The organism is Lentimicrobium sp. L6, assembly GCF_013166655.1.
Taxonomy (GTDB): Bacteria; Bacteroidota; Bacteroidia; order Bacteroidales; family UBA12170; genus UBA12170.
On the sequence record NZ_JABKCA010000032.1, the window covers coordinates 1 to 53,907 of the forward strand.

Genomic DNA, 53,907 nt, shown 5'->3' on the forward strand with positions numbered 1-53,907 from the left:
AACCTATTCTAATTCAGCTTGATAAGGCAGTCTGATTTGGTGCGAAACTTCAGTAAATTTATCGAAACGCCTAATCACTTAGGCGTTTTTTTTATAATCAATAATTACCTTAATTAATTTTTTTGCAAAGTTTGTACAAGTTTATAATATATTTATATTTGTCCCACACTAATCAAATTACACAAACATGAAAAGAAATTTACTTTTATTATTATTAATGGTTGGGATTGGACAAGTTTTCTCTCAAACCATAGTCAGTACAGATGCCGAAAATAAAAAGGTTATCTTAGAAGAATTTACCGGAATACATTGTGGGTATTGCCCAGATGGACACCGATTAGCAAATTTAGTAGCAGAAGCCAACCCTGGGAATGCATTTCTAATCAACATTCACACTGGAAGTTTCGCAACCCCTGGCGCCGGTGAACCAGATTTCAATACTGAATGGGGTGCGGCAATTGCTGGTCAAACTGGTTTAACTGGCTACCCTGCTGGAACAATAAACAGACATTTATTTCCAGGAATGCAACAAGGCTCTGGTAGTGCAATGAGTCGTGGTGATTTTGCCACAGCTGCAGGAATGGTTTTAGCAGAAGCCTCTTACGTTAATTTAGGAGTGGAAGCCTCTGTTGATTTTAGCGTAACACCTGCTCTTTTAACAGTACACGTTGAAACATATTATACTGGAACAGATGCTCCACCTACCAACAAATTAAATGTTGCCTTGGTTCAGGATAGTATTTTAGGTCCACAATCTGGCATGGCAGCTAACCCTGATTATGTAGTTGGAGATCAGTATTTACATATGCATGCGCTACGCCACATGTTAACAGGACAGTGGGGTGATGATATCACAACTACAACACAAGGAACTTTTGTTGATAGAACCTATACTTGGGAAATTCCTTCAAGCATTAATGAAGTTATTTTGAATCCAAATCAACTTAATATCATTGCTTTTATTGCAGAATCTGAGCAAGAGATTATTAGTGGTAACGAATGTCATGTTGAAGTCATTCCTCCAACAACACAAAACGATTGCGATTTAATGGGTACTACAAATATTCCAGAAATCATATGTGGTGAAGGACTTGTTTCTCCAATTATCAATGTATTGAACAAAGCTGGAAACCCAATTACTTCCATGGAAATCACCTATGATGCGAATGATGGTACTCCAATGGTTTACAACTGGACAGGAAATATTATCTATTATGCAAATGAAGAAATCACATTACCTGAACTTTCATTCCCTGTAGAAGCTACAAATACAATTAATATCACTGTAACCAAAGTGAATGGTGAAACGGATCCTGATCCATCAAATAATTCCATAACTGGCACTACTAATGAGGCATCAGAAGTGGTTAATGTTACCTTAGATTTAAAGACTGATAATTACGGATCAGAAACTACTTGGCAATTAAAAAATGAAGAAGGAGATGTATTATACAGTGGTGGTCCATACACAGATGCTAGTGTATTGGTTGAAGATCAAACAGCATTCGATTTACCTGTCGCTGGATGTTATACCTTTGAAATCCATGACTCTTATGGAGATGGTATGAACGCAGGTTATGGTGTTGGATATTATAAACTATATACTGAAGGTGAATTATTTTTAGAAGGTGGCACATTCGGCTCCGTTGATATTGCTCCATTTAATAATACAATCTTTGACGGCCTTGAAACTGATATTTATTTTTCTAATTTAAATATTTATCCAAATCCAAGCACTGGCCTTATAAACATTAATAATATGGAAGGTGCTCAAATTTCAGTGATGAATATTGTTGGTCAACAAGTAATAGAAAATAATAACGCTAGTCATCATCAACAAATCAATCTCTCTGATTTAGACAATGGTTCTTATTTAGTTAGAATTAAACTCGACAATCAAATAAAAACACAAATGATCATTCTGAAAAAATAATATTTCAATTTGAGTTTTAGATAAAGTCATACTGAAATTCAGTGTGGCTTTTTTTTGACTCCTCAATAAAAACTCGAATAATAATACATGAAATGGATTTTTATTCATTTATGTGCAATAAAATCAAATTAAAGAAAAAAATGATGACAAATAAGGACATTAGATAATATGCAAATCAAATAGGAGGTTTACAAAACTCAGGAAATTAGCGGTATATCTAAGATTCCATCAAACTTAAATAAATATTTTATAAAGTTACGAGCTGTTTATAATATTTTTATATTTGTTTTTTATTAATTCTTAAACTCAAACTATGAAAAACCTTTTACTTTTTAGTTTCGCTGTACTTATCTCATTAAGTCAACTAAACGCACAATCAATTGTCGGAACCGACCCAGAAAACAAAAATGTAGTCCTTGAAGAATTCACTGGAATCCATTGTGTATATTGTCCAGAAGGACACGTTATTGCTCAAGGAATTCAAAATCAACATCCAGAAGATGTTATTTTGATAAATATTCATCAAGGGAGTTTTGCTAGTCCAAGTGGAAACGAGCCAGATTTCCGTACCGAATGGGGAAATGCTATCGCTGGTCAAACTGGCCTAACTGGTTATCCATCAGGCACCGTTAACAGACATATATTCTCAGGTGGAAATACCGCTCTAGGTAGAGGCTCTTGGACAGGTGCTGCCAACACAATTCTTGGCCAATCAAGCTATTTAAATGTAGGCTGTGAAGCTTTCTGCACAGATGATGGACAATTACTAGTAAATGTAGAAGTTTATTATACAGGCGATAGCCCAGAAGCATCAAATTTCTTAAATGTTGCTATTCTACAGAGTCATATATTTGGCCCACAAACTGGTGGAGGAGCTGGGAATAATTATGAACATATGCATATGCTGCGCCATTTGATTACAGGACAATGGGGAGAAGAAATTTCTGAAACTTCAGAAGGTTCTCTTTATACTACAACATTGAGTTATCAAATTCCAGATGATTATAACGATGTTCCTGTTGTACTAGAAGACTTAGACATTGTTGCCTTTGTAACAGAAACACATCAAGAAGTTGTAAGCGGCATTAAAGGTACTCTAACCTTTGAAGCAGCCAATGATTACGATGTAACAGTTAGTGAAGTATTATACCCTATCGGAAAAGCTTGTATTGGGGATTTAGCACCACAAATTGAATTAGCAAATTATGGTGCGATTAACCTCACATCTGCTGATATAGAGTATAGTGTCAATGGTGGTGAAGTATATAATTACGAATGGACTGGTGAATTAGAATATACAGATACCGAAACCATTACATTACCTGCTATAGCACTAGCTATGGAGGACAATAATGAATTAGTGATCACCATTTCAAATCCTAACGGTGTAGAGGACGAAAATCCTGCAAACAATACGACAAACGTTGAATTTGAAGCAGCACCTCAAACTACCAAAATGATTGAAATGCAATTATATGTTGGTTCTTCTTTTGGAAACCAAATTTCTTGGGATTTCAAAAACGGAAACGGTGAAATCATTGCAGAAGGTAGTGGATACTCCAATAATGACTTAATTACAGAGATGCTTCCTATTGTAAGCACCGATTGCTACACTTATTCAGTATACGATGCTGTTGGCAATGGATTTGCTGGTAATGGTTATTTGAAATTAAAAGATGATGGTGTATTATTTGAATATATTACCTCTGAATTAGAAGACGAAGTAAACATCATTTTCTTGGCTGGAGATCCAACCGGTATCCATACTAATTATGAGAAAGTCAATCATATCAGTATTTACCCAAACCCAACTTATAATAATGCTCAGTTAACATTCTCATTAGTGGAAAAATCTAATGTACAGCTTAGTATTTATAATGTAATAGGATCTTTAATAATGGAACTTCCAACGGAATTGTTAAATGCAGGTGAGCAAAATATTGAAATAAATACTACTTCACTTGAAGAAGGTATCTATTTTGTAAACCTCAATATCAATAATGAAATAATAACTAAGAAAATTACAGTTTTAAAATAATTCTTAGACAACTATTTTAGGTAAAAAGCCGTCTTGTGTGAGACGGCTTTTTATTTTTGAGCCAATGAACTTAAATAAATATTTTAAAAAGACCACGTTGGTTTGGAATATTTTTATCTTTGTCAATTAATAATCATTATATCACACAACTATGAAAAATCTCTTACTCATTTTATTAATAACCATGGTCTCTTTAGGTCAACTTAATGCTCAAAGTATTGTTGGAACAGATCCTGAAAACAAGAACGTGGTTTTAGAAGAATTCACTGGCATTAACTGTGGTTACTGCCCTGATGGTCACGCCATTGCACAAGCCATCCAAAATGCAAATCCAGAAGATGTTATTTTAATCAACATACACCAAGGTGGTTTTGCAACTCCTAGCGGAAGTCAACCAGACTATCGAACACAATGGGGAGATGCAATCGCTGGCCAAACCGGACTAACAGGATACCCATCAGGAACCGTAAATCGTCATTTGTTTTCAGGAGGAAATACTGCCCTTGGCAGAAACTTATGGGCAAATTCTGCAACTCAAATACTTGGACAATCAAGTTACTTAAATGTTGGAGCAGAAGCTACTATTGTTACTTCCACACGACAGCTTGTTGTAAATGTAGAAGTCTATTATACTGGTGATAGTCCACTTTCAACAAACTTACTCAATGTGGCTTTGGTTCAAAATAATGTTATTGGATACCAAACAGGAAATAATAACTATAACCACATGCATATGTTGCGTCATTTATTAACTGGTCAGTGGGGAGAAGAAATCACAGAAACAACAGAAGGAAGTTTATATACGACAACTCTTTATTATGAAATTCCAGAGGATTACAGAGATATCCCTGCTGTTTTAGAAAACCTAGAAGTTGCTGCTTATGTAGCTGAAAATCATCAAGAAGTTATTAGTGGTACCATGGCTGAAATTTCTTTTGTTGAGGCTTTAAATGTGGACGCCGGAATTGTAAACACTAACGTTCCTCAAACATCTTGTGGTGAATCTATGTCTGCTGAAGTTACGATTATGAACTATGGAATGGATGAATTAACAAGTTTCGATTTTGAATATTCTGTTAATGACGAAGCTATTCAAAGCTATACTTGGACTGGAAATTTAGCACAATCAGAAACTGTAACTGTAAGTTTACCAAGTTTTGACATAATAGCTGACCAATCTAACGAGTTTAACCTTGTTATGAGTAACCCAAATTCATCTGAAGACGAACTTCCTCAGAACAACATGACTTCTGCAACTTTTGAAAAAACTGCGTTTTTACCTCAAGGATGCAAAGTAGCCATTTTAACAGATAACGCCCCGGAAGAAACTACTTGGGATATTAAAAATAGCGCTGGTGAAATCATAGCACAAGGTGGGCCATATAGCGTTACAAGCATATACTTAGAGCCATTTGAGTGGACAGGAAATGATTGTTATAAATTCTCTATCTATGATGCTGGTGGAAACGGATTAAATGGCGGATTTTACAGAATTGTAAACTCAAGTAACCAACTAATATGGGAAGGCACAACTGATTTCGGAACTGTTGGTTCAGCAGAGTTTGCATATGATGAAGTAATGGATATTAATTCCGTACCTGAACTTCACAAAGTGAGTGTTTATCCAAATCCAATAATCGGTACTGCACATGTTGAATTTACTTTACTTCAACAAAGTACAATTCAACTTGATTTATATAACCTCCTTGGAAAAAGAGTTATTCAAATCTACGAAGGTAGAATGCCACAAGGGTTAAAATCGATAAAGGTGAATACCTCAGACTTAGAAGAAGGTGTTTATTTTACAAGATTAAGCATTGATGGTTTAGTATATACACAAAAAGTCAATGTTCTGAAATAAAAACAAAAGTATATCAATACTGAGCCAACGATTAATCGTTGGCTTTTTTTATGCCATTTTTTTAATTCGAAATTGCAATTGATTTAAATTTTAATGAATATTTGTATCTTTATATAGAAAACAGAATCTTATCACTAACATTTCAATACAAAACCCATGAGTCAATCACTATATCCTTTTGAGTTTAAGCCTATTTTTAAAGAAAAAATTTGGGGAGGTCAAAGAATCAAAAACAGTTTTGGGTTTGATACTGGAGAACTAAAAAACTGCGGAGAACTTTGGAGCTTATCAGGATACGAAACAGAGCAGAGCACTATTTCTAATGGTTTTTTAGCAGGTAATGAACTCAATGATCTGATTGAGATTTATATGGATGAATTAGTTGGTGGAAATATTTATCAGCGATTTGGGAACACCTTCCCTATTCTTGTAAAGATTCTGGATGCTGAAGATTGGCTTTCTATTCAAGTTCATCCTGATGATGAATTGGCCATTAAGCGAGGTATGGAAGGTGGAAAAACAGAAATGTGGTACATACTTGAAGCTGATAAAAATGCGCAATTGATAGCTGGTTTTAGCCAAAAAGTAAATGAAAATGTTTATCTCCGAAAAATAGAAGAAAAGAAACTTTCTGAAATCATGAACTTTGAGGAGGTTAAGAAAGAAGATGTATTCTATATGCCTTCCGGAAGAGTTCATGCATTAGGTCCAGGTATTTTGTTGGCAGAAATACAGCAAACCTCAGATACCACCTACCGTATTTATGATTGGGACAGAGTTGACGAAAAGGGACAAGGAAGAGCACTTCACTTAAAAGAAGCCATGGAAGCCATCGACTTTGAGCTTTATGACAACTACAAAACTGAGTATCAAAAAAAACTTAACGAAACCAATGAAATCATCAATAATGACTTCTTCACCACAAATCTACTGGAACTAGATCAGGGGATTCAAAAAGACTATAGTGAGTTAGATAGTTTTGTTATTCTTTTGGCTGTGGAAGGTTCTTTTAATTATACCGACAAATTTGGGAATTATGGTTTTATAAAAGCTGGTGAAAGCCTTTTGATTCCTGCAGCCCAAGATAATATTAATATACTTCCTGATGGGAAATGTAAAATTCTTGAAGTATATATTATTGATGTAGAAGATTTGGATACAGGTAATTTGTAACCCTCCCTTTCAAATCTCGTCCAACATATTGAACTAAATAACTATATACATGGACATTCTCTTATCCATCTTGGCCATACTCCTCATGATTGTTGGCTTCGTAGGCGCTGTAATACCCATACTTCCGGGACCTATTATTTCGTTCCTAGGCCTCCTCTCTCTTTATTTTTTAGAAGACAAGCCTTTCGACGATCGGTTTATGGTAACATGGGGTACTTTTACTATCATTGTAACAGCAATAGATCAGGTAGTTCCAGTATTAGGCACTAAAAAAATGGGTGGTACCAAATATGGCGTAAATGGGAGCATTATTGGTTTAATTATCGGAGTATTTTTCTTTCCTCCCATTGGCTTAATTCTAGGACCTTTTTTAGGCGCTTTATTAGGGGAGCTGATTGGCGGGAAAGATATTAACCAAGCTACAAGAGCCGGATTTGGAAGTTTTCTTGGGTTCTTGAGTGGAACCTTTTTAAAGTTAATATTTAGCGGAATTGCTGCATATTATATCATCATTAATTTATCTTTCTTCAACTAGAACCATAATTCCTATTTATCATTTTCATGATTTATTCCTATCTTAGCATTCATGAAAAAATCGACTAAGATTAGCATCTATATATTAATTGGGATCAGTATATTTATTGGATTGACCTACCTATCCTCTGGGCTTATTCTAAAAGGAATTTTACAGAAAAAAATAGAGAATCAGCATATTGCAGATATCTACAAAATCGAATTTAAAAATGCCTATTTTGATATTTTTAACATGGGGTTTACTGTAACAGGACTTGAATTAATTCCAGACTCCACAGAGGACATCATGTTAAATTATAAATACCACAAGCAAATAGCCCATATTAATATCAAGCGTGCTGCCATCACCAGCTTCGATATTCTATTATTTCTTCAGGAACAGCAAATAGACATCAATAAGATTAGAATCATAAAACCCCAAGTAAAACTTTATAAGAATAAAGACTTCATAAATAAAAAGGCCATCACACAAAAAGATAGTAGCAAACATAACTCAGAAACTACTATTGACTTAATCTCACTTGATGAGATTTTATTCAAAGATTTTAGTCTTGAATATTATATTACTTCCACCGAAAGACCAGATTTATACATTAAAAGCATCAATATTTCTCTTATAAATCCCGTTATCGATCATAAAAAATTCCCTGAAATTAATAAAGTTTTGACCATTGATGAGATCAAGATGAACATGCAAGGGATTTCATTCTTCGATAAAAATGGTTTATATGAGATAGAATTAAAAAATCTGATTCTAGATGATGAAAACTCAAGTGTCCTATTAAATAACTTAAGCATTTCTCCAAGATTAAGTAAAAAAGAATTCGCGAAGAGGAGCCCTTTTCAAATTGATAGATTCGATGGAAAAGTGAAGCAAATTAACATTAAGCAAATAGACATTGCTCAGTACTTAGATGATGGAGTATTAATCATAGATCATATAATTGTGGATGATGCAAATTTTGAAATCTATCGTGATAAAAACTTTCCATTTAACACTAATAATTTACCTAAATTGCCTCAACAAGCCATTCGCCATATCAAGCAAGCGTTGGCGATCAATACTATTGATTTGACAAATGTAGATCTTGTTTATATGGAAACTGCAGAAGGTGTTACAAAGCCTGGGAAAATAGAGTTCAAAAACACTGAAGCTCATATCAGTCATTTTGGAAATACCAAGGATTGGCAATCTAGCCAAGAAATGAAAATAGAACTTAAAACTCAAGTTTATGGTAAAGGAAACCTAATTGCTCAATTTAATTTTCCCTTAGCAAGTAACACCTTTTATTTTTCTGGTCAATTAGCTAAAACACAAATGGATATTTTCAATGAAATGACCATAAATGCTGCAGGAATAAAAGTTAAAGAAGGTATTATTGACAAGATGAGTTTTGATGTGGTTGCCACTTCTACGAAAGCTACAGGTAACCTTGACTTATATTATCACGATTTAAAGATTGCCTTATTAAAAGATGAGAACGAAAACGGACAAGTAAAAGAAAAGAAAATGCTAAATTTTCTTGCCAATAATCTATTAGTTCCTGTTCAGAACCCCAATAAGAATGGACAGTTTTATGAGGCCAAGATTGATTTTGATCGCGTAAAAAACAAAGGCGTTTTAAATTATTTATGGAAAAGTATTTTCTCCGGGATTAAAGATACTTTCCTTAAAGATCATAAAGATGAACAATCATATTCAAAGAAAAATGCAAAAAGTAATTCTGGTTTATCAAAAAGAGAATTGAGAAAAAAAGCCCGTCAAGAAAAGCGTGACAAGAAAAACAATTCAAAATAATAAAGCCATAAATTCATTTATAAAAAAAGTGGTCAAAAAACATTTTGACCACTTTTTTTATATTAAGAGTTTTCTTACTCGTAGATTTTAGCTATAGCCTCACCTTTAACCACTCGCAAACCATTAAAAGCCAACGCTCTCATTTCATCCTCGCCCGGGTAAACATGAATAGGAGCCATTTTATGAACACGTTCACTGATCTTATTTACCATCCACTTACCATGTGCTACACCACCAGTAATGAGTATTGCATCTACATCGCCTTTAAGAACAGCATACATAGATCCAATTTCTTTACTCACCTGATAAGCCATGGCTTCATTTACCATTCTAGCCTTCTCATCTCCGTTCATCATCCTTTTCTCAGCTTCATAGGCAGAATTAGTTCCAAGGTAAGCTACCATTCCTCCCTCACCTTTGTTCATCTTCAATAATTGCTTCAAGGTATATTTACCACTAAAACAAAGACGAATTAAGGCACCAACAGGAAGCGTACCTGTTCGTTCTGGGGAAAATGGACCATCACCATCTAAGCCTTGATTTACATCGACAACACGGCCTTTTTCGTGAGCTCCAACAGTAATACCACCACCCATATGAACAACAATAAGATTCATATCTTCATAATTTCGAAGAACAGATTTAGCATGTTGACGAGCTACAGCTTTTTGATTTAAGGCATGAAATACAGAAACTCTTGGTAATTCTGGATGACCAGAATATCGTGCTAAATCGCATAATTCATCAACTACCACTGGATTGGCAATATAAGCTTTAGCATCGGGCAGGGATTTGGCTAAATCATCAGCTATTAACCCACCTAAATTAGAAGCATGCTCTGCTCCCATTGGACTATTGATCAAATCCTCTTTTAAGCGATCATTCACTTCGTACACCCCAGACTCGATAGGCTTAACCAAACCTCCTCGTCCAACTACTGCACGAACTAAATCCATTCTAATTTCAGCATCCTCAAGAATTTTGATGATCAAATCTTTACGATATTGGAACTGATCTGTAATTCTTTCAAAGGGCTCTAATTCTTCTGTAGTATGAACTATATTTTTAACTAAAACTGGAGATTCATCATCGTAAACCGCAATTTTTGTACTTGTTGAACCTGGGTTTATGGCAATGATTCTGATGCCTTGACTAATACTCATGTGAGCTTGTTTTGTTTTATAATTAAGGGTTTGCATAAAATACAAACCCGATTTTTTTCTTATGCTTGTAATGCAGCTAATGCGATGGAGTATAACTTTGTCTTCACACTATCGCCACGACTACTCAATACCGCAGGAACCTTAGCTCCAGCTACAATAGCTCCTTGTTCTCCACCAGCTAATTTAGTATTGGCTTTATAAAAAACGTTTCCAGATTCAATATTTGGAAAAAGAATACAATCTGCATTACCAGCTACCTCGCCACCTACTTTTTTAATTTCTGCGCTTTCTTTGTCAATGGCCAAATCAAGACTTAAAGGACCATCAACCCAAGCACCTTTTATCTGACCTCTTTCAGCCATCTTGGCCATTAAAGCACCATCCACACTAGCTTGCATCTTAATAGACACCTGCTCGGAAGCTGCTAAAACAGCTAATCTTGGTTTTGCAATCCCCAATGATTTAGAGGTTTTAATCAAGTAATTAGCGATAGCCAATTTCTCTTTCAATTCAGGCGCTGGAATAATAGCCACATCACCAACCACCAATAATTTATGATAATTAGGAGTTTCCATTACTGTAACATGGCTTAAAGTAGCTTTAGGAGGCATCAAACCTATTTCTTTATTCAGGATGGCTCTCATATACTGATCAGTACTCACCAATCCTTTCATGATTAAGTCGCCTTCTCCTTTATTGATGAGTTCACAAGCTTTAAAAGCAGCTTTTTGACCATCTGCCTCTTGAACCATTTTGAATTTATTAGGGTCAATACCTTCCTCTTCACAAATAGATTTCATTGTATCGATATCGCCTACTAAAATAGCATCAACAATGTCCATATCAATAGCAGTACTAACCGCACCAATTGTATGATGATCGTTAGCATAAGCAGCTACTAATACTTTCTTTTCCTTACCTTTAAGGACTTCGAACATTTGATCTAATTTCGTTAATTCCATGTTGTATCTTAATTTATTATTTGTAATAATTTATTTCTCTGAATTAAAAACAATCATTTTTATGATGGCTTCTTTACAAGCATCACAAAATATATCTTCTTTAAATGAATTCATTAAGCAATCGTGACGTGGACGATAAACTCCTTTAGCCACATATCCTCCACCCTCGAAAACTCCTGTCACTCCTTTAAACTCCACTATATCAGGAGTTGGAATCGGTGTTTTTGAATCGACCAATTGTTTCCACTTGCTATCAAAATCGACAAGTGTTGTGATATTAGGTTCCCAAGGCTCCACTTCCAAATTATAAAACTCATTATAACTTGTTGAACTAGAATAATACTCGTCGCCTAATCCAATAAAACCATGACCTAGTTCATGAATGAAAATCTGACCCGCTTTGGCATTGGAGTTTACACTTACATTATAGAAATTATAGATGGCTCCCCCTCCATATTTCTCATTATTCACTAGAATATAAATTTGGTCATAGGGCGCATTTGCAGCTAAATCTCTAACGCTCTTAAAATCTTCTGTCATACAATAGCGCTCACTATCAAAAGTATAAAAGCTTGAGCTTAATTGTGTATTTTTCCAAATAGAATCTGCAGGTATGTCATTACCACTCTCCTGGCTTGGAGCCAATACTCCTCTAATATTAAAACGATTTTTATAATCAGTATATGGAGCATAATTAAAGAGCTCTCTAGCGAATTTATCACAATCGCTTTTGAATAAGTCCATTTCGTCTTTGCTATAACCATCGGGTAAAATAACAATATCTACTTTATCTTGTGGATCCCCTGAAACCAAAGCATCGTATACCGGGAAAGGCTTAGCTATACTTGGATCAATAAAATAGTTCTTTGGGTCTACTTCTAATTCCATTTGTTTTACAAATTTCCCATCCCAATTCCTAGAATACCACTTAACAATGATTTCGTTTTGAGGAAATGGGAAAACAATACTTTCGTAAAATGATTTATTAATTTCACGAGACTCATCAGTGGTTTGCCATTCTCCAAAAAGACTGCTATAACCTCTAGAATAAATCAAAACCCCAGATGCCTTATCATAAACTTCAAAAAAATATTTCCCATATTTAAAAGTGTCGATGAGGTTTTGGTGGTGACCTCCCCAATGAGGCTCTTGTTTTATTATTTGAACATAATATTGCTCCTGTTGATGATTTCCTGCATGAGTGTAATCAATGCGCATGGTTTTATTAACAAAATACTGATCAAAAGAAGCCCAAACTCCCTGATATATAAATAATAATAAAACAAAAATGACAACTTTTCGCATAGCTCAATTTTTGGCAAAAATACATATAATGTATCATTCTGAGTGCAAAAATTAGATCAGTGATTCTACTATTTTTAGCCTTTAAAGAGAAGAAATGTGAGAAGGACTTAATGAGACAATGAAGGAATGAGAGAATGATATAAAAAATGATACGGATCAATCTAGTAAATCCTTATGCCTTTAAATCATTCAATCCTTAAAGAAAAAAGAGAATGATTCAATAGTATAATGAGAAATTATCCTTTATAGAAAAACCATTTCCAAAGTTCTTTATAGCTCACTTTTTTACCATACATTAAAATTCCAGTTCTATAGATTCTTCCAGCAACATAGGTTGTGAAAACAAAACCAGCAATCAACAAGGCACCTGAAAGAGCCAACTCCCAAGCTTGAACTCCAAAGGGAATACGTAGCATCATAATTATTGGAGAAGTGAAAGGGAACATAGAAAACCAAAAGGCTACTTGTCCGCCAGGATCATTAATAATAAACTGCGCCATTACAATACTCAGAATAAGTGGAATGGTGATAGGCATCATAAACTGCTGAGTATCGGCTTCGCTATCTACTGCTGAACCAATGGCAGCAAAAAGAGCTGCATATAACAAATATCCTCCAATAAAGAAGAATATGAAAGCACCTATAACTAACGGAAAGTTAATAGCCATTACCGCTTCTATCATGAAGTTTACAGATTCGTCTTGAAAGTCTTGAGTAACTTGTTCTCCAGTTTCTGCTTGTTCAGGAAATAATCCTTGGGATGTATAGGTTGGCATTGGATCTGCTGCTTTAAAAGCATCGGAATAGACCAGTTGAAATCCACCAACAATAACAGAGGTAAGTATAATCCATAGAATGAACTGAGTTAAACCCACCATGGCTATTCCTACTATTTTACCCATCATCAATTGAAATGGCTTTACAGAGGATACGATGATTTCAATCACACGACTGGTTTTTTCTTCTATGACTCCTCTCATCACTTGAGCACCAAATAAGAAGATAAAGAAATAGATAAGGATGGCCGAAAATAATCCTACAACCATATTGGTTTCCACCGATGATTTCTCTTCATTCCCGCTCCCATCAAGTTTGATGGAACTTACAAAAACATTGGTTTTTATAGAACGAAGAATATCTTTTTCTATTCCATGCAGCCTTAGCTTTTCATCTTCCACCGATTTCTTCATGGTGGTTTTGATATAATTCTTAATGTCGAGGCTGGCTTGCCCATTGGAGTATAAAATGGCTGAAGTGGGCAAACTGGCTTCCGGAAGAGGAATATACAGCAAGGCATAATTCTCCGACTCTATCAAGTTTTCCTTGGCCACTTCCAAATCATTAACGGCAATCACAAACTTCGTATTCTCATCGCCACTTAAGTCTTTCATGAACATTCCACTTTCATCCAATACAGATATCACTTTAATATCTTCACCTAATGTGGTGAGGAAAAAAGGGACAATCCAAACAGCAGCCATCAATAGTGGGCCGAGGAAAGTCATGATGATAAAAGATTTCTTTTTGACTCTAGTCAGGTATTCTCTGCGTATAATTAATCCTATCTTATTCATTTTACTTCTTGTTTTGAGACTGAACCATGTCAATAAAGATATCATTCATACTAGGCAATAACTCCTGAAAACTCAAAAGTTGACCATGTTTCATAATCATTTGTGCGAGATCGTTGGAGGAGTGTTGTTCATCAAGTTTTAGTCTAAACTGATGTGCTTTCTCTAATCTTAACGAAGACTCAATGGTAAAGTGAGTAGACAAGTCGGCTTTTAGCGCATCAAAATCTCCGTTCACTTGAAACTCGAATAAGTGCTGTTTAAAATCTTCTTTAATCTGACCCACCTGCCCTTCGAGAATGGTTTCCGCATTATTTATAAGAGCAATATGATCACAGACTTCTTCTACAGAAGCCATATTATGGGTAGAGAATATGATTGTAGTTCCTTCATCCCGAAGGTTTAAAATCTCCTTTTTCAAAAGGTTTACATTAATCGGATCGAAGCCACTAAATGGTTCATCGAATATTAAAAGCTCCGGTTTATGAATAATAGTGACAATAAACTGGATTTTCTGCGCCATCCCTTTGGAAAGGTCTTCCACTTTTTTGTTCCACCAGTTGGTAATCTCAAATTTCTCGAACCACTTTCTCAACTCTTTTCTGGCATGAGCCGTGGAAAGTCCCTTAAGCTGAGCTAAATAAATGGCTTGGTCTCCAACTCTCATTTTTTTGTATAAACCACGCTCCTCAGGTAAATAGCCAATACGATGCACATCCTCAGGTTGTAATTTTTTTCCATTGAAAAGAAGCTCCCCAGAATCGGGACCTGTGATTTGGTTGATGATTCTGATTAAACTGGTTTTACCAGCTCCATTTGGACCTAATAAACCAAAGATGCTTTTTTCGGGAACAGAAATACTAACATCCTTTAAAGCAGTATGTTCAGCGTATTTTTTAATTATATTTTTAGCTTCAAACAGCATATTCTTGATTTTACGCAAATATAGTTTGATTCTATTCTAAAGAAATAAAAAATATGTTAAACGACAAGCAAATCATTAAAACCTAGGTTTGGTTTTTTTGGGCAGTGTGAAATAAAACTTACTTCCTATATCTAGCTTTGATTCCACCCAAAATACGCCACCATTTAGCCGAATAAACTCCTTAACCAACAATAAACCAAGCCCAGTTCCTGTTTCGTTTTCTGTTCCTTTTGTAGTATGGCTAGATTTTGTTTCTAAAATTCTTTTTAAGTCATCGGGTAATAGACCTTTTCCATTATCAGAAATACAGAATTCCAATTCAGCATTTCTTTGTTTTAGCTCCACACTAATCTTTCCGCTTTTACGAGTAAATTTAATGGCATTACTCATCAGATTTCTAAGTACAGTACTAATCATATTGGGATCAGCATACACCATATTCTTCTCACCAATATCCATGAGTATTTTAATGTTTTTATAACTGGCTTGATTGCGAAATAACTCATACATATCCACCAAGTAATCATTCATGTTAAATTCTTCTGGAAAAACATGAATAGAATTAGATTGATTTTTCGCCCATAATAAAAGGTTATCCATCAATTCATAAAGCGTATTACTGGTGGTATTTATTTCATTAATAATATATTTCTTCTCTTCATTTGGAATCGTATCCCATTCTGAGGATAATAAACTTGTTAAACCCAATACCGAGTTAAAAGGATTTTTTAAATCATGACCTATAATACTTAAGAACTTATCTCTTGTTTGGTTGGCTTCAGATAATTTCTCATTGGCCAGCAGCAAGGCAGAATTATCTGTAATTTTCTCTCTATTTTTTCTAAGTAAGATAAACACATATATTCCAATCCCAATTAATATAATTAACAGGGCGATAGTAATGTATTTATACGCTATTAAACTCCCTTTTACTTCATTATTCTCATGATTCAAATTCTCATTTTCCTCTTCAAGATATTTATTTTTCTTTGCCCTCTTGTCCAACTCATTATTAATCCTTAGGGCTGCTAACCTTTCTTTTGTTTCATAATCATTTTTGCTTATAACCGCCTGAGTATATTTCTCCTGAAAGGAATAGGCTTTCTTAAAATCATTTAATTCTGAATAAATAATAGAATATATCTCATAAGCATGGGCTATCTCCTCTTTGTCACCTATTTGTTTAGCAATACCATATCCTTTATCTATACTTTTAAAGGAATCATTTTTAAGTCCTTTCTTATGATATACATAAGCCAAATTAATCAGTGATGTAGATATTCCTTGCTTATTCTCAATTTTCTCATTTATGGCAATGGCTTGTTTATAATATGCAATTGCTTCTGAATATTTTTTATTTCGAACCTCCAATAACCCCAGATAGTTTTTAATAACAGCCAATCCCTTCTCATCTTTATTATTAATATATAAAGGTTCTAGTTCTCGATACAAACCATAAGCTTTATTATAATCGCCCATATCATAATAGGTGATAGCCTGAAGGTTAATCAAGATAGCGATTCCAACAGAATCATCCACCATGTTTTTATATTCAACTGCTTGATTGAAATACTCTATAGCCTCTTTGGTATCATCATTATGACGGTGCAAATTTCCTAGATTAACACAAACATAACCCAATCCTTTATAATCATCTATTTTCTTAAAATTAAAGAAGGCTTTCTCTAAATACTTTATAGCATTTAAATAATCTCCTTTTAGGGTGAATATTCCACCTAGATTATTATTAGAGTATGCTATTTGAATGGTATTATCGTATTTCGTAGCCAATTCTAGAGCTTCAAAATAATAATTGATAGCATTGGAATAGTCTCCTTTGTTTCTATGAACTAAACCTAGGTAGTTTAGTAATTCTGGTTTTAGGTAATCTAGCTCGGGGTGATTGTTTATTTCTTGAAGACCTCTGTTTCCATTATCTAAGGCCATTTGAGGGTTTCGGCTACGTTCAATCCAACACAATTTAGAATAGGCCTGGATTTTAGTTTTAGGATCTGAGTTAGCTTCAACAACACTCAATAAACTATCCACATAAGGAATATTGTCCGTATGCTGAGCTATAATGTTTAATGAAAAGAAAGTTGCTAAAACAACAATGATATATTTCTTCAAAACAAAATCATTTATTTATATGAAAGTGAAATCCTAATACAACTATTTGAAGTATTTTACTAAAATACGAAAAAAAAGTTTCATAAAGAATAAGCTGAAAAGAAAAATAAAACATAAAAATAGCCAATCCCTTCTGTTAGCACAGAACGAAAACCTTTGCTATTTTTCCACCACTGATGATGGTCATATAGCCGATCATTTATGGATATGATTCCTATATGATGCTCAGGTAGGGCTTTTTGAAATAGAAGCCAACTTCTACGAGAATGTGCACCCAAGGAAACAAGGTTAAAAGCATAGGTTCCCGGATAATTTTTCGATAAGAATTTTTTTAGCTCTAAAGCCGAATGATAGGTTCTGTCGCGCCAAACCAATTCCCTATTTACTGCCGTCATACTATCAGGTGAAGCACCATATTCTAATAATGTTTGAAAGGATACATCAGCCGTTGATCGATAATTCATGATAACGTATCCGGTGTTTAATGGGCCTCCAGTTATCATCAGGTGTTCATAATTTCCCTCCCTAAAAATTTCCAGACTTTCCTCAAGAGCATAATCATTTAACCATCCTTCGACAACGAGAATTTTAGCTTCTACTTTTTGATTGGGAGATAAAAATGAATAGGCATAATAAATAACAAAATACATAAGACCAAGGAAAGAGCCTAATATGAGTAACTTCACCCATACTCGTAATACATATTTTTCCTTTTTAACTCGCCAAGACATCATATTGGGTTTTGAATCAAAGATAGTAAATAAAGAGAGGATCGTTTTATTAGCCTCCTCAAATATTTATTTTGTTTGATTTATTTGATTCATCTCATTGATAAAGGCATCGATTTTATCATCATCAAATCCTTTTTCTTTTGCAGCCTCCTCTAAAGTTCCCCAAATAGGTTCTCCACAGGCAATACATCTTATACCATGCTCTGCTAAATATTTAACCGAAAATGGATAATCATTTACTAGATCTTCAATTTGAATGTGTTTTGTTATCATGATTCTAGATTTTAGGGTAAATTTAGAAAATCTTTAGCAGCCTCATCAGTGCAACAAGCTTCACCATCTAATTGCAATACATTAGGTTCTCCATCAGGCAATAAACCGTAGATAAAATGGCTGTCCCAGATATGCTGTATATACCAATCGGGTTCATCGCCCCAACGATTATCCAAAGTCTTTCTACTTAAGAAAGTTTCTTTCCTGATGCTCAAGAAAATCTTATGATCTAATATTTTTAAAAGTTCAGGGTTCCAAAAGACCATTAAACCTTCTACAATAATAGTCTTATTCCCTTCTTTTGCTTCCTTTATTTTTTTGATTAAGGATTCGAAATTTAATGATTTAGGATGTTCCCAATCAATGTGCTCACTAATTCTAGGCATTTTATCCATCGGTTGAATAAACTCATCTTGATGAAGTATCAGAACCTCATCATAGCCAATCCACTCTCTGATTTTAAAAGCTAAACTAGTTTTTCCGGCTCGGCTAACACCACCTATTCCTATAATCATTAATCATTTCGGTTTCTGGTATGAAAATGCAAATTTAAAAGAAAAATCGAATTAGGAAAAAATAGACATTCTAATGATTCCTTTCCTTTTTCGTAAAACAATAGCCCAATACGATTATCCATATTAATTCTATATTAACTCAGTAATAGTAGAACATTAAGGCCGAAGCAGAATGAAGGGAAGGCTACTTTTCCTAGGAACTTAATTCTCAACAAATACTCAAGTTATCCACTCACAATCAATTACTTAAATTTATTTTTTCTTGCTTATTTCAATTAACAATAACTTAAATAGAGAAAACTAAAGTCCCTAAATCAGATCAATACATTTGCATCAGAAAAAAATTAAACAAGAATAAATTAAACAATTACCCAATGATTAAAAATCTTTTTAGCCTGCTATTACTTTTGTCTTTTAGCATTTCTTCATTTGCAGGTACCATAAAAGGAGTTGTTTCAGATAAAAATACTAATGAACTTTTAGTTGGAGTTACCATTATCGTTTCACAAGCTAGCGACTCAAGTAGAAGTATGTTAACAGGAACCTCAACAGACCTTGATGGCAATTATGCAATCAATTTAGAGGCTGGCCATTATAGACTCACCTATTCTTATGTTGCTTATGAAAGTACTGAATTTGTATTTGAGATTTCTGATGGACAAGTAATAGAACATAGTATTGGTATAATAGAATCTGGTTTTATGCTAGAAAGTGTAGAAGTGATTGCCAAAGTGAGCCGTGAGTCTGAAAACATCCTTTTAATGGATCAGAAAAAAGCTTCTGTTTCCATAGAATCCATAGGTGCCAAACAATTAACAAGCCAAGGGGTGAGTGACGCAGCCAGTGGGGTAACTAAAGTATCTGGTATTAGTCAACAAAGTGGTTCATATACTATTAATGTGCGTGGTTTAGGTGATAGATATAATTCTACTACCATGAATAACCTTCCACTTCCTAGCAACCACGCAGAATACAAAAACATCAACTTAGAATTATTTTCCACCGATATTATTTCAAATATTGGTGTAGAGAAAGTATTTACTTCTAAAATATTTGGTGATGTTGCAGGTGCCAATATCAATATTGTATCGAAGCAACAAAACGAAGACCCCTATCTTAAGTTTTCTTTTGGTTCATCGTATAACTCAAACCTTTCGAACACATCCAACTTTTATCTACAAGATGGACCCAACAAATGGGGTTTTAGTGATTTCGATCCTCCAGCAGGAGAAAATGTTCCTGAAAGCTATGATGCATTTGAAAACAATTGGAACCCAGTTACAGAATCCTCTCAACCTAATTTAAAAGGTTCTATTACGGGTGGCAAAAGCTTTGATTTAAAAAATGAGGCTTCTATTAATTTATTTGCAACGGCCTCTTTCGATAACGAATATGGATACTCCACAGAAATTCAAAATAGAGTAAATGGTAGTGATGATTATAGAATGGCATTAGAAGGAGAAAAGTTTTGGTATAATACTCAAACAACGGGGATGCTAAACTTGAATTATAATTCTGATAAAAATAAGATCTTCTTTAATTCACTCGTCCTCAATTCCTCCACTCAAGATTTAAATCATTTAGAAGGAAAAATTATTGATATCGCAGATAATCCTGAGACAGAATCTGCTTATGTAAGACGAAGCAATTATGAAAGAAACCTCATCTTCGTAAATCAATTACTTGGAAATCATAAAATTGCGGATAGCTATGAAATAGATTGGGGAATGGCATATAATAATATCACCAATACGCTTCCAGACAGAAGACATAATATTTTTGTACTAGACAAAAGCACCGGTATCTATACCCCTTCAACCAATGACCAAGCCAATAATCACCGTTATTTCCATAAGCTCAATGAAGATGAAATGGCTTTAAATTTTGAGGTTTCAAAAGGATTTTGGAAACAAGAAGCTGAAGATTATGAATACAAACTAAAGTTTAGTCTGGGTTATAATGGAAGATTCAAAGAACGTGAATTCAATTCCTACCAATACAACCATAAAATAAACAAGAATAATTATAACGATCCTATTGACCCTTGGAATGTGGATGACTATTTTAATGATGAGAACTACCAAGCAGGTTACTTTTCTTTAAAAACCTTTTATAGTACCCTTAACCTTCCTGTGACTTATACTGGTACTCAAAGAATTAATTCAGGAATTGTTTATGCAGAATATAATGCCAATAGTAAATTGCTATTTGTATTTGGACTGAGAGCCGAAAATGTATATCAATCAGTGGATTATCAAACCACCTTAAAAACAGGAGAGAATTCCTTTGACAAAATGTATTATCTCCCAAGTTTATCCATGAGGTATAAACTCCATGAGAAATCAAATATCCGTTTTGCAGCCAGTAAAACCTATACCTTACCTCAGTTTAAAGAGCGCGCTCCGATCCAATTCGAAGGAATTACCTATTCTAGCATTGGTAATGATTATTTATATCCTTCTACCAATTATAATGCAGATTTAAAATGGGAATTATTTCCAAAGACAGGTGAGTTAATATCAGTTACAGCATTTGGAAAATATATTAAAGACCCTATCAATCACTTTGTGATGTCCTCTGCATCTAATGACTTCACTTATGCCAACACTGGTGACTGGGCCTATGTTTATGGATTAGAGTTGGACTATAGAAAAACACTATTTCAGGTTAACCATGCTTCATCTAGCCAAAAAATATCAGCAGGGCTCAACTTATCATTTATGAAAACGGAGCAAGAACTCAATAATGAAAAAATAAGTGAAGAGACCGATGGAAAGTATATTTCTTCTTTTGTTACGGATAGAGAAGAATTACAAGGTGCTGCACCACTTTTAGGAAATGCTAGTCTGAGTTACCAAAGAGATTGGAATGATGCCAATAATAGCTTAACAGCCACATTGGTTTATGCATATACCTCTGACAGACTTTACCTACTTGGTTACGCTGGTGAAATTGGAAATCAGATTGACGAAGCTTATCATGACTTAGATTTTATTCTAAAAACAAGATTCAACAAACTTGAGATTAGCGCACATTTAAAAAACATATTAAACCCTAATCTAACACGAATCCAACGCAATAAATCCGCAGACCATATTGTATTACAATACCAAGAAGGTGTTGAATATGGTATTAGCATTAGTTACAAATTATAAGAAACAAACAATATTAAAAACAAATTTAAATCCTTTAAACAATGAAAAAATTATTGTATTTATTAATGGCAGCCGCAGTATTATTTACTACAAGCTGTACAAAAGATGACAACAACGAAACCGTTACACCAAGCCCTACTGAAGCGGAACTAATTGGTGAAATGACTGAAGACTTAACCTTAGATGCTTCAATAAGCTATAAATTAGTTGGAGCTTTAACCATGACAGAAGGAACTAAACTTACTATTCCTGCAGGAACTGTAATTGAAGCCACTGAAGTGAGTGCTAGCAATCCTAATGTAAGATATATTGCCATAGCTCGTGGAGCAGAAATTGATGTACAAGGAACAGCTGATGCTCCTGTAGTGATGACTTCTACAACTAAAGAAACTGAAGCTTGGGGAGGTTTAGTGATCTGTGGTGCTGCTCCTCAAAACAAAGCCGGTTCCACTGGTGGAGAATCTACTTCTGAAGTAGGTGATCTTCCTTATGGTGGTACTGATGCTAATGATAATTCTGGTAGTATTACCTATTTAAGAGTAGAGTATACTGGTTATAAATACACCAATGAAAAAGAATTTAATGGTGTTTCTTTCTTCGGCGTAGGTGCTGGAACCACTGTAGATTATTTAGTTTCCTATATGGGAGGCGATGATGGATTCGAATTCTTCGGAGGTACAGTTAATCCTACTCACCTTGTATCTGTAGGTTCTGGTGATGACGGAATTGACTTTGCTGATGGTTTTAGCGGTACTGGTGAATATTGGTTTGTATACAACTCTGCAAAATCTGGTATTGAAGGTTCTAATAATGGTGATAATGGTGCCTCTGATGTTCCCATGACAAATGCCACATTAAAAAACTTCACAGTATATGAAATGGGAGAAAAGCCATGGTTCCTTAAAGAAGGTGCAGGAATGCAAAATATGGACAATGTGGTTATTGGTGGTTTAGCTGATGATAAAAAACAAGCTTATTTCTATACAAGTAGCGATGATGCAGATGCTGCAGCTAGAATTGCTGCTGGAGATATCGTTATCAATAATGTTGCCTTTGTAAACATGGGCTTAAACAATACCGCAAAAGCTGTTGATGGTTTAACATTTGTTGAGAATGCTGATGCAACTGGTGCTGGAAACGGTGTGAATCGTCCAAATTGGGTTTCTGATGCCTTAAATACTGTGGATGAAAACACCCTAGTTATTCCTGAAAACATTGATGGTGGAACAATCGAAAACCTTCCTACTGGTGAACAAACTGCTGACTTAACACTAGATGCTGATGTTTTTTATAAATTAAATGGTGCTCTAGTGATGACAGAAGGAACTAAATTAACGATTCCTGCTGGAACTGTGATTGAAGCGACTCCTGTATCAACTGAAAATCCAAATGTAAGATATATCGCCATTGCACGTGGTGCTCAAATCGACCTTCAAGGTTCTGCTGATGCCCCTGTTGTCATGACTGCTACTAACAGAGAATCTGAAGAATGGGGTGGTTTAGTAATTTGTGGTGCTGCTCCTCAAAACAAAGCAGGTTCTGCTGGTGGAGAATCTACTTCAGAAGTAGGCGACCTTCCTTATGGTGGTTCTGATGCCAACGACAACTCAGGTATCATCAAATACCTTAGAATAGAATACACTGGTTATAAATACACCAACGAAAAAGAGTTCAATGGTGTTTCTTTCTTCGGCGTTGGAGCAGGTACCACAGTAGAATATGTTTCTTCTTATGATGGTGGTGACGATGGAATGGAATTCTTCGGGGGAACAGTTAACCCTAAATACTTAGTATCCATAAATAGTGGTGATGATGGTATTGATTTCGCTGATGGTTTTAGTGGAACTGGTGAGTATTGGTATGTAAAAGACGCTGTCAAGTCTTCTATTGAAGGTTCTAATAATGGTGATAATGGTGCTTCTGATGTTCCTATGACAAACGCCACACTTAAAAACTTAACTCTTATAGGTTCTGGTGAAAAACCTTGGTACCTAAAAGAGGGTGCTGGAATGCAAAACATAGATAATGTAGTGATTGGTGGATTAACAAATCCTGATAAAGCTCCATATTTCTATGCTTCAAGTGATGATACAGATGCTGCTGCAAGAATAGCCGCTGGTGATATCTTGGTTACTAATGTTTTATTTTATGAAATTGGTGATGTAGAAAAAGCTGTTGAAGGTTTAACAGTTACTGAAAACGCAAGTGCGACTGGTGCAGGTAATGGTGCTGAAGCTCCTGACTGGGCAGCTGGTTGGGCCATGCCTACTAAATAATACTCAAGATAATATAGTTTCAATTTAAACTATGTTTAATTTTTTTTAGAAGCCTTCTCTTTTGAGTTGGCTTCTTTTTTTTAAATGCACTTATCTATCTTTCTGGAATTATAGCATAATTGATATAGATCGATTGTTATCTGAATACATTTTAGTTTTCGAACATCTAAACAATGAACATTTCAACCCTCTTAAATTTTACATAGCATTAACAAATGCAATATTCGCTCAATTGCTTGCAAATTGTATCTTTGCGCACTTAAAATGGAGATATAGAAGTGGAGAATAAAAGAGTAGCATTTCAAACCTATGGTTGCAAGTTAAATTTTGCAGAAACTTCAACCATTAGCAAATCGTTTATTGACAAAGGTTACGAGGTGGTTGACTTTAAAGAGGAGGCCGATGTATATGTCATTAATAGCTGTACAGTAACTGATAATGCAGAGAAGAGATGTAAGGAAGCTGTTCGTCGGGCTAAGAGGTTAAATCCAAAATCGAAAGTTGCCATAGTCGGTTGTTATTCTCAACTTCGCACTAAGGAATTAGAAGCATTCGAAAATGTAGACTTCATTCTGGGTAATAAAGAGAAGTTCAAGCTTATCAACCATGTTGAAAATTTTGATGGAAACTGCTTTAGTAGCAACGAAGCCATCTTAAAAGATAAAGATTTTAGCCCAGCTTATAGCATTGATGACAGAACTCGAACCTTTTTGAAAGTTCAGGATGGTTGTGATTATTATTGTACTTTTTGTGCCATTCCATTTGCCAGAGGAAGAAGCAGGAGCGATACTGTTGAAAACACAGTAAAACAAGCTATGGAAGTAGTTGCTCAAGGGCAGAAAGAAATCATCTTGACTGGAGTTAACATTGGAACTTTTGGAAAAGGTAGAGATGAGAAATTCTATGATCTACTTATTGCTTTAGAAAAAGTGGAAGGCTTAGAAAGGATTAGAATCAGCTCCATTGAACCCAACCTTCTCACCAGCGAAATCATAGACCATGTAGCTCAGTCTAAAAAGATTCTTCCTCACTTTCACATTCCTTTGCAAAGTGGTTCTGACGAAATGCTGGCTTTAATGAAAAGAAAGTATAAGAGAGAAGTATTTGAAAATAGAGTAAAAAGTATCAAAGAGAAAATGCCATTGGCTTGTATTGCTGCTGATGTGATTATTGGATTCCCTGGCGAAACTGAGGAGCACTTTATGGATACCTACCAATTTATTGAGGAGCTTCCTCTATCCTATCTACATGTGTTTACTTATAGCGACCGCCCCGAGGCAAAAGCATCTCAAATGGAGGCCAAAGTAAAACCAGCCGACAAGAAAGATAGAAGCAAGAGACTTCATGCCCTTGGTGAGCAAAAGAAAAGAGATTTCTATAGAATCAATGCCGATACCGAACATATCGTATTATGGGAAGGTGCACATAGAAATGGAAAAATGAATGGTCTAACAGAAAATTACGTTCCTATTTCTGCTCCTTTCGATGAAAGCAAAATTAATACCCTTGAAACCGTCAAGCTTGAAAAAGTGAATACCGAAGGCGAGTGGGTCGTATAGAACTTGATGCTGGAGGACCTATGTGGGTGGTAAAAAAGAGGCCTGAGGTATGAAGCTTGGAGTAGGAAGTGTGAAGTGTGAAGTGTAAAATACTTCATAAGATTCGTTTTACTAAAGATTAATGAAGAAATAAAACAAAAACATATATTTGTACATCAAACAAAAACCTAATACTATGGTCAGCAAAACCAATTCAATTTTACTTTGGATATTCGCAGTTATTTTTACTGTTTCAACTGCTATCTACCAACGATTAACAGGCCCTACTCATCCTAAAAGAGTAACCATCTCTATGAAAGGTGAATCTTATTCCTTTAAGCTCCTCCGCTCTCATGGAGGTGAAAGTGATGCTGAAATCAAATTGGATTTCCCTGAGAATGTGAAAGGCGTGGTTGAATATAAAAGATTTAAAATGGATGAGGATTGGACTTCCGTTCCTATGCTAAGAGATGGAGAATCTGGAATTGCAAAACTTCCACAGCAGCCTCCAGCTGGTAAACTAGAATATCTGGTTAAGCTTATTGATGGGAATGATGAATACATCATTAACGAAGAACCTGTTGTGATCAGGTTTAAAGGAGAAGTGGCTTCATATATTTTAATCCCTCATATCTTCTTTATGTTTATGGCCATGCTATTTAGCCTTAGAACTGGATTAGAAGCTTTTTTTAAAGGTGACAGAACTAGAAAATACGCTAGAAACACCCTAATTTCATTAACAGTTGGCGGACTTATCCTAGGGCCGATTGTACAATGGATGGCCTTTGGAGATTTTTGGACAGGGTGGCCTTATGGTGGAGACTGGACAGATAACAAAACCATCTTTGGCTGGGGATTCTGGTTTATTGCCTATTTAATCTTATTAAAACGACCTGCCAACAGATTATTCCCAATTATTGCATTTATGGTATTATTTGCCATGTATATGATTCCTCACAGTATGGGCGGTAGCGAATTTGATTACGAAAAAGGGAAAGTAGAAACTGGAACAAGAAAATAAAAATTGATGTAAAATGTGGATAATTGATAATTGATTTGCAATACTCAAGAATCAATTATTTGCAATGCATTATAGAACTCTGAAAAATGATCATCAATTACGCTATTATTGCCGTAACGGTATTAGTTTCTATGTTAGCTTGGAACCGACCTGAGCTTTTTGCAAAACTAAAATTCAATCCCTATATTATTAAAAACAATAAGGAATATTGGAGACTAGGAAGCTATGGTTTAATACATGCAGATTGGATGCATTTAGGTATTAATATGTTTGTTCTCTGGTCATTTGGCTCCATTGTGGTTCAATATTTTCAAGTAGTTTTTCCTGGGAAAGCCATCTTTTTTTACCTGGTTCTGTATATAGGAGGATTGTTGGTGGCTAATGCATCCTCCTTTGGTAAACATAAAGACAATCCATATTATAATGCAGTTGGTGCCAGTGGTGCAGTATCTGCTATTTTATTTTCTTCCATTCTTTTCAACCCCATGGGTAAAATATATTTATTTCTGATTCCTATAGGTATTCCAGCAATTGTATTCGGAGTTTTATATTTGGTTTACTCTATTTATATGGATAAAAAAGCCCAAGATAATGTGGGGCATGATGCCCATTTCTGGGGCGGGGTATTTGGTTTCGTTTTCACTATCGCCTTAAAACCTGATTTAATTCAGCATTTCTTTTATGAAATCTTTGGGTAAAAAAAATCATATTTAATGCCTTTAGCCAAAAAAGACCTTCATTGGCTATTGACATCAGCCAATGAACCGACAAATTGTAGACCCTACATTTCAAAACCCATTTATTGCTAAGTATTCTTTATCTTATCCTCTAAACCATTTTACTTATTAATTCAGGTACTTCAATTCCTTTTATTTCCGAATAATTAATATATTTGAGTGTTCCTATTTTTTCTACAGCTGTCTTTAGAAAAAATAGATGACTCAAATGTTTATAATGAGATTATTCTCATTATATTTGCAAAAGAAATTATCATATGCCAAGACGAAGAAGACTAAGAAAAGTTGTTGCTCCACCTAGTTTCAGAGGCTATAAACCTTATGGAAATAAGAAATCGAGCAAAATCCCAGTTGAACTATATTACGAGGAATATGAAGCTATTAAACTAGCTGATTATGATTCTTTAAGTCAATTGGAGGCTTCAAAGATAATGGGAGTATCACGTCCTACTTTTGCAAGGATTTATGCATCAGCAAGACAAAAAATAGCTATTGCCCTTACTGAAACAAGAGAAATCATCACAGTCTATGGCCATGCTGTTTTAGATAAAGACTGGTATCAATGCAAAAAATGCCATTCCAAGTTCTCCTTACCACCTCAAGCAGATCAGTTTCATTGCCCTCTATGTCAATCAGAGAATTTCCAATCCATTAACCCAGAAAAATAAAAGATGAAGACAGTAATTACAGCAAAAGAAAATCAGGAGGAATCAACATTTGATTTAAGATTTGGAAGAGGCGCTTATTTTTGCTTATTCGACTCAGAAACTATGCAAATAGAGTTTCACAAGAATGAATTTGCGGAGGCTCAAGGTGGTGCTGGAACTAAAGCCGCAGAAAAAATGATAGCCTTAGGAGCACAAAAGGTTATTTCTGGTGACTTTGGACCAAAAGCAAAAGAGTTATTAGAGAAGTTTAAAATTCAAATGGTCATTTTTGAAAATGATGAAATCACCATTGCAGAAATTATAAAGTTAATTTCATAATTCATTTAAAAACAAACATTATGCCTGGTTTTAACAGACAAGGGCCACCATTTGGTGATGGTAACCAAAGTGGTAAAAGAATGGGAAAATGCAATCCCAAAGATAGAAAGCCTAAAACTTCAGATGAAGATTGGGAACTTGAAAATGAAAAAATATCCAAGGTATTTGGAAAAAGAAACGGATTAGGCCGTGGAAAAGGTCAAAAAAAGCATCATCGCTTCCGCTACGATGACGCTTCTGCAGAAGACTAATTACATTATTTTGATTTCGAAACTTAACAAAAAGTCACTACTAACATAAGAAAAGTAAAAATCAATAAACACCATAAGATATTGTTGAAATAAAGACTTAGACTTTTAGTAGAAACCTTGTGAAAGCTTCATATTAGAATAGCTAATACAACATATTATGCCTTTTAAAATAGCTGTGGCCAGCGGAAAAGGAGGAACGGGAAAAACGAGTATCTCGGTTCAGCTTTTTCACGCTCTTGGTAGAGTACACCCTAGTTTTTTAGTAGATTGCGATGTAGAAGAACCCAATGATGGTTTGTTTTTTCCAGATGCAAAAATCATAAGTACTGAGATCATCAATCAGCAAGTTGCCAATATCAACTCGGAAAATTGTACTTATTGCCAGAAATGTATTGAATATTGTGAATTTAATGCGATTACTGTTATTCCACCAGTTGAATACACTAAAATAGATCCCAGCCTTTGTCATTCTTGTGGAGCTTGTCTCTATGTCTGTCAAGACCAAGCTATTTTTGAAACTGACTCTGAATTAGGTAAAATGAAAACCTATCACATAGAAGCCCAAAACTATCTTATAGAAGGGCTATTAAAAATTGGGTCACCCATGCAAACTAGCTTAATCAGAAGCCTAAAAAAGCTGACTCCTCAAAATTCTTCTATCATTATATATGATGCTCCTCCTGGAACCAGCTGTCCGGTGGTAGAAACCATAAGTGAATCCGACTATATAGTTTTGGTAACAGAACCCACTCCTTTTGGTTTACACGATTTAAAACTAACGGTGGAATTGGTAAAAGAGTTGGATATTCCTTTTGGTATCATCGTTAATAAAGCAGGCCTTGGATTTGATAAAACCCATCAATATATCAAGGAAAAAAACATAGAACTATTAGCGGAAATACCCTTCTCAAAAACCTTTGCATCACAGTATTCAAAAGGAGAACTGCTAAAGAAAGGTTCACATGAATTCGAAGACATTCTCTCTAATTTGAGCATTAAACTCATCAACAAAATGAATCAACATGACTGAAATCACCATACTTAGCGGCAAAGGAGGCACTGGAAAGACCAGCGTTACAGCAGCTTTGGCTTCATTAGCTCAAAACACAGTATTTTGTGATTGTGATGTAGATGCTTCCGATTTACATTTGATTCTGAATCCCAATATTATTAATAAAGAAATATTTGAAGGAGCCTGGCTAGCAGAAATCAATACTGAAATCTGTAGTAATTGTGGATTATGTAAAGAATATTGTCGCTTCGATGCTATTCATATTAATGAAGAAAATCATTATCAAGTCAATCCATTTCAATGCGAAGGATGTAGATTATGTGAAAGAGTATGTCCAAGTAATGCCATCAAGTCGAGCCGAAGCATCAATAATTTTTGGTGTATTTCTGAAACTAGATTTGGCAATATGGTTCATGCGCATATGGGTGCAGGAGAGGAAAATTCATGAAAACTTGTGACGCAAGTTAGAAAACAAGCCAAAGAATTAGCAAAAAAGCACAAAAATAACATCATCCTCAATGATGGCCCTCCAGGAATCGGCTGCCCTGTAATTTCATCACTTTCAGCAACACATCTTGTTCTTCTCGTCATAGAACCTAGTAATTCTGGCATCCATGACATTAAAAGACTAATCTCACTTGTTAGAGATTTTAAGATTCCTATGAAAGCTATCATTAATAAATATGATATCAATATAGAAAAATCGAAGGAGCTAAAGGAGTATTTAACCCAAGAGAACATAGAATTAATGGCGCAAATAAAGTTTGACGAGCAATTTACAGAAGCCATGGTTCAGGAACAAAGCATTATAGAATTTGCCCCCGAATCGGAAACCTCTATAAAGCTAATAGAAGTTTGGAAAAAATTGATAGCATAAAAAAAGCCAGCATAGAGCTGGCTTTTCTATATTATTTATCTCCACTTATTCTTTTACAAACTTACGAGTCGTTTTTCCATCGAGTTTAATGATATAAACTCCAGAATTCCATTTTGAGATATCTAGATCTACAGAATTATCTTTAATAGAATCGTTTAATTCCCATATAAGTCTACCATAAATATCAAATACTTGCAAGCTGTGAATATTAGAGATATTTTCTAGCCTTATTTGATGATTTGCTGGGTTTGGCGAAATCACCATTTCATCTTCAATCAAATTCTCTTCCAATCCAACATTGGGAGCAATAACAATATTATCTAGATATAAATTATTTCCTAACTGACTGTAGGTCTCAAACATCACTCGTACACTCTCAAAACCCAAGTAGGCATTTAAATTTAAGGTTAAGCATTCGGCTCCATAGCCATGACCACACCAATCATCGGATAATGCAGGAATAAACTCCTCCTCTATTCTTGGGGCGGTGGAAAAGCTTCCTGTTCCATCATCACCACCTTCAAAGATTCTTTCCCAAGAAGCTCCACAGTCTACTGAAACATAAACAATCAAAGAATCGGAAAAGTTCTGCATATATTTGGCATAAGCATATTCAAATTGTAAATCCATATTTGAATAAGAAGTAAAATCAAAGGGAGGAGTCACCAAACCATCTCTATCACCTACGGTATAGTTTTTTCTAATTTGCATTCCGGCAGCCAAGGCACTTCCGTTACCATTAACAGGCATGGTTTTCCAGCCTATTTGTCCATCAGGATTTAAAACATAAAAGGATTTTGAATTTAAATTGCCCTCCTCAAATTGCGCCATAAAAGGCAATTCTGCGCTGGTAAATTGAATATAATCGTTTTTAGTCACATCAGAATTTCCATATTCATTATCTATACTCAAAGACACGGAGTAATTCTGCTCGCTATTAAAAACCACTTTAGGACTTGAAGAATTAGCATCTGTGCCGTCCATAAAAGCAACATCATCAGGTGTAAAATTCCATTGATAATCCTCAGGTAATCCAGCAGATTTATCACTAAAGGTTACGACCTGATTTGGACAGATAATGGTAGCATCCGCTTCAAAATTAGCTAAGGGTTCACCTGGCATATTCACAAAAAAGCTGATGGTTTCCCCTGCAGAAGATACCTCGGTGATTTCAATTCCTCCGAAATCATTATTAGTTAAAAATAGTCTAGGATCGGTTTCATTGGTTAAAGCAGTTCTATCGGTTTCAAGGCTTAAATGAGCTTGACCAGTAGATCCATTTACTGTTGGTGTTCCCCCTTTTCTATATAGATATACTTCATCTGGAGGGCCACTTGCATTTCCTTGTCCTTCCATGCTACCATCAATACGATAAACCAGCAGTCCACTTCCTGGAAGCTGAGATTCAAAGGTTCCTTCTTTTTTTCTATACTCCAATACAAAGTATTGCCAATTGTGATTTGGGGAGGCTATTTTAAAAACATTATTCTCAGCTTGATCTAAAGAGTTTAAAGTATAATATCCAGATTCAGTGATTTCTGGAATCTCATCAATCCAACCGCCATAAATATGTTTCATATACGCACCCATAGATTGTGGAGGGTTTTGATTTTGCTCCATCACATCCCAGCGACCTACTGGGGTAAAGTTATCTTGGTTATAATGATACAAATCAGGGGCACCAAGGGAATGATACATTTCATGACAAAGAACACCTACTCCACTGGCATTAAGACTAGACTCCAACTGGAAATTAAAATCCCAAACTTGTTTTCCATTGATATAAGCATCTTCGCCATATAATGACCAACGGTGAGGCCATAATAAATCAGCCCAAGCTCCTGGTCCACCCTTTACAATAAAACAAACATTGTCCACTCTATTATCATTATTATAATCCAAATCTAAATCTTCTGGCACTTCATCAGCAATATATTCTACTGCATTCTTCAATAACAGAAACTCTCTTTCTGACCTTTGACCATCTGAATAACCTTCTGGATTGTTTACAGCATGATAGGGCTCATAATAATTTCTATTGTGCTCGTCCACATAACTAATTACCATATTATCTTCTGGAATAGGATATGCAGTTGATGTTAAAAACAAGCTGCCATAGCTCACCATCTGAAAATAATTGAACATACTATTATAGTCTTCTTCATTATTATTGAACATACTCAAATATAGAGAAGTGTCAATATTGAAATCACTTTGATCTGCAAATCTGATATAAACCACCAGATTATTCAAATTTCCTTCGGCATCAGCTATCGATTTTGTTATACCAGCCTTTTGCTCCATTTCTTTGGTTTGAGCAAGAAAAGATAATCTAATTTTCTCCATTTTACTAGAGGGAATATTGATTCCAGGATATAATCCCACCTGGCTAGGCTCCACTTGTCCAACTCTAAAACTACTGGCTACCAATTCATCACCTTGTAAAATGGCATAGGCTAAATAACCCTCCTCATTCAATAAAAGGGTATAACCTTGTTCATCGTGTATCCAGTTATAAAATTCATCGCCTGTGGCAAAAGCAGTGATTGTAGTTCCGTCGGCTTGGTTAATAGTTACTGGAACTTTATTTAGCCAAGCAGCCCATAATGGCATGATGATAATACTTAGCAGAAATAATGATAATACTCGTTTCATAGTATAATGATTAATTGATGTGTGTTGAAAGGCAAATATATTAGAAATAATGAAACCTTGAGGTATAATTATTTACCTAAGATTGATAAGGAAATAGACCTATAAATTGGGGTTTATTATTGCATACCGATGTTCATCTATGATTTTACCATTTTTAAAAATAGCTTTCTCAAAAATAGCTTCTTTATGGTAGCCACATTTTTCTAATACACGCATAGAAGCTTTATTATGATCGTAGATGCCAGTGTCAATTCTAATGAGGTTTAAGATACTGAAGCCATAATCAGTAATTAATGTTACTGCTCTAGTTGTCAAACCCATTCCCCAATAGGATTCACCAATGAAATAGCCAATTTCAGCTGATTTTCTATAAACATCTTGCCCTTGATGCAAACCAATGTTTCCAATATAATGCCCCTCAAATTCGATGGCAAAAATACTTGGAGGAATCCTTTTTTGTGCATTTTTTATAAACATTGCGGCATCCTCTTTGGTATAAGGATGAGGAAAACCATCGCGGAGATTACTAGCTATTTTAGCATTATTAGCTATAGCAGTAATGATAGCAACATCCTCTTCCCTAAATTCCCTAAGTGTGACTATTCCATCAGATAATTCCATTATTTATGATATTAACTCTTATTCAAGGTTTGAAAAAATAACTTTAAATCTTTCTTTCTCTCTCTGGGTAAATCATGCCAACGAATATTTTGTATAGCCCCTTCAATAGCATACAACATATTAATACATACCCCTTCACTATCAATTGTTGCTATTTTTATGATTGCATTTTCACTGCCTAAAGCTATTAAATCTCCAGCTGTATTCACTTCTACATGATGGAGCTTTTGAGCTAATATTTTAGCAATATTTGGGAGCTTTATTAATGAATCCATGTGTTTATAATTTGTGTAAAGTTATGATTTTTCATAAAACGATTAGATTTCTATTTGCAAGATTTTAACTATTCTAAAAGCCTTATTTGCAGTATATTTGCAACTCTAAAATTAACAAAAACTAAAAACAAATGAAAAAAGGAATTTTACTAAGCTTATTATTTGTATCTATTTTTACCATGGGCAGTTTTGCACAATTTGATTTAGCTTCAAAGACAAAAGACGCTGGAAACCTAGTAGAAAATATCATGTCGGAGACTGGTGTTAACAAGGAACAAGCCATGGGTGGTGCAGGTGCATTATTCGAAATGGCAGAAGGAAAAATGAATGCTGGTGACTTTAAAGACCTTGCTAATGCCGTACCAGATATGCAAGGATATTTAGATGCTGTACCATCTTTGAGTGGTGGAAATACTAGTTTATTGAGTTCAGCTGCCACAACACTTACCGGCATGCCTAAGGTTCAAGCACAATTTGAGAAATTAGGAATAGGCGCCGACAAAGTAGCTTTGTTTACTCCAGTTATTGTAAATTATGTGGAGAAAAAAGGTGGTAAATTATTAGGTGGTAAATTATTGAATGCTTTGAAATAGTATTCTATTGAAAATATGATTCAGGATTTTGTCCTGTTTAAAAAAGCGAAATTCTAATGGAATTTCGCTTTTTATTGTGGGCTGTGATTTGCTTTCCTTAGATCTATTGTTAAATAGAACGGTTCTCTGTACCTAAAGTTTATTATTAGTATCCCAATTTTATAAAAAGAGCGGCACTTTGTTCCTTGGAAATAGGTAAATACTGATGGCTAATCAAAATGTATCTTAAGTTCCTTTCAATCTTAAAGCCACATTAATAATGTATCGGTATTTACAAAAGGTAAACCAAAATGGTTAAAGGCTCAAATGTCTTACATATACTATCATTTCTAGGCTTAAATCAAAGTGTATCCCCTACGGGGAAGAAAAAAAACATGTGCTAAGTTTTATACAAAGCCTTAACCGCTACGCGGTAAACCGATAGATTTAAATCCATATTAGTATTAAATATAGTAAAATATGAAATGGTGTTAAAAATAAAAAGCCCCTCCAAAATTGGAAGGGCTCATCAACAGTATTTCAATTTCAATCATTCTAATTTATCATTTTCACTCTCACTAAAGTAAAGCCAATAATTAGCATTCCACCAATAATCAAGGCCCAATTATTAAGAGGGACACTTGGAGAAGCATCTTCTCCATAAATAGCAAATGAAGAATTATAAGCTGAATAAATAGGCCAAACAGTACTTCCAGCTCCCCATGTTGGTGGATAAGTACCACCTGTCAAACCATCTGGGTCTTGAACATGCAATTCGTTTCCAATTTGTGTTCCATCAGCAAATCCCCAAAAAAGTTGTCCATATAAACCAAAAGCCATATTTGGCATCACACTAATCCAATAATCACCCGCAGGCAAATACATTGGGCTATTTAAAGTGATTGAATATAATCCTGCACTTTCTGTAAAAGATAAATTATCTGCTACAGCAAAAGGCACTGCAGCTGGAAGTCCGCCATCATTTTCATATATTTCAATAATAAAAGTCACATCCGGAAAAGATGGAACGGCTATAGATGGTGTAGCTAAAATCTCGACCCGCGAAACATCCCATCCAGGTCCTGATGGAACTGTAAAGTCATCAGCTGCTTGCAAACGACTGTCTCCAAAATCAGGAAATTGCTGCGAGGCAACTGCAGTTACCCAAGGAGCTAATTGATCATAGAGTGCAACTTCTTTTGTGTTGTTTACAAACACTGATCCATCTCCTAAAACTGATGTTTTAATCTGAGCTGATACCATAGCTGCCAAAGTAAAAGATAAAAGTAATAAAGTAAATTTTCTCATATAAATAGGTTTTTGTTAAAGTAAATTAGTTGTAATTTTTATAAGTGTAAAAATATGAGTTTAGAAAATAGACAGACAGTTAAACTAATGTTATAATTTTTAATTATCAAAGCATTAGCGTCCTAAATAATTATTAAAGATTCCTCACTACGCATCGGAATGACGACTATTTTAGCAAACCCCTTCCTTCTCTCTGATGTATTCTAATGTGCTGTCATTTTGAATGTAATGCAATGAAGTGAAGAATCTTTCTTTATATGAAACTTGTTTAGTACAACATTGTAATTAAAGCACTAGTGGTTTTAATGGCTCATGTAAATTTTTATGGGGAGAATCAGAATTTAGAGTTCGGATTTAGGAATAGTAAATATGAATTGATGTTTCGCTTCATTAGGCATAATATCGAGTGTAGATTTAAATTATAGCCGTTTCAATATCGTATTACAACTGGGATTAAACCTATCCAATAGTAGATTTTGACACCCTTTTAAGAAAATAATACTGGATCATACTTTTTTGTGGAAAAAAGTAAGCAAAAAGCCATACTGACGACTACCTGTCAGTAAGGAAACAGAAACTTCCCAAACAATTGCCTACCCGCCTCTTCTAGAATATTGATTTTTCTAGCAAAGTAGAAAACTAATGACCTGTTGACTGTACATATTTATCAGAACCAAAGCAGTCGGTTTTATTTCAATCACCTCCAATATCATTATTTTAAAAGCTAAAGCACTGACGCTTCGGTCAGCACAAGCCCTTGGCTGAACCGAAGTAAGACTAAATAGCCATTTAGTCTTGCGAAGCTCCATCTGGCAAATAAAACAAACTAGCAACAGATAAAAAATCTAACATTCTATAATTCACCGATTACACTTCGTCGTGTTTGGGAAAAGCCACCCCGCCTAATTTCTAAGTTTATTAATGCTTAATAGCATTGTAACTATGAAAAGGCTAAAAACCATTGCTTCCCATAATTTTTAATGTAACTTGTTTTGTTCAACATTTTTATCAAAGCATTAGTGGTTTTGTTTTTTCACAAAAAAAGCCCCTCCAAAATTGGAAGGGCTTGTATCATATTATATATGTATTTTCTATTCTTCATTATTCTTCATGCGGAAACCACCATAAGCAGCACCAAGGGCTACCATAATGCCAATTCCTGCACCAATGGGAGCACCACCACCTGGAGGAGCGTCACCGTCAGTACCATGACCACCGGGCATACCTGGAGGGTCGGCGAAGAGGCCTAAAGAAATTAAACTGAAACTGAATATCATTAAAGTTTTTATTGCTAATTTTTTCATGTTTAGTTCTCCCTTATTTGATGATTACTTTATTAGACTTCACAAATTCGCTATTCTGAACACGAACTACATAAATGCCTGATGGCAAAGATAATGCTTTTTTATAATTCTCGTCCAACACAATTTGCTCACTCACTAATTGCTTCCCTTGAATATCGAAGACCTCTAGTTGTGCTGGTCCAGACTCCCCTAAAATATATAGGTTTTGACCTGAGATATAAGCTTGGAGATTGTCTTTGGCTAGTTCGTTTATTCCTGTGGCCTTATTAAAATAAAGTAGGAACCTATCTTCATTATCTTCTTCACTTGCAACAAAAGTATATGATTGCTCACCGATAAGCTCAATTTGCTGATTTGAGAATTTATCTTCTAAATAAACTTTAGAATTAGCCGCTAATTCATTCTCTGCTACACTAATGGTATAAGTACCAGCTGCAGGAACTTTAATATGTAATGGAATCTTTTTTTCATTTCCATCATTAGCTAAATAATTAACTGAAAACTGCTCCCCTGATTCATTCTGCATAAAAAACTGAGGCACATTTGCCAAGCTAAATAATTTATGAGAATCAAATTCAATATCATAAGCTTCACTAGAATTTTCATCAAAACCTACCATAAATAAATCTTTTGATTCCATTTCAGAACCTACCAATTGTAGTTTTATGGTATTAGAATTCTCATCAGTATCTTTATACCAATTGGTAAAATCATGAACTCTAGCATCTTTAGGTATGGTTATGGAGTTTGTAGCATTTGTAGTTTGTACAAAGAAACCTTGCATGGCTGGAATGATATCTCCTAAAGCATTAACTGCAACATATGCTTTAGAAGCCTCATCATAAACTTGAGGAACACTAATATTTGATATACCCCATGTTCCAGCTCCCCAATCTAAAGCACTAGTAAAAGGATTACCTAATAAATGCCAATTATCATCAATACCTCCGGCAGAATAAGCTAAATCTATAGATTCTATATCGCTATTTACAATAGTACCAGAAAATGTCTTAGTAGCAGAAGTTTTATAGGCACATAAATATCCTATTCCTTCATCAAAGGTTGCGAAACCTGTTCCATGATAATTAAACCATGTACCTGAAGCTTCATCCCATTTATATAGATCATCGTTTCCACTTCCAGGTTCAAAAACCGACCCTGATATAACATAACCATCAATAGGCGATGATAATAAATGCCATCCTTCGTCAGAAACATCATTATGACCTACCACATCTAAAGAAGCAGAAAAATATCCACTCCCTGAAATTCCTCCGTCTACAATCAAAGAACCTGTTGGTGGTGCCAAGCGTGAAGACTTACTAGAAATAGATAAAAGTTCAACAATTCCATTATTGGTTAAACTTCCATTAGTTTTAATAGAACCTCCTGAAGCAACACTAAAAGTTTTTCCTGATTCAACAGTCATATTTGAAACAGTAACATCTCCTTCTAATGTAATATTGTCTTGAATAGTAACTGCTTCACCACTAACGGGAACAACTCCTGCATCCCATGATGAAGTAGAACTCCAAGTAGTTGCTCCAGCTTTTGTTGTATAGGAACTTTCGACAGTATATGAATAGTTCGAACCTCCACTATTTCCCACATTTAAAGAAATTAAATCATGATTAGAAGCATCTACAGCTGAAACAGTAGTAGAATATGCATAATATTTAATAGTTGTTCCACCAACATTATCTGCTCCTGGAATAGTTGCAGTTGCTGCATTCCACGTACTTCCTGCTCCAGAAGCTTCAACTACCTTTGAAGTTGAAAAATCATCATCACTATATCGAACAAAAACCTTTTCTTGCGCAGACTTATTACCGGCTAAAGTAATTGTTATCACAACATCCTGACTTGGCCATACAGTAGAAGGAGTACTTACAGCTGTGGAAGCTGTTGCATGAAATGATTGAGGAGTATTATCAGTTTCCATGATTATAGCATTTCTATCAGAATAATCTAATCCCTCAATATTACATGTATAAAACTTCCCGATAACAGGTGCAGTATTAATTGTTGATGTTTTAGTTAATCCATCACCTCCATGAAATGTTAAAACAAAAGGCACATCTAATGTAATGTCCTCATTAAACCATTCATTATAAAGAAAATCCCAATCAATATGGAAAGTATTGTCTATTGATTCAGCCTCAACCGTGCGACTTTCGATCCCATTCACAGGTGAATTAATAATGAATTCACCGGAATTGGGTCCGGAAGTAAAGTTAGTAGTCCAATAATAACCAGATGGTTGAGCTAATACCTTACCCCCTGCAAATAAAACAAATGTGGTAAACAAAACTCCTAAAAGTAAAACACGTTTCATATATTAAATTTTAAATGTTAATCAATTCAATCCCCAAATATAGGGAAAATATTTATTTCTTAATTAATTTCTGGCTAAAAAAGCTCACATCATTCTTAAAATAAAGGAGGTAGATACCTGCGGGCCATTTTTTCAAATTGATGCTTTCCATGCTATTCAAATTTGATTTTTCCAAAAGCAATTGTCCTTCTAAGGAATAGATTTGTAATTGGAAACCATCTGCATTTTCTATAATAAAATTCTCGCTTGTAGGGTTTGGATAAACTAAGATTTGAGTCTCTTCTAATTCGGCTAAAGCATCTGCATTTATTAGATAAATGGTTTCTACTTTATTGGACTCCCCAATATTGATATTTCCACTGGCTTTCTGACTTCCAGATATTACCTCATAGCTATAATTCTGATTGGAGGAGGGCAAGAAATAAGCTTCTCCCTGTGCATTGGTTGTGGTTGTTCCAAATCCTTGTAGAGAAACAGAAGCTTGAGCAATTGGAGTTGAATCCTCTTCTCTGAGTACCTTCATGGTTAAGGAAACATAGGGTTTTCCTAGGTTTTGGTCGGTGAACAAGTAAAACTCACCTGCTTCTAAGTCCATACTATAGCCTCCGCTCACTTCTATGCTTTCACCAGTAAAGTAATTATACCAAGTGCCATCGTGATGGAATCCTGGAGTGGCATTTTGTGTAGTCACATCCATATTAAAACCAGCACATATATTTAGTGTAGAATGAGTCAACCAAGCTCTTTTGACCATTCCATTTAAGTCTTTACCAAATTCCCCATACATAAAAGCTTCTTGAGAGGTTTTGAGCTTGGCCATGGCGGCATAGCTCTGATAAACTTCTTGTCGATCTATCTCATTGAAATATTCCCATTCTATGGGTTTTTGGCTGGTTCTACAGTCTTCACTCACACTACCATCAGGACAATGGTTGATACTATAATCGTAGCCCAACTCTCCAAATTGCCAAATCATCTTTGGCCCAGGAACCATATAGTATAACATGGCCATCCCCTGCTGACGATTTAAGGCTGTGGATAAATCCTTCACTGAATAATCGCCATATTCGTTTCCATAGGTGAGGTTTTCATACATCAAGCGCTCCTCATCGTGGCTTTCCATAAATGGTATTAAATTGGGATAAGTGAAGCCACGGTCAGAATAATAGGCCCAGTCGTAATTGGAGCTAGACTCCCAGCCCATGCTCACTTGTTTAAACTCCGATGTCATCACTCCCCAAAGCAACATACCCGAATTGGCTAATTCCTTTTGCTCGTCATTATCCGAAAGATGCTCTAATATCACATAGGTATCAGGATCAACAGATTTAATGAAATTATAATAATCGGTCAGCCTGTAGATTCTGCCTCCATCGTATTGGTTCCAAGAAGCCACATCGTCACCGGTATAGTTCTGGGTGAATCCTTTGGAAAGGTCGAAACGGAAACCATCTATTTTATATTCTTCCATCCAGAATTGCAAAGAGCGTTTTACAAAATCTTGGGTATGATAGCTTTCATGATTGAAATCGTAGCCGGGACTATAAGGATGCGTAGGGCTTTGGTTATAATAAGCATTATTGGTAGCTGGCATATTATTAGCGCCATCCCAATACATCAATACCAAAGGCGACTGACCAAAACTATGATTATAAACCACATCGAGAATGACGGCAATACCTCTTTGGTGGCATGCATCTATAAAGGCTTTATAATCATTTTTAGTTCCGTATGCTTTATCAGGAGCAAAATAGAAAGCTGGATTATAGCCCCAACTGTCATTACCTTCAAACTCTTGTACTGGCATCAACTCAATAGCTGTTACCCCTAAATTCTTTAAATAATCGAGAGAATCCATAACCGAAGCGATCCTCTGATCTCCTACAAAATCTCTAATTAATAATTCATAGATGATTAAATTAGATTGGGTTTCGTTGATAGCCACTGGTGTGAAGTTTTCAATATTCCAGTCATAAGCTTCTTGGCCAGTTTCTAAAACACTTACCATTCCTGTGGTTTTTCCTGCAGGATAAGCTTTTAAATTAGGATAAGTAGTTTCTGGAATATATTTATCGTTCCATGGGTCTAGAATCTTTTCGCAATAGGCATCGGCCAAAGTGAGTTCCCCATCGATATAATATTGATAAGCATATTCTTCACCTGCTGTTAATCCATCTATGGTTATCCAATAATAATCACCATTGACATTGCGTTTCATATAAGCTTGCTCATTGATATTCCAGTTATTGAAATCACCAATCACAAAGGCAAAATCTTTAGCTTTAGAAGGATCGTGTAATACTAAAGTGACTGATTGTTCATCCAAATAATTAATACCCGCTTTCATACCTGCTGGTAATTCTTCAATCACTTGATTTCCTCTCAGAAATATCATTACAGAATCTAAAACTTCTTCTTTTCCTGTACTTGCTTTTGCAATTAACCAATGGGAACCACTGCTTAAATTGGCAGTATTTAAACCAAATACGATGGACTCATCAGCAGTGGTATTCATTAAACTGTCCCCTAAAAATAATTCAATGTGTTGAGATTGAATGGCCGATACACAAACAGGTACTAAAGTATTCGGACTAACTAATGGGGAATTGGAAGAAGGGTAAGTGATTTTCACATTCAACTCATCCTTATAAATAGTCACAAAAAGATCCTGATTATCTGCTGTTTTTCCTTCTAGATAATTATCTCCAACAGGTTCATCACTTCTGAATACGAGTGCTAGTTCTAGAATATCCTCACCTTGAGGAACTTCATAATAAGCTCTTGCATTAGAAATACTCAATTCGTAAAGGTCAGCATCTAAACGAGTTAATCTAGTTTCGGGTGTATTTTCACCCCAAGCAGTTTTCACATATTTCCAATCGCTTTGGCTGGTACTTAAATTGGTAATAACTCCAGTATGGACATAAATATCTCCTTCATAGCCAGCCAATCCAGCATTTCCCAATTCTGCATTAAAGGTAATCAGCAATGAAGTTTCAGTCATAGGGAAAGCAGGGTCAGTACCAATCAAGCTTAAAGAAGAACCACAGCTTAATTCTTCACCCACTTCATAAGAATAATGATTTCCGCTATTATTATCAAAGTGAATGGTCATTAAATCTCTATTGGTATTTGGATTAGTAGAAATAGTGGAGAAGATATCATACTCCACTTCCACGCCATCTTCAAAAGAAGGAATCTCGGCCAATAGCTGAGTACCAGAAGGCGTCATTTCAATATAATCTGAGCTTGTCCAGCCATTGCTAGAATATTGAATATAGAATTTTTCTTCAGTAGAAGGCGCATCACTCAAATCAACAAAAACACTCACCACATCAGAAGAATTAGGCAACATAGGTGATTGAGCCACATTAAGAATAGAAACGGGCATTGCACTTAACTCCATAAAAATGACAGAGGTATTTTCGTAACCCGTATTTTTATAGTTCATCACATAGGATTTCCCATTGTTTAAGGAAATAGATGAATTTTCACCAACGCCATTATAAACGAATTCTTGAATGGTATTTAACTCCACAGTCACATCAGACCATTGGTTTTGCCAAATATTATCAATTGGACCGCTGGTAAATTTAAATTCATGATCGCCAGGCAGAATATCACCACCATTATCACTAACAGAGAATATGGTTTGATAAATGGGTGTTTCTAATTCTAAAAGTTGAACGAGACCACCAGAAGTTTGAGAAGATCCCGCCAAGACTAAATTTTGAGGAGGGTTATTCCAATCATCCCAAGAACCAGGCATATTAAGACCTTCGGGAGCATAAATCTGTGCTTTTAATGCCGTTGAGCCACAAAATGCCATGAAAAAAGCTGCCATGGCCAATGGTAGTATGATTTTTTTAATCGATTTCATTTTTTTGATTTTGCTTATTGTTTGATGATTTTAATACTGGCCTGATTATGAGAATCATTCAGTTTTATAAAATATATTCCACTTTCTAATGAAGAACAATCGATACTCGATTTTGAGGATTCTAAAATACCAGAAGCTTTCAAACTTCCTAAAGCATTTAAAATCTGATAATCGACTGGAGTAATGGAGTTGGATTGGATGAATAGTAAATCCTGTACTGGGTTGGGATAAAACTGAGTTTGTAATTCTAATGCTTCGGTCCCTACAAAAGTAATGACATAAGTAGTATCTCCAGAAACCACTCCTTCACTATCAACATTTACAACTAGGTTATCACCAATTACCAACCAAATACCATTGGAGCTACCATCATCTTCTAATACTCCCCATTCATAAGTTCCAGGAAAAACATCCAATGTTAAAGACCAATTTTCACCATCTTGAGTCATGGCTTGTGTTTCCCATGCAGTCATTTCTCCTTTTAGCTTGATGTTATTATAAAGGTGTGTGGCATCAATAACATTGAAGTTTACAGGGAATGCTTGTAATTCTTCTGTAACAGTGAGTATTCCATTTACATTATTTATACCATCCCAAAAACCGCCATCGGAATCAGAAAAACCTCCATAAACAAAATCTTGATCTTGGTATTGAAAGCGAGTGGCATAATAATAAGTTCCGACATCGCTAATATATGTTCCAATATTTCCTGAATACTCATCATTATTCCCATCATTGCCCAAATAATAAGCAGGATACCAAGTGGTCCAAGAAGAAGGAGCAGTATCGTCTGAACTATATCCAATCCAAGCTTGAAGCTCTACAAGAGAATCCTCACTTTGGGTGATTCCATCGATATAGGCTTGTCCATAAATTATAAATTCGGAATTAGGTTCGATAGAAGCATCTGGAGGCCATTGTAAATTGGCCCAACCAATGCTATCTGGTGCAGGAGTCTCTGTAACTGTTAATATCCCATTTACATTACTTGCTCCATCCCAAAATCCTCCACCCTCTTCAGAATAGCCACCAAAAACTATTTCTTGATCTTGGTATTGAAAGCGAGTGGCATAATAATAAGTTCCGATCTCGTCCATTAGAATTCCAATATTGGCAGAATATTCATCATTATCGCCATCCTCTCCTTGATAATAAGCAGGAATCCATTCGCTCCATGTTTCAGGATTGCTATCATCAGAACTTATGCCGATCCATGCTTTAAGTTCGGTTAATGAATCTGATTCACTAGTAATACCATCAATATATGCCTGCCCATAAACGGTAAAATCTTCTTCAGGTAATATTTCTCCCTGAGGAGGCCATTGAATATTAGCCCAGCCTATGGTATCAGGAGTTGGAGTATTGGTAACTGTCAAAATACCACTGACATTATCAACACCATCCCAGAAACCACCATTAGTAGCAGAATAACCACCATAAACCATTTCCTGATCGAAATATTGAAAACGTGTGGCATAATAATAAACTCCTTCATCGGTCATGAGGCTTCCAAGGTCAACAGAATATTCATCGTTATTTCCGGAGGCGCCTAAATAATAGGCCGGAATCCAATTGGTCCAGGTTTGTGGCTCTGTATCATCTAAACTATAACCTACCCAAGCTCTTAAATCAATTAAAGAATCTGCTTGGTTGCTTACGCCTTCAATCCAGGCTTGTCCATAAACTACAAATTCGTTTAGAGGCTCAATTTCTCCTGTAGCAGGATGCTGAAGATTAGCCCAGCCAATCACATCAGGCGTTGCCTCTGTAACCGTGAGCATTCCATTTATATTTTCAGTTCCATTCCAGAAACCTCCTCCATCTTCGGAGTATCCACCATAAACAAAAGCTTGATCTAGATATTGGAATCTGGTGGCATAATAATACTCCCCTTCCACATCCATCAATGCACCTAAGTCTAAAACATATTCATCATTATCTCCAACAGCTTGGAAGTAATCAGCAGCAATCCAGTTGGTCCAAGTTGAAGGGTCGGTATCATCATCATGATAGCCCACCCAAACTTCTAAATCAGAAGAAGGCTCGTCTTGACCAGTAATGCCCTCAATATAGGCTTGACCATAGACTAAAAATTCGGTTTCCACTTCAATTTCACCAGCACCAGGCCATTGTAGATTGGCCCAAGTTATTTCATCTACTGAAGATGAGTTCACTGTAAGTTCACCATTTACATATTCAGTTCCATTCCAAAAGCCTCCTCCATCTTCGGAGTATCCACCATAAACATAATCCTGATCTAGATATTGAAACCTAGTGGCATAATAGTATGCTCCATCAGTATTCATTAAAGCGCCTAGGTCCAAAACATATTCATCATTATTTCCGACAGCTTGAAAATAACTAGCGGACACCCAATTGGTCCAGCCTGAAGGATCAGTATTGCCCGTATGATAACCAATCCACACTTGCAAATCATCGCTAGGATTTTCTTGATCTGTAATGCCTTCAATATAAGCCTGTCCATAGACTAAAAACTCTTGTGTTGGCGCTATTTCTCCTGAACCAGGCCATTGTAGATTGGCCCATGTGATTTCAGCTGGTGTTGGATCGTTAGTAACTGTTAATACTCCACTATTATATTCACTTCCATCCCAAAATCCTCCACCGGATTCAGAATAACCACCGTATTCATATTCTTGATCTTCATATTGAAATCTGGTGGCATAATAATAAGTTCCTTGTGTATTCATCACCTCACCAAGATTTACAGAATACTCATCATTTTCGCCTACTCCACCTAAATAATAGGCAGGTAGCCAGTTGGTCCAAGAAGAAGGGTCGTTATCTGTTGTGCTATATCCCACCCAAGATTTTAATTCTAAAAGAGAATCTGCTTGATTAGTTACATTATAAATGAAAGCTTGTCCATAGACTATATAATCTCCACCAGGAAGAATTTCACCACTTGCCGGCCATTGAAGGTTGGCCCAACCAATGGTATCGGGAAGTGCAACACCTACAGTATATGTAAAATCAGCTCCATCATTATCATTTATCTCCATTGCATATAAAAAACCATCGTTAGTGATTCCTGAAACCGTTGAACTAAAAACATTATACTCTACCACAGAGCTCTCGGCTTGACCGGGAATACTCACAGAACCAGAGGTTCCAGTGACATTAGCATCAATAATATTTATATTTTCCCAAGCATCAGTAGTATATTGAAGATAATAGTGTTCTTCGGCATTTGGGTTTGACTGTAGAGTGAAATTTACATCAATAATTTCATTGGCTGAAGCATCTGAAGGTTCAGTCACTGAAACAATAGCTGTGGGTTCAGAGGAGGTTTCCATGAAGATAGCTCTACTATCCATATAGCCTAGATCTTCCCATACTACAGTATACCATTTATTGTTGGTCAAGGTCACTTGATTATTATCAGCACCTTGATAAGAATAATTCTGAAGCTCATTTATGGACACAGTATTTGCTGACCATTTATTGGCAAAATAGTTGGTACTTGGTCCACTAGTGAAGAGCCACTCGTAGCTTCCTCCTACTAAATCAGCACCTGATTCTGCCACATGGAAAGTTGTTTTCCATCGTGCTATTCCATTAGAGGATTTCACCAACAATCCTCCATCTACTTGATTAGGATTTCCCAAAAAGAGATGACCTACTGGTGGATTTGCCCAAGCATTCCATGCACCAGGCATATTTAGGCCTTCAGGTTCATATATTTGAGCCTTGGAGCTATTTACATTAAAAACAAAAAGTGAGATAATGATAAAAGTGAAAAAGTATATGTTTTTCATTTTGAATGTTTTACATGACCTTTTAGTCACAACTAAAAAGTTATATTTTATATTAAATTGATGGTTCGATAGGTATGAGAGATAGGAATAAGCAAAAAATTAATGAAGCTACTCAAAACATGATTAGTTTACATATTCCGAACAGCCTCATTATATATTAAATGTATTTTATTTTCTGACTTTAATGACTACAAAAACGATGGCCAAGAATCCTATTAAAAGGAAAGACCAATTTGACAAAGGAACTTCTGTAGAATTAACAGTCAATGTTCCACTTACATTGGTAGTCCCATCCCAGAATCCACCTTGAAAACCACCATAAACATAGGCTTGGTTTTGATACTGATATCTTGTGGCATAATAATAACTTCCAGGTTGAGTGATAGAAGTCCCTAAGTTTACTACATATTCATCATTATTACCTACTTCTGTGTTAAAAGTTGCAGGAACCCAATTAGACCATGTTGAAGGATCCGTGTCAGATAAACTATAGCCAACCCATGCTTGGATATCTACACCAGGTCCTGCAGGGTCTGTCACTCCATTAATATAAATCTGACCATAAACATTATAATCTGTTCCTATATCGATGGTTCCATCTCCAGGCCATTGTAGGTTTGCCCAATCTACCGTTGGAGGAGGAGGTGTTCCAATGTCATAAGAGTAATTTACTCCTCCATTATTATTGACATCAATAGCTTGTAAACCAAAATCTGCATTGATATTAGAGATAGTAGAAGTAAAAGCATAATATTTTACTCCAGTATTTACTACTTGACCAGGAATCGTAGCTGTACCTGAAGTACCAGTCATGCTGGCTAAGACAGCAGAAGCAGTACCCCAGTTATCGGTAGTATAACAGATATAAACCATTTCTTCTGGGCTAAGACTATTGTCCACAGTTACAGAAACATTTACAGGGTCGTTAGGCATTACAGTAGCAGGTTCGCTTACGCTAAGAATTTCTACTGGTTCAGCAGAAGTAGCCATGATAATCGCACGATTATTTGAATAACCAATATCCTCAAAATTAGCAGCATACCACATATCATTGAGTACAGTAATTGTATTATTATCAGGATGCTGATAGCTATAATCTTGAATGGTATTCATAGTGACAGCTACTCCATTCCATTTATTTGACCATTCGCTACCTGTTGCACCGCTGGTAAACAGCCACTCATAAGTTCCACCAACCACATCTGCTCCTGAAGCAGCTGCATGAATAATAGTATGATATTGTGCACCATCCCCGGTGGTTCTTAAAGCCACTTGTCCACCAGGAACCTGTGTGGCACTAGCTAGGGCTAAAGCATTAGTTGGAGGATTTGCCCAAGTATTCCAAGACCCAGGCATACTCACCCCTTCTGGACCCCATACCTGTGCATGTGATTGATTGGTAAATGCAATGAATGCAAACGATAGCATCATAATTAGCGTATAAATCTTTTTCATATCGTTGAATTTGAATTTAAAACTTATTGTATAATTAGTTATAATGATTAATTCAGAGGAAAAAACAGCCATACCAAGTTTTACTCGAAATAGCCTCAATATCAATACTGTAATTCACTCGATACTAAAAGCTGATTTTGTGATAATAGCAGTAAAGTATTAAAGGTCAGTTTATCAGCACCTAGCTCTACAAATGTATAAAAAAGTCATGTCTTTAAATAGCCTGTGAATAAAAATTCAAACGAACTAGCCTCATATCAAATACAGTAACTTGTTATTCCGATACTTACAGAGAAACAAGCCTTATTTTAATAACTATTTCAAACGTTTGAAATAATTTGCCATTTGTATTAAAACTAAACTATTTTAAGATTTTTTCTCACGACCAAATAAAAAAAGACCCAAATATTTAGTTCTTATTGAATTAAATAATTGGGTCTTTCTACTTGTTATCCTAAAAACTGCTATTGCTTGATAATCTTAATAGAAGCTTGATTCATATCATCACTAATTTGCAATATATAGACTCCTCTAGCTAATTCACTTAGGTCGATAGATTTTTCTGAGGAGGTTAAAACGCCCTGTTCTACCCTATTTCCTGTAGCATCTAGAATAATATAATTCAAGTTTTCGGCATCATTAGCCCTATCTATGTTCAATTGATTATGAACTGGATTTGGATAAATTTGCATCCCACTAGTGAATTCTTCTATAGCTGTGAAATTGATTTCATAGAAGATATCTCCACTCACCACACCTTGGTCGTGAACAGTAACAAATAGCTGCTCTCCTATGACCAACCAAATCCCATCTTGGGTTCCATCATCTTCCATCACTCCCCATTCATAAGTTCCTGGTTCAAGCTCTAAGGATAAAGACCAATCATCGCCAGTTTGAATCATATCCACTTTATTCCAGTTGGTCATTTCACCTTTAAACTTAATATTAGAATATAATTGAGTCGCATCAGTAGCTATGAAATTCACTCTATATGTAGGAGTTAAGCTTTTTACTGTTAGTATCCCACTTTGGTATTCTGAGCCATCCCAGAAGCCACCGCCATTGGTTGAATAACCACCATAAACAAAGTCCTGTTCTTGATATTGATAACGAGTAGCATAATAATAAATGGCAGCATTATCAATATCTGGACCAATATTAGCAAAGTATTCATCGTTGGCTCCAATATTTGAATGATAACTAGCAGGGACCCAAGTTTGCCATGTGGATGGGTCAGTATTAACTAAACTATAACCTACCCAGGCCTGAAGCCCTTCCAATTCTCCTTCTTCAATGGTTAATCCATCGATCCAAACTTGTCCAAATATTTCGAAATCTTCGCCTAAGAATATTTCACCTTGAGCTGGCCATTGTAGGTTTGCCCACTCTATGGCCTGACTTGCTTGATCACTTACTGTCAATACTCCATTTACATTTCCTGTTCCATTCCAGAATCCACCACCATCGGCAGAATATCCACCATAAACGAAATCTTCATCTTCATACTGATATTTAAAAGCATAATAATAGATGCCTTCTTCACTCATTTCAGCTCCTAAATCAAAGATATACTCATCGTTTTCATCTACTCCTAAATAATAGTCGGCAAGAATCCAATTATCCCAGGTGGAAGGATCTGTATTTTCTGTGTGATAACCTACCCAAGCTTTCAATTCACTTAATGAATCTTCTTGAATGGTGAGACCATCCATCCATACTTGCCCATAAACCAACAATTCGTCAAGAGGAGCGATTTCAGCAGAACCTGGCCACTGAAGATTAGCCCAATCTATACTTGAAGAAGAACCAGAACCAGTAACTGTTAATACACCGTTTATATAATCGGTCCCATTCCAAAAACCTCCTCCATCCATAGAGAAACCACCATATGCATAATCCTGATTTTCATACTGGAAACGCGTACTATAATAATAAGTTCCTTCAGAAGTCATGAATGCTCCTAAGTCTGCCGCATATTCATCATTATCACCCATCCCAATTTGATAATAAGCAGGGATCCAATCAGTCCAAGTGCTGGGGTCGGTATTTTCTAAACTATATCCTACCCAAGCTTGAAGTTCTGAAATAGAATCTTCTTGTGAAGTAATTCCATCGATCCAAACTTGACCATAAACCATAAAACTTTCCTCAACTTCTATTTCTCCATTTCCAGGCCATTGGAGGTTAGCCCAGCCAATAGAGTCTGTTATAGGATTATCGGAAACCGTGAGCACTCCATTTAAATTATTAATACCATCCCAGAAACCACCATTGGCTTCAGAGAATCCACCATAAACCATATCTTGATCTTGGTATTGGAAACGAGTAGCATAATAGAAAACACCTTCTGTGTCCATTAAAGCACCTAAATCCATACTGTATTCGTCATTATTTTCTGAAGCTCCTAAATAATAAGCAGGCACCCAAGTGGTCCATGTATTAGGATTGGTGTTTTCCATATTGAAACCAACCCAAGCTTGCAGATCGATTAATGAATCGGCCCCACCAGTTAGCTCTTCGATATAGGCTTGCCCATAGACCATAAACTCTTCTTCTAAGCCAATTTCACCAGAACCTGGCCATTGTAAGTTAGCCCAAAGAATATCGGTTACCGGAAGGCTAGTCACATTTAGGATACCTGAAGCATTGATACTTCCATCCCAGAATCCTCCTCCACCTTCAGAGAAACCACCATATACAAATTCTTGTTCTTCATATTGGAAACGAGTTGCATAGTAATATGTTCCTTCATCCGACATTAAAGCTCCAAGATTAGCGAGGTACTCATCATTTTCATCAATTCCATCATGATAATAAGCTGGAATCCATTCTGTCCAGGTACTAGGGTCGGTATCTTCTAAACTATAACCCACCCAAGCTTGTAAATTCTCTATAGAATCTTCTTGAATACTTAAGTCTTCCATCCATACTTGACCATATACATTAAACTCTTCCAAAGGCTCTATATTACCTGCTCCTGGCCATTGTAGATTAGCCCAACCAATGGAATCTGTGTTAAGGTTAGGTAATACAGTAAGCATACCACTTGTATTATTAACTCCGTCCCAGAAACCGCCATTAGTTCCACTGAATCCACCATAAACCAAATCTTGATCTTCGAATTGGAAGCGAGTGGCATAATAATAAACACCTTCAGCAGGTATATTAATTCCTAAATCCATGGCATATTCATCATTATTACCAACACCTTGGTTATAGTAGGCTGGCAGCCATTCAGTCCATGTTGAAGGGTCTGTATTTTCTGTGCTATATCCTACCCATGCTTGTAATTCTTGTAAGGAATCCTCCTGAGAAGTCATATCTTCAATATATGCTTGACCATAAATGACAAAACCATCTCCTTGTTCAATCTCTCCTGAACCTGGCCATTGAAGGTTAGCCCAAGAAATATCAGTCATTGGAGGAGCGGTCACGGTAAGCACACCAGAAAGGTAATCGATACCATCCCAGAAATCGCCACCACTAACAGAATGTCCACCATACACATAATCTTGATCTTGATATTGGAAGCGAGTGGCATAATAATAAACACCCTCTTCTGATATCATGGCACCAATATTTGAAACATATTGGTCATTTTCGCCAATGGCTGAATGATAATATGCGGGTATCCAATTGGTCCAAGTAGAAGGATCGGTATCGTCTAAGCTATAACCTACCCAAGCTTGTAATTCCTGTAGGGAATCTTCTTGAGATGTTATATCATCGATCCAGACTCTTCCATATACATTAAACTCTTGTGTAGGTTCTATATCGCCTGATAATGGCCATTGTAAATTAGCCCAAGCTATAGTATCTATTGGGTTATTAGTCACTGTAAGCTCTCCACTTACATTATTGACCCCATCCCAGAATCCACCATCAGATGTAGAATAACCACCATAGACAAAATCTTGATCTTGATACTGATAACGAGTAGCATAATAATATAGCCCTTCATCTGATAATGCAACTCCAAGGTTGGCTTTATATTCATCATTTGCTCCAATTCCAAGATTATAATAAGCAGGAACCCAATCTGTCCATGTATTGGGATCTGTATTTTCAGAATGATAACCTACCCAAACTTGTAATTCCTCAATAGAATCTGCTTGGTTAGTTATATTTTCAATCCAAACTCTTCCAAATACCTCATAATTTTCATTAGGCTCAATAACTCCATTTGCTGGCCATTGTAAATTGGCCCAACCAATAGAATCAATAACTTCAGGAATAACAGTTAGAACTCCACTTACATTCTCATCAGCATTCCAGAATCCACCACCACTTATGGAATAACCTCCATATACGTATTCTTGTTCTAAATATTGATAACGGGTAGCATAATAATAAGTGCCTTCTGTATCTAACAATAACCCTAAATCAGCTGTATATTCATCATTATTCCCAACTCCCTGATGATAATCAGCAGGAATCCAATTGGTCCAGGAGGAGGGCTCCGAATCAGTTAAACTGTAGCCAATCCATGCTTGCAAACCTTCTAATGCTTCCTCTTGAGAAGTAAGATTTTCTATATAAACCTGCCCATATACCATGAATTCTTGGTTTGGAATAATCTCTCCTTCCCCTGGCCATTGTAGATTGGCCCAATTGATGGAATCCTCAACCACTTCTGTGCTGACAAGAAGTATTCCACTGATATTATCAATACCATCCCAGAATCCACCTTGACTTAAAGAATAACCTCCGTATACATAATCTTGTTCTAAATATTGATAACGGGTAGCATAATAATAAGTGCCTTCTGTATCTAACAATAACCCTAAATCAGCTGTATATTCATCATTATTCCCAAGGCCTTGATGATAAGCAGCAGGAATCCAATTGGTCCATGAGGAAGGCTCCGAATCAGTTAAACTATAACCAATCCAAGCTTGTAATTCTTCAATAGGCTCCTCTTGACTGGTGATATCTTCAATATAAGCTTGTCCATAAAC

37 protein-coding genes are annotated in these 53,907 nt (G+C 35.6%); 18 read left to right on the top strand and 19 right to left on the bottom strand.

The window, feature by feature from the left end:
* Positions 1-187: 187 nt before the first annotated feature.
* The 6 genes from HNS38_RS09505 (at position 188) to HNS38_RS09530 (ending at position 9,337) form a co-directional block, all read left to right on the top strand.
* Entirely contained in the window at positions 188-1,933 is a 1,746-nt protein-coding gene (locus HNS38_RS09505) for an Omp28-related outer membrane protein (protein ID WP_172346349.1), read from the top strand.
* 313 nt (positions 1,934-2,246) lie between these two features.
* Positions 2,247-3,971 (top strand): Omp28-related outer membrane protein, encoded by a 1,725-nt coding sequence (locus tag HNS38_RS09510; RefSeq protein ID WP_172281220.1) that lies wholly within the window; start codon positions 2,247-2,249, stop codon positions 3,969-3,971.
* A 151-nt stretch (positions 3,972-4,122) separates the two neighbouring features.
* Positions 4,123-5,832, top strand: a complete 1,710-nt coding sequence (locus tag HNS38_RS09515) for an Omp28-related outer membrane protein (RefSeq protein ID WP_172281218.1) — start codon at positions 4,123-4,125, stop codon at positions 5,830-5,832.
* A 156-nt stretch (positions 5,833-5,988) separates the two neighbouring features.
* Positions 5,989-7,005 (top strand): type I phosphomannose isomerase catalytic subunit, encoded by a 1,017-nt coding sequence (locus HNS38_RS09520; protein ID WP_172281216.1) that lies wholly within the window; start codon positions 5,989-5,991, stop codon positions 7,003-7,005.
* A 49-nt stretch (positions 7,006-7,054) separates the two neighbouring features.
* The gene (locus HNS38_RS09525) at positions 7,055-7,540 is read left to right on the top strand and encodes a DUF456 domain-containing protein (protein ID WP_172281213.1); all 486 of its coding nucleotides are present in this window, start codon (positions 7,055-7,057) and stop codon (positions 7,538-7,540) included.
* A gap of 51 nt (positions 7,541-7,591) precedes the next feature.
* Entirely contained in the window at positions 7,592-9,337 is a 1,746-nt protein-coding gene (locus HNS38_RS09530; RefSeq protein WP_172281211.1) for a hypothetical protein, read from the top strand.
* A gap of 74 nt (positions 9,338-9,411) precedes the next feature.
* Here HNS38_RS09530 and buk read toward each other — a convergent pair whose 3' ends face one another.
* The 9 genes from buk to HNS38_RS09575 all read right to left on the bottom strand — a co-directional run bounded on the left by buk (position 9,412) and on the right by HNS38_RS09575 (position 18,912).
* Entirely contained in the window at positions 9,412-10,500 is a 1,089-nt protein-coding gene (buk, locus tag HNS38_RS09535; RefSeq protein ID WP_172281209.1) for a butyrate kinase, read from the bottom strand.
* 59 nt (positions 10,501-10,559) lie between these two features.
* A complete protein-coding gene (locus HNS38_RS09540) occupies positions 10,560-11,462 on the bottom strand; it encodes a phosphate acyltransferase (RefSeq protein WP_172281206.1) in 903 nt (300 codons plus the stop codon).
* A gap of 30 nt (positions 11,463-11,492) precedes the next feature.
* Entirely contained in the window at positions 11,493-12,767 is a 1,275-nt protein-coding gene (locus HNS38_RS09545) for a M64 family metallopeptidase (protein ID WP_172281204.1), read from the bottom strand.
* A 236-nt stretch (positions 12,768-13,003) separates the two neighbouring features.
* Positions 13,004-14,341, bottom strand: a complete 1,338-nt coding sequence (locus tag HNS38_RS09550; protein ID WP_172281202.1) for an ABC transporter permease — start codon at positions 14,339-14,341, stop codon at positions 13,004-13,006.
* 1 nt (position 14,342) lies between these two features.
* The gene (locus HNS38_RS09555; protein WP_172281200.1) at positions 14,343-15,263 is read right to left on the bottom strand and encodes an ABC transporter ATP-binding protein; all 921 of its coding nucleotides are present in this window, start codon (positions 15,261-15,263) and stop codon (positions 14,343-14,345) included.
* Positions 15,264-15,338: 75 nt separating this feature from the next.
* Positions 15,339-17,393, bottom strand: coding sequence for a tetratricopeptide repeat-containing sensor histidine kinase (locus HNS38_RS09560; protein ID WP_172281197.1), 2,055 nt, complete (start codon positions 17,391-17,393; stop codon positions 15,339-15,341).
* 80 nt (positions 17,394-17,473) lie between these two features.
* Positions 17,474-18,124 (bottom strand): ElyC/SanA/YdcF family protein, encoded by a 651-nt coding sequence (locus HNS38_RS09565; protein ID WP_172281195.1) that lies wholly within the window; start codon positions 18,122-18,124, stop codon positions 17,474-17,476.
* 66 nt (positions 18,125-18,190) lie between these two features.
* Entirely contained in the window at positions 18,191-18,397 is a 207-nt protein-coding gene (locus tag HNS38_RS09570) for a DUF1858 domain-containing protein (RefSeq protein WP_172281193.1), read from the bottom strand.
* 11 nt (positions 18,398-18,408) lie between these two features.
* Positions 18,409-18,912, bottom strand: a complete 504-nt coding sequence (locus HNS38_RS09575) for a uridine kinase (protein WP_172346350.1) — start codon at positions 18,910-18,912, stop codon at positions 18,409-18,411.
* Between the two features lie 374 nt (positions 18,913-19,286).
* Between HNS38_RS09575 and HNS38_RS09580 the strand changes: the two genes are divergently transcribed.
* The 11 genes from HNS38_RS09580 (at position 19,287) to HNS38_RS20210 (ending at position 30,765) form a co-directional block, all read left to right on the top strand.
* On the top strand, positions 19,287-22,067 hold the full coding sequence (locus HNS38_RS09580; RefSeq protein ID WP_172281189.1) for a TonB-dependent receptor: 2,781 nt from the start codon (positions 19,287-19,289) through the stop codon (positions 22,065-22,067).
* Between the two features lie 41 nt (positions 22,068-22,108).
* Positions 22,109-24,343 carry a hypothetical protein gene (locus HNS38_RS09585; protein WP_172281187.1) on the top strand — a complete coding sequence of 745 codons (2,235 nt, stop codon included), beginning with the start codon at positions 22,109-22,111 and terminating at the stop codon, positions 24,341-24,343.
* Between the two features lie 278 nt (positions 24,344-24,621).
* Complete coding sequence (mtaB, locus tag HNS38_RS09590) at positions 24,622-25,902, top strand: tRNA (N(6)-L-threonylcarbamoyladenosine(37)-C(2))-methylthiotransferase MtaB (protein ID WP_371823814.1); 1,281 nt, start codon at positions 24,622-24,624, stop codon at positions 25,900-25,902.
* Between the two features lie 175 nt (positions 25,903-26,077).
* Positions 26,078-26,902, top strand: coding sequence for a hypothetical protein (locus HNS38_RS09595; RefSeq protein WP_172281185.1), 825 nt, complete (start codon positions 26,078-26,080; stop codon positions 26,900-26,902).
* 86 nt (positions 26,903-26,988) lie between these two features.
* Positions 26,989-27,600, top strand: coding sequence for a rhomboid family intramembrane serine protease (locus tag HNS38_RS09600; RefSeq protein WP_216663682.1), 612 nt, complete (start codon positions 26,989-26,991; stop codon positions 27,598-27,600).
* A 296-nt stretch (positions 27,601-27,896) separates the two neighbouring features.
* Positions 27,897-28,307: a DUF134 domain-containing protein gene (locus HNS38_RS09605; RefSeq protein WP_172281183.1), complete on the top strand. Its 411-nt coding sequence runs from the start codon at positions 27,897-27,899 to the stop codon at positions 28,305-28,307.
* 3 nt (positions 28,308-28,310) lie between these two features.
* The gene (locus tag HNS38_RS09610) at positions 28,311-28,625 is read left to right on the top strand and encodes a NifB/NifX family molybdenum-iron cluster-binding protein (RefSeq protein ID WP_172281181.1); all 315 of its coding nucleotides are present in this window, start codon (positions 28,311-28,313) and stop codon (positions 28,623-28,625) included.
* 20 nt (positions 28,626-28,645) lie between these two features.
* Positions 28,646-28,876, top strand: a complete 231-nt coding sequence (locus tag HNS38_RS09615; protein ID WP_172281179.1) for a DUF5320 family protein — start codon at positions 28,646-28,648, stop codon at positions 28,874-28,876.
* Positions 28,877-29,033: 157 nt separating this feature from the next.
* Positions 29,034-29,906 (top strand): 4Fe-4S binding protein, encoded by an 873-nt coding sequence (locus HNS38_RS09620; RefSeq protein WP_172281177.1) that lies wholly within the window; start codon positions 29,034-29,036, stop codon positions 29,904-29,906.
* Positions 29,899-30,336, top strand: coding sequence for a 4Fe-4S binding protein (locus tag HNS38_RS20205; RefSeq protein ID WP_216663683.1), 438 nt, complete (start codon positions 29,899-29,901; stop codon positions 30,334-30,336). The genes HNS38_RS09620 and HNS38_RS20205 overlap by 8 nt, the downstream gene beginning before the upstream one ends.
* A 6-nt stretch (positions 30,337-30,342) precedes the next feature.
* Positions 30,343-30,765 (top strand): hypothetical protein, encoded by a 423-nt coding sequence (locus HNS38_RS20210; RefSeq protein ID WP_216663684.1) that lies wholly within the window; start codon positions 30,343-30,345, stop codon positions 30,763-30,765.
* A gap of 45 nt (positions 30,766-30,810) precedes the next feature.
* Here HNS38_RS20210 and HNS38_RS09630 read toward each other — a convergent pair whose 3' ends face one another.
* The 3 genes from HNS38_RS09630 to HNS38_RS09640 all read right to left on the bottom strand — a co-directional run bounded on the left by HNS38_RS09630 (position 30,811) and on the right by HNS38_RS09640 (position 34,316).
* The gene (locus HNS38_RS09630; RefSeq protein WP_172346351.1) at positions 30,811-33,420 is read right to left on the bottom strand and encodes a M6 family metalloprotease domain-containing protein; all 2,610 of its coding nucleotides are present in this window, start codon (positions 33,418-33,420) and stop codon (positions 30,811-30,813) included.
* 99 nt (positions 33,421-33,519) lie between these two features.
* Complete coding sequence (locus HNS38_RS09635; protein WP_172346352.1) at positions 33,520-34,041, bottom strand: GNAT family N-acetyltransferase; 522 nt, start codon at positions 34,039-34,041, stop codon at positions 33,520-33,522.
* 11 nt (positions 34,042-34,052) lie between these two features.
* On the bottom strand, positions 34,053-34,316 hold the full coding sequence (locus HNS38_RS09640) for a TfoX/Sxy family DNA transformation protein (RefSeq protein WP_172346353.1): 264 nt from the start codon (positions 34,314-34,316) through the stop codon (positions 34,053-34,055).
* A gap of 131 nt (positions 34,317-34,447) precedes the next feature.
* On the opposite strand from HNS38_RS09640, the gene HNS38_RS09645 reads away from it, so the two are divergent.
* On the top strand, positions 34,448-34,909 hold the full coding sequence (locus HNS38_RS09645) for a DUF2780 domain-containing protein (protein ID WP_172346354.1): 462 nt from the start codon (positions 34,448-34,450) through the stop codon (positions 34,907-34,909).
* A 534-nt stretch (positions 34,910-35,443) separates the two neighbouring features.
* Here the strand turns inward: HNS38_RS09645 and HNS38_RS09650 are convergent.
* The 7 genes from HNS38_RS09650 to HNS38_RS09680 form a co-directional block, all read right to left on the bottom strand.
* Complete coding sequence (locus HNS38_RS09650; protein WP_172346355.1) at positions 35,444-36,196, bottom strand: hypothetical protein; 753 nt, start codon at positions 36,194-36,196, stop codon at positions 35,444-35,446.
* 1,091 nt (positions 36,197-37,287) lie between these two features.
* The gene (locus HNS38_RS09655) at positions 37,288-37,500 is read right to left on the bottom strand and encodes a hypothetical protein (RefSeq protein WP_172346356.1); all 213 of its coding nucleotides are present in this window, start codon (positions 37,498-37,500) and stop codon (positions 37,288-37,290) included.
* 13 nt (positions 37,501-37,513) lie between these two features.
* On the bottom strand, positions 37,514-39,835 hold the full coding sequence (locus tag HNS38_RS09660) for a T9SS type A sorting domain-containing protein (RefSeq protein WP_172346357.1): 2,322 nt from the start codon (positions 39,833-39,835) through the stop codon (positions 37,514-37,516).
* A gap of 52 nt (positions 39,836-39,887) precedes the next feature.
* The gene (locus HNS38_RS09665) at positions 39,888-43,715 is read right to left on the bottom strand and encodes an alpha-amylase family glycosyl hydrolase (protein WP_172346358.1); all 3,828 of its coding nucleotides are present in this window, start codon (positions 43,713-43,715) and stop codon (positions 39,888-39,890) included.
* 14 nt (positions 43,716-43,729) lie between these two features.
* A complete protein-coding gene (locus tag HNS38_RS09670; protein WP_172346359.1) occupies positions 43,730-47,494 on the bottom strand; it encodes a T9SS type A sorting domain-containing protein in 3,765 nt (1,254 codons plus the stop codon).
* Between the two features lie 168 nt (positions 47,495-47,662).
* Positions 47,663-48,949: a hypothetical protein gene (locus HNS38_RS09675; RefSeq protein WP_172281156.1), complete on the bottom strand. Its 1,287-nt coding sequence runs from the start codon at positions 48,947-48,949 to the stop codon at positions 47,663-47,665.
* Positions 48,950-49,413: 464 nt separating this feature from the next.
* Positions 49,414-53,907 (bottom strand): T9SS type A sorting domain-containing protein (locus HNS38_RS09680; RefSeq protein ID WP_172346360.1); only part of this gene is annotated, 4,494 nt, incomplete at its 5' end.

Excerpts from the sequence above, each read along its gene's own strand:
- HNS38_RS09575 (WP_172346350.1), bottom strand. The coding sequence starts at position 18,912 with ATGATTATAGGAATAGGTGGTGTTAGCCGAGCCGGAAAAACTAGTTTA.
- HNS38_RS09630 (WP_172346351.1), bottom strand. The coding sequence starts at position 33,420 with ATGAAACGAGTATTATCATTATTTCTGCTAAGTATTATCATCATGCCA.
- HNS38_RS09635 (WP_172346352.1), bottom strand. The coding sequence starts at position 34,041 with ATGGAATTATCTGATGGAATAGTCACACTTAGGGAATTTAGGGAAGAG.
- HNS38_RS09555 (WP_172281200.1), bottom strand. The coding sequence starts at position 15,263 with ATGCTGTTTGAAGCTAAAAATATAATTAAAAAATACGCTGAACATACT.
- HNS38_RS09615 (WP_172281179.1), top strand. The coding sequence starts at position 28,646 with ATGCCTGGTTTTAACAGACAAGGGCCACCATTTGGTGATGGTAACCAA.
- HNS38_RS09675 (WP_172281156.1), bottom strand. The coding sequence starts at position 48,949 with ATGAAAAAGATTTATACGCTAATTATGATGCTATCGTTTGCATTCATT.
- HNS38_RS09510 (WP_172281220.1), top strand. The coding sequence starts at position 2,247 with ATGAAAAACCTTTTACTTTTTAGTTTCGCTGTACTTATCTCATTAAGT.
- HNS38_RS09565 (WP_172281195.1), bottom strand. The coding sequence starts at position 18,124 with ATGTCTTGGCGAGTTAAAAAGGAAAAATATGTATTACGAGTATGGGTG.
- HNS38_RS09540 (WP_172281206.1), bottom strand. The coding sequence starts at position 11,462 with ATGGAATTAACGAAATTAGATCAAATGTTCGAAGTCCTTAAAGGTAAG.
- HNS38_RS09585 (WP_172281187.1), top strand. The coding sequence starts at position 22,109 with ATGAAAAAATTATTGTATTTATTAATGGCAGCCGCAGTATTATTTACT.
- HNS38_RS09605 (WP_172281183.1), top strand. The coding sequence starts at position 27,897 with ATGCCAAGACGAAGAAGACTAAGAAAAGTTGTTGCTCCACCTAGTTTC.
- HNS38_RS09570 (WP_172281193.1), bottom strand. The coding sequence starts at position 18,397 with ATGATAACAAAACACATTCAAATTGAAGATCTAGTAAATGATTATCCA.
- HNS38_RS09650 (WP_172346355.1), bottom strand. The coding sequence starts at position 36,196 with ATGAGAAAATTTACTTTATTACTTTTATCTTTTACTTTGGCAGCTATG.
- HNS38_RS09515 (WP_172281218.1), top strand. The coding sequence starts at position 4,123 with ATGAAAAATCTCTTACTCATTTTATTAATAACCATGGTCTCTTTAGGT.
- HNS38_RS09645 (WP_172346354.1), top strand. The coding sequence starts at position 34,448 with ATGAAAAAAGGAATTTTACTAAGCTTATTATTTGTATCTATTTTTACC.
- HNS38_RS09545 (WP_172281204.1), bottom strand. The coding sequence starts at position 12,767 with ATGCGAAAAGTTGTCATTTTTGTTTTATTATTATTTATATATCAGGGA.
- HNS38_RS09670 (WP_172346359.1), bottom strand. The coding sequence starts at position 47,494 with ATGAAAAACATATACTTTTTCACTTTTATCATTATCTCACTTTTTGTT.
- HNS38_RS09600 (WP_216663682.1), top strand. The coding sequence starts at position 26,989 with ATGATCATCAATTACGCTATTATTGCCGTAACGGTATTAGTTTCTATG.
- HNS38_RS09530 (WP_172281211.1), top strand. The coding sequence starts at position 7,592 with ATGAAAAAATCGACTAAGATTAGCATCTATATATTAATTGGGATCAGT.
- HNS38_RS09520 (WP_172281216.1), top strand. The coding sequence starts at position 5,989 with ATGAGTCAATCACTATATCCTTTTGAGTTTAAGCCTATTTTTAAAGAA.
- HNS38_RS09550 (WP_172281202.1), bottom strand. The coding sequence starts at position 14,341 with ATGAATAAGATAGGATTAATTATACGCAGAGAATACCTGACTAGAGTC.
- HNS38_RS09620 (WP_172281177.1), top strand. The coding sequence starts at position 29,034 with ATGCCTTTTAAAATAGCTGTGGCCAGCGGAAAAGGAGGAACGGGAAAA.
- HNS38_RS09660 (WP_172346357.1), bottom strand. The coding sequence starts at position 39,835 with ATGAAACGTGTTTTACTTTTAGGAGTTTTGTTTACCACATTTGTTTTA.
- HNS38_RS09610 (WP_172281181.1), top strand. The coding sequence starts at position 28,311 with ATGAAGACAGTAATTACAGCAAAAGAAAATCAGGAGGAATCAACATTT.
- buk (WP_172281209.1), bottom strand. The coding sequence starts at position 10,500 with ATGAGTATTAGTCAAGGCATCAGAATCATTGCCATAAACCCAGGTTCA.
- HNS38_RS09505 (WP_172346349.1), top strand. The coding sequence starts at position 188 with ATGAAAAGAAATTTACTTTTATTATTATTAATGGTTGGGATTGGACAA.
- HNS38_RS09655 (WP_172346356.1), bottom strand. The coding sequence starts at position 37,500 with ATGAAAAAATTAGCAATAAAAACTTTAATGATATTCAGTTTCAGTTTA.
- HNS38_RS09665 (WP_172346358.1), bottom strand. The coding sequence starts at position 43,715 with ATGAAATCGATTAAAAAAATCATACTACCATTGGCCATGGCAGCTTTT.
- HNS38_RS20205 (WP_216663683.1), top strand. The coding sequence starts at position 29,899 with ATGACTGAAATCACCATACTTAGCGGCAAAGGAGGCACTGGAAAGACC.
- HNS38_RS09640 (WP_172346353.1), bottom strand. The coding sequence starts at position 34,316 with ATGGATTCATTAATAAAGCTCCCAAATATTGCTAAAATATTAGCTCAA.
- HNS38_RS09595 (WP_172281185.1), top strand. The coding sequence starts at position 26,078 with ATGGTCAGCAAAACCAATTCAATTTTACTTTGGATATTCGCAGTTATT.
- HNS38_RS09580 (WP_172281189.1), top strand. The coding sequence starts at position 19,287 with ATGATTAAAAATCTTTTTAGCCTGCTATTACTTTTGTCTTTTAGCATT.
- HNS38_RS09525 (WP_172281213.1), top strand. The coding sequence starts at position 7,055 with ATGGACATTCTCTTATCCATCTTGGCCATACTCCTCATGATTGTTGGC.